General features: G+C 73.0%; 47 protein-coding genes and 1 rRNA gene. 10 read left to right on the forward strand and 38 right to left on the reverse strand.

The genetic code is table 11. The features are described from left to right. From VIG76_RS10665 to VIG76_RS10680, 4 genes are all read right to left on the reverse strand, one after another. The coding region (locus VIG76_RS10665) for a cytochrome b/b6 domain-containing protein (RefSeq protein ID WP_331953908.1) at nucleotides 1–908 on the reverse strand (908 nt) is incomplete at its 3' end. A 38-nt stretch (nucleotides 909–946) separates the two neighbouring features. Further along, nucleotides 947–2,452, reverse strand: a complete 1,506-nt coding sequence (gene gltX, locus VIG76_RS10670; protein ID WP_331953910.1) for a glutamate--tRNA ligase — start codon at nucleotides 2,450–2,452, stop codon at nucleotides 947–949. Nucleotides 2,453–2,590: 138 nt separating this feature from the next. Then, entirely contained in the window at nucleotides 2,591–3,568 is a 978-nt protein-coding gene (locus tag VIG76_RS10675) for a YeiH family protein (RefSeq protein ID WP_331953912.1), read from the reverse strand. Then, nucleotides 3,565–4,335 (reverse strand): fumarylacetoacetate hydrolase family protein, encoded by a 771-nt coding sequence (locus tag VIG76_RS10680; RefSeq protein WP_331953914.1) that lies wholly within the window; start codon nucleotides 4,333–4,335, stop codon nucleotides 3,565–3,567. The genes VIG76_RS10675 and VIG76_RS10680 overlap by 4 nt, the downstream gene beginning before the upstream one ends. A 96-nt stretch (nucleotides 4,336–4,431) precedes the next feature. On the opposite strand from VIG76_RS10680, the gene VIG76_RS10685 reads away from it, so the two are divergent. Next, nucleotides 4,432–5,301, forward strand: a complete 870-nt coding sequence (locus VIG76_RS10685; protein ID WP_331953916.1) for an Fpg/Nei family DNA glycosylase — start codon at nucleotides 4,432–4,434, stop codon at nucleotides 5,299–5,301. Between the two features lie 75 nt (nucleotides 5,302–5,376). On the opposite strand, the gene VIG76_RS10690 is transcribed toward VIG76_RS10685, so the two are convergent. From VIG76_RS10690 to VIG76_RS10725, 8 genes are all read right to left on the reverse strand, one after another. Beyond that, nucleotides 5,377–6,351: a hypothetical protein gene (locus VIG76_RS10690; RefSeq protein ID WP_331953918.1), complete on the reverse strand. Its 975-nt coding sequence runs from the start codon at nucleotides 6,349–6,351 to the stop codon at nucleotides 5,377–5,379. 117 nt (nucleotides 6,352–6,468) lie between these two features. Next, nucleotides 6,469–7,575, reverse strand: coding sequence for a branched-chain amino acid aminotransferase (locus VIG76_RS10695; protein WP_331953920.1), 1,107 nt, complete (start codon nucleotides 7,573–7,575; stop codon nucleotides 6,469–6,471). After that, nucleotides 7,572–8,630 (reverse strand): 3-isopropylmalate dehydrogenase, encoded by a 1,059-nt coding sequence (locus tag VIG76_RS10700; protein WP_331953922.1) that lies wholly within the window; start codon nucleotides 8,628–8,630, stop codon nucleotides 7,572–7,574. Before VIG76_RS10700 ends, VIG76_RS10695 begins: the two co-directional genes overlap by 4 nt. A gap of 60 nt (nucleotides 8,631–8,690) precedes the next feature. After that, nucleotides 8,691–10,304 carry an APC family permease gene (locus VIG76_RS10705; protein WP_331953924.1) on the reverse strand — a complete coding sequence of 538 codons (1,614 nt, stop codon included), beginning with the start codon at nucleotides 10,302–10,304 and terminating at the stop codon, nucleotides 8,691–8,693. Between the two features lie 135 nt (nucleotides 10,305–10,439). Beyond that, entirely contained in the window at nucleotides 10,440–12,032 is a 1,593-nt protein-coding gene (serA, locus tag VIG76_RS10710; protein WP_331953926.1) for a phosphoglycerate dehydrogenase, read from the reverse strand. A gap of 130 nt (nucleotides 12,033–12,162) precedes the next feature. Next, on the reverse strand, nucleotides 12,163–13,329 hold the full coding sequence (locus VIG76_RS10715) for a mannitol-1-phosphate 5-dehydrogenase (protein ID WP_331953928.1): 1,167 nt from the start codon (nucleotides 13,327–13,329) through the stop codon (nucleotides 12,163–12,165). 34 nt (nucleotides 13,330–13,363) lie between these two features. Further along, nucleotides 13,364–13,705, reverse strand: coding sequence for a hypothetical protein (locus VIG76_RS10720; RefSeq protein WP_331953930.1), 342 nt, complete (start codon nucleotides 13,703–13,705; stop codon nucleotides 13,364–13,366). After that, nucleotides 13,702–14,109, reverse strand: coding sequence for a hypothetical protein (locus tag VIG76_RS10725; protein ID WP_331953932.1), 408 nt, complete (start codon nucleotides 14,107–14,109; stop codon nucleotides 13,702–13,704). The genes VIG76_RS10720 and VIG76_RS10725 overlap by 4 nt, the downstream gene beginning before the upstream one ends. 72 nt (nucleotides 14,110–14,181) lie before the next feature. On the opposite strand from VIG76_RS10725, the gene VIG76_RS10730 reads away from it, so the two are divergent. Next, nucleotides 14,182–14,592 (forward strand): DoxX family protein, encoded by a 411-nt coding sequence (locus tag VIG76_RS10730; RefSeq protein WP_331953934.1) that lies wholly within the window; start codon nucleotides 14,182–14,184, stop codon nucleotides 14,590–14,592. On the opposite strand, the gene VIG76_RS10735 is transcribed toward VIG76_RS10730, so the two are convergent. The 6 genes from VIG76_RS10735 to ilvD form a co-directional block, all read right to left on the reverse strand. Next, the gene (locus VIG76_RS10735; protein ID WP_331953936.1) at nucleotides 14,565–15,857 is read right to left on the reverse strand and encodes a C40 family peptidase; all 1,293 of its coding nucleotides are present in this window, start codon (nucleotides 15,855–15,857) and stop codon (nucleotides 14,565–14,567) included. The genes VIG76_RS10730 and VIG76_RS10735 overlap by 28 nt on opposite strands. Nucleotides 15,858–16,064: 207 nt before the next feature. Further along, entirely contained in the window at nucleotides 16,065–17,228 is a 1,164-nt protein-coding gene (locus VIG76_RS10740) for a C40 family peptidase (protein WP_331953938.1), read from the reverse strand. Between the two features lie 499 nt (nucleotides 17,229–17,727). Continuing rightward, complete coding sequence (gene ilvC / locus VIG76_RS10745) at nucleotides 17,728–18,753, reverse strand: ketol-acid reductoisomerase (RefSeq protein ID WP_331953940.1); 1,026 nt, start codon at nucleotides 18,751–18,753, stop codon at nucleotides 17,728–17,730. A 43-nt stretch (nucleotides 18,754–18,796) separates the two neighbouring features. Next, entirely contained in the window at nucleotides 18,797–19,303 is a 507-nt protein-coding gene (gene ilvN, locus VIG76_RS10750; RefSeq protein WP_331953942.1) for an acetolactate synthase small subunit, read from the reverse strand. Further along, nucleotides 19,300–21,237 carry an acetolactate synthase large subunit gene (locus tag VIG76_RS10755; RefSeq protein ID WP_331953944.1) on the reverse strand — a complete coding sequence of 646 codons (1,938 nt, stop codon included), beginning with the start codon at nucleotides 21,235–21,237 and terminating at the stop codon, nucleotides 19,300–19,302. The genes ilvN and VIG76_RS10755 overlap by 4 nt, the downstream gene beginning before the upstream one ends. A gap of 24 nt (nucleotides 21,238–21,261) precedes the next feature. After that, the gene (gene ilvD / locus VIG76_RS10760; protein ID WP_331953946.1) at nucleotides 21,262–22,974 is read right to left on the reverse strand and encodes a dihydroxy-acid dehydratase; all 1,713 of its coding nucleotides are present in this window, start codon (nucleotides 22,972–22,974) and stop codon (nucleotides 21,262–21,264) included. A gap of 143 nt (nucleotides 22,975–23,117) precedes the next feature. Here ilvD and VIG76_RS10765 point away from each other — a divergent pair, with 143 nt between their 5' ends. Continuing rightward, nucleotides 23,118–23,510, forward strand: a complete 393-nt coding sequence (locus VIG76_RS10765) for an ester cyclase (RefSeq protein WP_331953948.1) — start codon at nucleotides 23,118–23,120, stop codon at nucleotides 23,508–23,510. 206 nt (nucleotides 23,511–23,716) lie between these two features. Here the strand turns inward: VIG76_RS10765 and otsB are convergent, their stop codons facing one another. The 6 genes from otsB to VIG76_RS10795 all read right to left on the reverse strand — a co-directional run bounded on the left by otsB (nucleotide 23,717) and on the right by VIG76_RS10795 (nucleotide 32,407). Beyond that, nucleotides 23,717–24,514 (reverse strand): trehalose-phosphatase, encoded by a 798-nt coding sequence (gene otsB / locus VIG76_RS10770; RefSeq protein WP_331953950.1) that lies wholly within the window; start codon nucleotides 24,512–24,514, stop codon nucleotides 23,717–23,719. Continuing rightward, on the reverse strand, nucleotides 24,511–26,025 hold the full coding sequence (locus tag VIG76_RS10775; RefSeq protein ID WP_414640636.1) for an alpha,alpha-trehalose-phosphate synthase (UDP-forming): 1,515 nt from the start codon (nucleotides 26,023–26,025) through the stop codon (nucleotides 24,511–24,513). The genes otsB and VIG76_RS10775 overlap by 4 nt, the downstream gene beginning before the upstream one ends. A 23-nt stretch (nucleotides 26,026–26,048) precedes the next feature. Continuing rightward, nucleotides 26,049–26,822, reverse strand: a complete 774-nt coding sequence (locus tag VIG76_RS10780) for a fructosamine kinase family protein (protein WP_331953952.1) — start codon at nucleotides 26,820–26,822, stop codon at nucleotides 26,049–26,051. 31 nt (nucleotides 26,823–26,853) lie between these two features. Beyond that, a complete protein-coding gene (locus VIG76_RS10785) occupies nucleotides 26,854–28,941 on the reverse strand; it encodes a YhgE/Pip family protein (protein ID WP_331953954.1) in 2,088 nt (695 codons plus the stop codon). Then, nucleotides 28,938–31,775: an MMPL family transporter gene (locus VIG76_RS10790; protein WP_331953956.1), complete on the reverse strand. Its 2,838-nt coding sequence runs from the start codon at nucleotides 31,773–31,775 to the stop codon at nucleotides 28,938–28,940. Before VIG76_RS10790 ends, VIG76_RS10785 begins: the two co-directional genes overlap by 4 nt. Before the next feature lie 71 nt (nucleotides 31,776–31,846). Then, nucleotides 31,847–32,407, reverse strand: a complete 561-nt coding sequence (locus VIG76_RS10795; protein WP_331953958.1) for a TetR/AcrR family transcriptional regulator — start codon at nucleotides 32,405–32,407, stop codon at nucleotides 31,847–31,849. Between the two features lie 364 nt (nucleotides 32,408–32,771). Here VIG76_RS10795 and VIG76_RS10800 point away from each other — a divergent pair, with 364 nt between their 5' ends. Beyond that, nucleotides 32,772–33,056 (forward strand): hypothetical protein, encoded by a 285-nt coding sequence (locus tag VIG76_RS10800; RefSeq protein ID WP_331953960.1) that lies wholly within the window; start codon nucleotides 32,772–32,774, stop codon nucleotides 33,054–33,056. 13 nt (nucleotides 33,057–33,069) lie between these two features. Here VIG76_RS10800 and VIG76_RS10805 read toward each other — a convergent pair whose 3' ends face one another. Together VIG76_RS10805 and VIG76_RS10810 are read right to left on the reverse strand one after the other, a co-directional pair. Continuing rightward, entirely contained in the window at nucleotides 33,070–34,254 is a 1,185-nt protein-coding gene (locus VIG76_RS10805; RefSeq protein WP_331953962.1) for a mechanosensitive ion channel family protein, read from the reverse strand. Between the two features lie 122 nt (nucleotides 34,255–34,376). Next, nucleotides 34,377–35,087 (reverse strand): gamma-glutamyl-gamma-aminobutyrate hydrolase family protein, encoded by a 711-nt coding sequence (locus tag VIG76_RS10810; protein ID WP_331953964.1) that lies wholly within the window; start codon nucleotides 35,085–35,087, stop codon nucleotides 34,377–34,379. 161 nt (nucleotides 35,088–35,248) lie between these two features. Here VIG76_RS10810 and VIG76_RS10815 point away from each other — a divergent pair, with 161 nt between their 5' ends. From VIG76_RS10815 to VIG76_RS10830, 4 genes are all read left to right on the forward strand, one after another. Next, nucleotides 35,249–35,704, forward strand: coding sequence for an SRPBCC family protein (locus tag VIG76_RS10815; protein WP_331953966.1), 456 nt, complete (start codon nucleotides 35,249–35,251; stop codon nucleotides 35,702–35,704). 64 nt (nucleotides 35,705–35,768) lie between these two features. Further along, a complete protein-coding gene (locus VIG76_RS10820) occupies nucleotides 35,769–36,008 on the forward strand; it encodes a hypothetical protein (protein ID WP_331953968.1) in 240 nt (79 codons plus the stop codon). 190 nt (nucleotides 36,009–36,198) lie between these two features. Then, nucleotides 36,199–36,414, forward strand: a complete 216-nt coding sequence (locus tag VIG76_RS10825) for a hypothetical protein (RefSeq protein ID WP_331953970.1) — start codon at nucleotides 36,199–36,201, stop codon at nucleotides 36,412–36,414. A 38-nt stretch (nucleotides 36,415–36,452) separates the two neighbouring features. After that, entirely contained in the window at nucleotides 36,453–37,148 is a 696-nt protein-coding gene (locus VIG76_RS10830) for a hypothetical protein (RefSeq protein WP_331953972.1), read from the forward strand. Here the strand turns inward: VIG76_RS10830 and VIG76_RS10835 are convergent. Both VIG76_RS10835 and VIG76_RS10840 read right to left on the reverse strand, forming a co-directional pair. Next, a complete protein-coding gene (locus tag VIG76_RS10835) occupies nucleotides 37,091–38,392 on the reverse strand; it encodes a glycosyltransferase (RefSeq protein WP_331953974.1) in 1,302 nt (433 codons plus the stop codon). The genes VIG76_RS10830 and VIG76_RS10835 overlap by 58 nt on opposite strands. A 13-nt stretch (nucleotides 38,393–38,405) precedes the next feature. Then, the gene (locus VIG76_RS10840; RefSeq protein WP_331953976.1) at nucleotides 38,406–40,553 is read right to left on the reverse strand and encodes a glycosyltransferase; all 2,148 of its coding nucleotides are present in this window, start codon (nucleotides 40,551–40,553) and stop codon (nucleotides 38,406–38,408) included. Nucleotides 40,554–40,688: 135 nt separating this feature from the next. On the opposite strand from VIG76_RS10840, the gene VIG76_RS10845 reads away from it, so the two are divergent. After that, entirely contained in the window at nucleotides 40,689–41,894 is a 1,206-nt protein-coding gene (locus tag VIG76_RS10845) for a polysaccharide pyruvyl transferase family protein (protein ID WP_331953978.1), read from the forward strand. Here the strand turns inward: VIG76_RS10845 and VIG76_RS10850 are convergent. From VIG76_RS10850 to VIG76_RS10870, 5 genes are all read right to left on the reverse strand, one after another. After that, complete coding sequence (locus VIG76_RS10850; RefSeq protein ID WP_331953980.1) at nucleotides 41,869–43,116, reverse strand: APC family permease; 1,248 nt, start codon at nucleotides 43,114–43,116, stop codon at nucleotides 41,869–41,871. The genes VIG76_RS10845 and VIG76_RS10850 overlap by 26 nt on opposite strands. A 159-nt stretch (nucleotides 43,117–43,275) precedes the next feature. After that, complete coding sequence (locus VIG76_RS10855; protein ID WP_331953982.1) at nucleotides 43,276–43,839, reverse strand: dihydrofolate reductase family protein; 564 nt, start codon at nucleotides 43,837–43,839, stop codon at nucleotides 43,276–43,278. A 121-nt stretch (nucleotides 43,840–43,960) separates the two neighbouring features. Next, entirely contained in the window at nucleotides 43,961–46,582 is a 2,622-nt protein-coding gene (locus VIG76_RS10860) for an MGH1-like glycoside hydrolase domain-containing protein (RefSeq protein WP_331953984.1), read from the reverse strand. Beyond that, entirely contained in the window at nucleotides 46,579–47,787 is a 1,209-nt protein-coding gene (locus tag VIG76_RS10865; RefSeq protein ID WP_331953986.1) for an RNA polymerase sigma factor, read from the reverse strand. The genes VIG76_RS10860 and VIG76_RS10865 overlap by 4 nt, the downstream gene beginning before the upstream one ends. A gap of 24 nt (nucleotides 47,788–47,811) precedes the next feature. Then, entirely contained in the window at nucleotides 47,812–48,174 is a 363-nt protein-coding gene (locus VIG76_RS10870; RefSeq protein ID WP_331953988.1) for a YciI family protein, read from the reverse strand. Between the two features lie 167 nt (nucleotides 48,175–48,341). Between VIG76_RS10870 and VIG76_RS10875 the strand changes: the two genes are divergently transcribed. Then, nucleotides 48,342–48,710 carry an iron chaperone gene (locus VIG76_RS10875; RefSeq protein ID WP_331953990.1) on the forward strand — a complete coding sequence of 123 codons (369 nt, stop codon included), beginning with the start codon at nucleotides 48,342–48,344 and terminating at the stop codon, nucleotides 48,708–48,710. Here VIG76_RS10875 and VIG76_RS10880 read toward each other — a convergent pair. The 5 genes from VIG76_RS10880 to rrf all read right to left on the reverse strand — a co-directional run. Next, nucleotides 48,707–50,023 (reverse strand): LCP family protein, encoded by a 1,317-nt coding sequence (locus VIG76_RS10880; RefSeq protein WP_331953992.1) that lies wholly within the window; start codon nucleotides 50,021–50,023, stop codon nucleotides 48,707–48,709. The genes VIG76_RS10875 and VIG76_RS10880 overlap by 4 nt on opposite strands. Nucleotides 50,024–50,154: 131 nt before the next feature. After that, complete coding sequence (locus tag VIG76_RS10885; RefSeq protein WP_331953994.1) at nucleotides 50,155–50,997, reverse strand: undecaprenyl-diphosphate phosphatase; 843 nt, start codon at nucleotides 50,995–50,997, stop codon at nucleotides 50,155–50,157. 203 nt (nucleotides 50,998–51,200) lie between these two features. Continuing rightward, nucleotides 51,201–51,728, reverse strand: a complete 528-nt coding sequence (locus tag VIG76_RS10890) for a DUF2127 domain-containing protein (RefSeq protein ID WP_331953996.1) — start codon at nucleotides 51,726–51,728, stop codon at nucleotides 51,201–51,203. Between the two features lies 1 nt (nucleotide 51,729). Beyond that, nucleotides 51,730–52,299, reverse strand: coding sequence for a Chromate resistance protein ChrB (locus VIG76_RS10895; RefSeq protein WP_331953998.1), 570 nt, complete (start codon nucleotides 52,297–52,299; stop codon nucleotides 51,730–51,732). 142 nt (nucleotides 52,300–52,441) lie between these two features. Then, nucleotides 52,442–52,532: ribosomal RNA gene (rrf, locus tag VIG76_RS10900) — 5S ribosomal RNA — on the reverse strand; the annotation flags it as partial.

Genomic DNA, 52,532 nt, shown 5'->3' on the forward strand with positions numbered 1-52,532 from the left:
TTCGGCCGCGCGGGGCGCTCGAGCACCGTGCCGGTCGCGGCGGCCGCCCGGCGGACGAGGCGGGGCCGCAGGACGAGGAGCGCCAGCGCGATCGCGACCAGCGACGCGGTGAAGACGATCGCGCCCGCCCAGCTGCCGTCGTCGCGCAGCGCGTAGACGTGGTTGAGGTTCCGGATCGCGCCGGTCGCGAGCACGAGGAACACGTGCACCGCGGTGAAGGCGACGAGCGCGAGCATCGTCCACCAGTGGATCCGCTTCGTCAGCCGAAGCGGGAGCACGCGGTCGAGCATCCGCAGCCGCGGCGCGAAGCCGGGCGCGAGCCGGAGCCCGGTGAGCACGGCGAGCGGGCCGGCGACGAAGACGACGCCGAAGTAGCTGAGCGCCTGGAGGCCGTTGTAGTCGATCCAGCCGTTCGTCGAGGGCCAGTCGAGGGAGGCGTACTGGAGGGCGGCCGACGCGGCGGCCGGCACGATCGCCCAGTCGGTGGGCACGATCCGCATCCACTGCCCGGTGGTGAGCAGCAGCACGACGAACACGACGCCGTTCAGCACCCAGAGGGTGTCGCCGACGTAGTGCGACCAGAGGCCGAGCGGGATGCGCACCGGCGGGTTCGCGGTGCGGATGGGGCCGTCGTTGCGCCGCGTCCAGAACACGGCCGGCCGGTCGGCGCGGTGCAGGCGCCACCCCGAACGCACGGTGAGGAGCAGGAAGAGGGCGTTGAGGCCGTGCTGCCAGGCGAGCCAGGCCGGGAACCCGACGGGGGCGCCGGTGGGCAGGGGCGCGGCGCCGGGATAGGCGTGCACGAACGCGGTGCCCGCCGGGGTCGCGCGGAACAGCCGCGCGAGGAGCACCACCGCGACCGCGGCGATGACGAGGACCACGACGGCGACGACCAGGCGCCGGTCCACGGAGCGACGGGCGGCGGGTTGGTCCGCCCCCCGGGCGGTCACGCGAGGGTGGCGGCGAGGCGCCGGATCCGCGCCAGGGTCTCCTCGCGGCCGAGCAGGGCGAGGGACTCGAACAGCGGCGGCGAGACCCGGCGGCCGGAGGTGGCGACGCGGACCGGGCCGAACGCGAGGCGCGGCTTCAGGCCCATCCGCTCGACGAGCGCGTCCTGCAGCGCCTGCTGCACCGACTCGGTGCTCCAGTCGCCGACACCGGTGAGGGCCTCGTCGGCGGCGGCGAGCACGCCCGCGGTGTCGCCTTTCAGCGACGCGAGCGCCTCGTCCTCGTACACGAGCCCGTCGGCGGTGGTGAAGAAGGAGCCGAGCAGGCCCGGCGCCTGGCCGAGCAGCTGCATCCGCTCCTGGACGAGCGGAGTCAGCTCGGCGAGCAGCGCGAGCTGCTCCTCCGACGGGTGCTCGGGCAGCACATCGGCGAGCTGGAGGTACGGCACCATCCGCGCGGCGAGGTCGGCGGGGTCGAGCAGGCGGATGTGGTCGCCGTTGATCGACTCGGCCTTCCTCAGGTCGAAGTGCGCGGGGTTCGGGTTCACCTGGCCGGCGTCGAACGCGGCCGCCATCTGCTCGCGGCTGAACACGTCCTGGTCGGGCGCGAGCGACCAGCCGAGCAGCGCGAGGTAGTTCAGCAGCCCCTCGGGGATGAAGCCCCGCTCGCGGTGCAGGAAGAGGTTCGACTCCGGGTCGCGCTTCGAGAGCTTCTTCGTGCCCTCGCCGAGCACGAGCGGGAGATGCCCGAAGCGCGGGATCCACTCGGCCACGCCGATGTCGATCAGCGCGTGGTAGAGCGCGATCTGCCGCGGGGTCGAGGGCAGCAGGTCCTCGCCGCGGAGCACGTGCGTGATGCGCATGAGGGCGTCGTCGACCGGGTTGACGAGCGTGTAGAGCGGCAGTCCGCCGGGGCGCACCAGCACGAAGTCGGGGAACGAGCCGGCCGGGAACGTGATCGGGCCGCGGACGAGGTCGTCGAAGGAGAGGTCCTCGTCGGGCACGCGGAGGCGCAGCGCCGGCTGGCGGCCCTCGGCGCGGTAGGCGGCCTTCTCGGCATCCGTGAGGTCGCGTTCCCAGTTGCCGTAGCCCTGCTGCACCGCCCGGCCCTCGGCCCGGTTGCGGGCCTCGATCTCCTCGGCGGTGAGGTAGCTCTCGTACAGGTGGCCGGATGCGGTGAGCCGCTCGATGACGTCGCGGTAGATCTCGCCGCGCTGCGACTGCCGGTACGGGCCGTCCGGGCCGCCGACATCGATGCCCTCGTCCCAGTCGAGGCCGAGCCAGGTGAGCGCCTCGACGATCTGGCCGTACGACTGCTCGCTGTCGCGGGCGGCGTCGGTGTCCTCGATCCGGAACACGAAGGTGCCGCCGGTGTGCCGGGCTGTCGCCCAGTTGAAGAGCGCGGTGCGGACGAGGCCCACATGGGGCAGGCCGGTCGGCGAGGGGCAGAAGCGCACCCGGACGTCGGAGCCGGTGGCGGACGTGACGGGATGGCGCTCGCTCATTGCGCCCCCAGCCTACCGACCCGCGCCCATGCCTCCCCCGGCCGCCCATCCGCCCGCCCACCACCGCGGGGGTTGCCACTCGTGGCGACTTCACGCGCGGAGAAGTCACCACCAGTGGCAACCCCTCAGCGGGTGGCGTCAGGCGTGCACGACCGCCAGTGCGGCCACCGCGATGAGGGCCCACGCCGACAGGCCGGCGACGGCCGTGCGCATCCCGGTGCCCGCGAGAGCCCGGAAGCGGATGCCCGACCCGAGCCCGAACAGCGCCATCCCGAGCAGCACCGTCTGCAGCACTTGCGCTGCGCTCAGCACGGGCGCCGGGATGGGAAGGAGGCTGCGCAGGGCGACCGCGACGACGAAGCCGGCGACGAAGAGGGGGACGATCGGGGCCGTCACGCCGCCCTGGACGCTCCCCCGCATCCGGAGCACGAGTCCGGTGCCGGCGACGAGCGGGGCGAGCAGCAGCACGCGGAGCAGCTTCACGACGATGGCGACCGCGAGCGCCGCGGATCCCCACTCCTGCGCGGTGGCGACGACCTGCCCGACGTCGTGGACGCCGGCGCCGGTCCAGCGCCCGAACTCGTTGACGGTCATCCCGACCGCGCCGGCGACGAGGGGCAGCACCACGATCGCGAGGGTGCCGCAGAGCGTCACCAGCGCGACGGGCCGCGACTGCTCACGGGCGTCGCTGCGGGTCACCGCCGCCATCGCGCCGATCGCCGAGGCGCCGCAGATGGCGAAGCCGGCCGCGAAGAGCAGCGGCTCGTGGCCCGGCAGGCGCGCGATCCGCCCGATGACGTAGGTGCCGGCGAAGGCGAAGGCGGTGACGCCGATCACGGCCAGGATCGTCAGCCAGCCGAGGTGCAGCAGGTCGCCGACGACGAGCTGCAGGCCGAGCAGCACGACACCGATGCGCATGCAGCGCTTCGCCGCCGTGGCCAGGCCGGGCTTCAGCGGCCCGTCGAGCACCGCGACGGCCGCCGGCACCTGCGCCGCGATGACGCCGAGCAGCACGCAGACGGTGAGCAGCGGCACCCCCGGCAGCACGAGGTGCACGAGCGCGCCGATGCCGACGGCCGCGAGCGCGACGGCGAGCCCGGGCAGCTGCCGGATCACACCCGGTTGCGGGCGGGGTTGACCAGGCGGCCGATGCCCTGGATCTGGATCTCCACCGTCTGGCCGTCGACGAATCCGCCGAGCCCGGCCGGGGTGCCGGTGAGGATCAGGTCGCCGGGCAGCAGCGTCCAGATGTCCGAGACGAACTCGATGATCTCGGGGATGCTGTGGATCATGTCGCGGGTGTTGCCGTGGCGGCGCGGCTCCCCGTCGACGAAGGTCTGGATCTCGAGGCCGTGGCGGTCGATCTCGGTCTCGATCACGGGTCCGATCGGGCAGAAGGTGTCGTAGCCCTTCGCGCGCGCCCACTGGCCGTCGGCGAACATCTGGTCGCGGGCGGAGACGTCGTTGGCGATCGTGTAGCCGAAGATCACGTCGTCGGCGTCCTCGGCCCGCACGCGCTTCGCCACGGCACCGATCACGATCGCGAGCTCGCCCTCGTGCACGATCCGGCCCTCGACGGGCGGGATCTGGATGGCGTCGCCGGGACCGATGATCGCGGTGTTCGGCTTCAGGAAGATGACCGGCCGGTCGCTCGAGCCGGGCGCGAGCTCGGCCTTGTGCTCCGCGTAGTTCATCCCGACGCAGACGATCTTCGAGCGCGGGATCACCGGGGCGAGCAGCTTCGCCTCCGCGATCGGGACACGCTCCCCCGTCGTCTCGAAGCCCTGGAACATCGGATCGCCGGCGAGGACCACCAGGTCCTCGTCGTCGACGATGCCGAACTGCGGGTCGCTGCCTCCGGAGGTGAACCGCGCGATCTTCACGGGAACGAGCCTAGAGCGCTGCGGATGGAGGTGCGTCCGAGTGCCGCGACCTGCCGTGCGCATGCAGGAATCCGCTGATGAGCGCAGAATCGACGCATGCCCGAGCTGCCGGAGGTCCACGCCCTCGCCGCCGACCTGCGGCAGCGGATGGTCGGCCGGACGGTCGCCTCGCTGCTCGTGACGTCGATCGCCGCGCTGAAGACCTTCGACCCGCCGCCCTCGGACCTCGCCGGAGCCCCGGTGCGGGACGTGCAGCGGCACGGGAAGTTCCTCGACCTCACGATCGGCGACCTGCACCTCGTCGTGCACCTGGCGAAGATGGGCTGGATCCGCTGGAGCGACGCCCTGCCGCCCCTGACCCGCGGCGCCAGGAAGACGACCGCTGCCGCGCGGCTGGCCCTCGAGGACGGTGCCGGCATCACCATCACCGAGTGGGGGCCGAAGAAGCGGCTCGCGATCTGGATCGTGCACGACCCGGCGGACGTGCCCGGGATCGCGACGCTCGGACCGGATCCGCTCGATCCGTCGTTCACCGAGGAACGGTTCGCCGCGATCCTGGTGGGGTCCGGGCGGGCGCAGATCAAGGGCGTGCTGCGCGACCAGGACGTCATCGCGGGCATCGGGAACGCGTACTCGGACGAGATCCTGCACGTGGCGCGGATGTCGCCGTTCAAGCCGGCGGCGATGCCCGCCGACGACGTGGCGCGGCTCTACGAGGCCCTGCGGTCGACGCTGTCGGACGCGGTCGCGCGATCCGAGGGGCTCGCGGCGGCGGAGCTGAAGGGCGAGAAGAAGTCGGGCATGCGCGTGCACGGCCGAACCGGCGAGGCGTGCCCGGTGTGCGGCGACGTCGTGCGGCAGGTGCGGTTCGCGGACTCGAGCCTGCAGTACTGCGCCAGCTGCCAGACGAACGGCAAGCCCTTGGCCGACCGCGCCCTGAGCCGCCTGGGCATCTCCCTCACCTGAAGGTGTCTCCACCTCCTCGGCTGTTGCCACTTTTTGCGACCTTGACGCGCTCAAGGTCGCAAAAAGTGGCAACAGTCAGAGGCCGAGGGCCCGGCGGACGCGCGCGAGGAGGTCCGCGGGGTGGTTCAGGTCCTCCTGCGTCACTCGGATCACGCGCCAGCCCAGGTCCTGCAGGCGGTCGTAGCGAGTGATGTCCTTCCGGAACCTCGCCCGGTCGCGATGTCCGTCGCCCTCGTACTCCAGCACCACGTTGGCGCCGCGATAGACGAGATCGCACTCCGCAACGAACCGCCCCTGCTCGTCGACGATCGTGCCGTTGATCTCGGGTTCCGGCAGCCCGGCCGCGAGCAGCAGGAGCCGCAACTCGGACTCCTTCGCAGATCGCACGTTGCGACGAATCAGCCTGACCGCGCGCTCGAGCCGGATCGACATGGGCCTGTCACCGTCAGCCGCCGCGCCCACCAAGCGGTCGAGCATGACGGCGGTCTCGCGATGGTCCGGGGTGAGCAGGCTGTCTCCCGCGGCGACGAGGTCGGGGATGTGGAGCTGGGTCGCGAGCTGGCACCAGGTCTCCAAAGGACTGGCGAGGCGCACCCCATCGTGCTCCACGACGAGGCCGGGGCGATCGACGAGGTGATGCCCCTTCACGCCCCGGTCCCTCGGTGCGCGTGCGGGCTTGCGCACCGACACGTGCAGCAGCGTCGACTGCTCGAGATCGAGGGGTAGCCACATGCCGTATATCACCGCAGCGGTCGAGTGGCTGAAGAACTCGGCGGGCCCCATCTTCAGGGCGTAGATGCGCGCGAGGGTGACGACCGGATGCTGCGGAGCTGGTTCATCCTCTCCAGGGGCCACTCGCACGCCGGCGAAGGGGCGGTCGAGGTCCCTCCCCCGCACTCGTGAGGGCGAGAGGCCGGCGTGGTGCGCCTCCTGGATGCCGAATGCACGGCCTTTCAGAGACTCGGGAAGCGGTGACGGGCGAGCGACCATCCCGGGATGGTGGCGGCGATCCGCCTCCCTTGGGCGCCAGGGCCCGAGTTCGCGTCCCATCCCGCGACCCGCTCACCCTGTGGAGGAGCCGACGACTGACGGTTGCCACTTCTTGCGAGCTTGACGGCGCCAAGATCGCAGAAAGTGGCAACAGCCAAACGAGAGGGAGGGAGGGGGTCAGGCGAGGCGGCGCATCCAGTCGTGGTGGTCCTCGCGCCGGCCGTACTGGATGTCGGTGAGCTCCTCGCGGAGGCTCATCGTCAGCGCCCCGGCGGGTGCGTCGAGCGACCCGACCGTGAAGTCGCGCGCTTTCAGCACCCCGATCGGCGTGATGACCGCCGCGGTCCCGCACGCGAAGACCTCGGTGATCGCCCCGGAGGCGACACCGTCGCGCCACTCCTCGATCGGCACGCGCCGCTCCTCGACGGTGTGCCCGCGGTCCTCCGCGAGACGGATGACGCTCGACCGCGTGATGCCCTCGAGGATCGTCCCGGAGAGCGCAGGCGTCACGACCCGGCCGTCGCCGTAGACGAAGAAGACGTTCATCCCGCCGAGCTCCTCGACGTAGCGCCGCTCCTCGGCGTCGAGGAACACCACCTGCTGGCAGCCCTGCTCGTACGCCTCCGCCTGCGGCAGCAGGCTCGCGGCGTAGTTGCCGCCGGTCTTCGCGGCGCCCATGCCGCCGCGGCCGGCGCGCGTGTAGTCCTGCGACAGCCAGATCGACACGGGCCGCACGCCGCCAGGGAAGTAGGCGCCGGCCGGCGACGCGATCACGTGGAAGTCGACGGCCTGCGCCGCCCGAACCCCGAGGAACGCCTCGCTCGCGATCATGAACGGACGCAGGTAGAGGCTCGTCTCCGGCGCGGACGGCACCCACGCGGCGTCCACCTCGACGAGCCGTTTGATCGCCTCCACGAACAGCGCCTCGGGGAGCTGGGGCAGCGCGAGGCGCTCGGCCGAGCGCTGCATCCGCCGGGCGTTCGCCTCGGGCCGGAACGCCCAGATCGAGCCGTCGGCGTGCCGGTAGACCTTCAGCCCCTCGAAGATCTCCTGCGCGTAGTGCAGCACGGAGGCGGCCGGGTCGAGGTGCAGCGGGCCGTAGGGCACGATCCGGGCGTCGTGCCAGCCCTCGCCGATCGTCCAGGAGATCGTCGCCATGTGGTCGGTGAAGTGCTTGCCGAAGCCGGGGTCGGCGAGGATCGCCTCCCGCTCCGCCGCCGCCTTCGCGGTCGCGGAGGGCGTGGTCGAGAAGGCGATCGGGATCGTCGCGGTGTCGGTCATCATGCTCCCTCAGCGGGCAGCGCGGCGAGCACCGCGTCCCCGATCTCGGTGGTGGTGCGGGCGCGCCCGTCCCGGGCGGCGAGGTCGGTGAGCACCGCTGCGGCGACACGACCGGCGGCCTCCAGGAGGCCGAGGTGGTCGAGCAGCAGCGACGCGGACAGGATCGCGGCGGTCGGGTCGGCCTTGCCGGTCCCCGCGATGTCGGGCGCCGAGCCGTGCACCGGCTCGAACATCGACGGGAAGGCGCCGGACGGGTTGAGGTTCGCGGATGCGGCGAGGCCGATGCCGCCGCCGATCGCCGCGGCGAGGTCGGTGAGGATGTCGCCGAACAGGTTGTCCGTGACGATCACGTCGAAGCGGGCCGGGTCCGTGACGAGGAAGATCGTGGCCGCGTCGACGTGCAGGTAGTCGACGACGACGTCCGGGTACTCCTCCCCCACCTCGTCGACGATCCGCCGCCACAGCGCGCCCGAGAAGGTGAGCACGTTCGTCTTGTGCACGAGCGTGAGGCGGTTGCGGCGCTCGGCGGCCTTCGCGAACGCGTAGCGCACCACCCGCTCGACCCCGTAGGCGGTGTTCACGCTCACCTCGGTGGCGATCTCCGCCGGCGTCCCCTCGCGCAGCCGGCCGCCGTTGCCGACGTACGGGCCCTCCGTGCCCTCGCGAACGACCACGAAGTCGACGGCGCCCGGATCCTTCAGCGGGCTCGGGAACCCGGGGTAGAGCACCGTGGGCCGCAGGTTCACGTAGTGGTCGAGCGCGAACCGCAGCTTCAGCAGCAGCCCCCGCTCGATGTTCGCGCCCGCGAGCCGCGGATCGCCGGGCCTGCCGCCGACGGCTCCGAGCAGGATCGCGTCGTGCCCGGCGATCTCGGCGAGCTCGGCGTCGGGCAGCACGTCACCGGTCTCGAGGTACCGCGCCGCCCCCAGGGAGAACGCCGTGGTCTCGACCACGACCTCCCGGCGGACGGCCCCACGCAGCACTTTCAGCGCCTCCGCGACGACCTCGGGTCCGATGCCGTCGCCACCGATGACGGCGAGGCGGATGGTGCGGGTCATGCCGGTGCTCCCTGGGTTCGCTGGTCCCCTCAGGCTAGCGAGCGGACCCGGGCGATGCCGTCACTCGACGGGCGCCGGCCCGGGCAGCGGCTCGCCCTCGATGTACACGGTGCGCGGCAGCACCTGCCCGCGGAAGAACGCCGGGTTCTTCGCCCAGTAGATCGCCATGAAGACGAACCCGATCAGGAGGCCGAGCACGCCCACGACCGCTTCCGCGCCGATCCCGAAGATCGTCACGTTCTTGCCCGCGTCGTCCGTCAGCCAGTCGGGAGCCGCGAAGGAGATGAGGCCGTAGACGAAGATGGCCGCGAGCGACAGGAACCCGAGCAGCGGGAACAGCCCCCGGAACACGAAGTTGCGGACGCTCGAGAACAGGGTCCTCCGGAAGAACCAGGTGCAGGCGAGCCCCGTGAGGCCGTAGTAGAAGGCGATCATCAGGCCGAGCGAACCGATCAGCGCGTTCAGCAGGTTGAGGCTGATCGCGGTGAAGACGAGGAACAGCACGGCGGACACGAGCCCCATGCCGATCGTCGACCACGTGGGAGTCAGGAACCGCGGGTGGATGCGCGAGAACCTGCTCGGGATCGCCTTGTGCACCGCCATCGAGAGGGTGGTGCGGGCGGTCGGCAGGATGGTCGTCTGGGTGGAGGCGGCGGCACTCGTGAGGATCGTCGCCGCGAAGAGCACCTGCAGCACCGAGCCGATGCCCGAGCTGCCGAAGACGGCGGGCGCCATCGCGGAGAACACGTCGCCGGAGGTGGCCGGGTTGCCGAGGCCGATGCCCTTCGTGCCGATGCCGGCGAAGGAGACGGTGGCGACCGTGACGAGCAGATAGGTCACGAGCAGCAGCACGGTCGAGATCACGGCGGCGCGGCCCGGCGTGCGGGTCGGGTCCTTCGTCTCCTCGTTGACGGAGACGGCGCTGTCCCAGCCCCAGTAGATGAAGATCGCGGTGAGCAGGGCCGGCGCGATCACGCTGCCGAAGTCGAGGCCGAGGGGGTTGAACCAGTCCCAGGAGAAGGCGATCGAGTGGCCGGCGACACCGTTGCCCGTGCTGACGCGGACGAGCGCGATGGTGGAGAACACCAGGAGCATCAGCACCTCGAAGCCGAGCAGGAAGATCTGCAGCCGCGCGGAGATCTCGATGCCGCGGTAGCAGATCCAGGTCATGAGCGCGATCCAGACGAGCCCGACGATCGTGGAGGCCCAGTAGTTGCCGCCGAGTGCCGCCACCTGGGGCAGCCCGAAGCCGCCGATGAACACGAAGCTGTACTGCCCGGCGATGTAGGCCAGGTTCGACATGACGATGATGTCGGCGATGACGACGCCCCAGCCGCCCATCCAGCCGGTGACGGCGCCGAACGCGCGGCTCGCCCAGGCGAACGTGGTGCCGCAGTCCGGGTCGACCTGGTTCAGCTCCTTGTACGCCTGCGCGATGAAGTACATCGGGATGAACGCGAGCAGCACGATCGCGGGCGCCTGCTTGCCGGCGAGGATGGCGCCTCCGCCGGTGGCGACGATGAAGCCGAGGCTCGCGGCGAGGCTGTAGGCCGGAGCGGTGGACGCCACGCCCACCACCACGCTGCCGAACAGGCCGATGGCGCCGGACTTCAGTCCTTTGCCGCCGTCGAAGTTCGCGTTCGCCGCGGAATCGCTGATCAAGGTCTTGGACACGGGGGGCGCGCCTTCCTCTCGGGAGTGGCGCACGACGGTGTCCGCCACTGGACCACGCGAACCTAGCGACGCTGTGTGTCGTGCGGATTACGCGGCCGTCCGCGCGATCCTAAGGGCATCCCGTCCGTCGACGCATCATTCGACGACGAGATCGATGGATTTCAGCGTCGTGGCACGGATCCGTGCGCGCACGTCGGCGAGCACGTCGGCGGCCGCGGGCGAGTCGATCGTCAGCACGCTGAGCGCCTCGCCGCCGGCGGCCCGGCGGGCGATCTGCATGGCCGCGATGTTGATGCCCGCCTCCCCGAAGGCGGCGCCGTACTGCGCGACGATGCCGGGCCGGTCGGTGTAGGTGAAGACCACGTGGTGGCCCGCGAGCGGCACCTCGACGTCGTAGCCCTCGATCTCCGTGATCTTCTCCACCTGCTTCGGTCCGGTGAGCGTGCCCGACACCGAGTGGGTGCCGCCGTTCGTCGTCGCGCCGCGCACGCTGATCACGTTGCGGTACTCGTCGCTGACGGAGTCGGTGATCAGCCGCACCTGCATCCCGCGCTCCTCGGCGAGCAGCGGCGCGTTCACGTAGCTGACGTTCTCGCTCACCCCGCTCATGAAGACGCCCTTCAGCGCCGCGAGCTTCAGGACGCTGACGTCGTAGTCGGCGAGCTCGCCGCGCACCTCGACGTCGAGGCTGGTGATCGGGCCGTCGGCGAGGCCGGCGAAGACCTGGCCGAGCTTCTCGACGAGCGGGATGCCCGGCCGTACGTACGGATCGATGACGCCGCCGGCCACGTTGACCGCGTCCGGCACCAGCTCGCCGCCGAGGGCGAGCCGCACGCTGCGCGCGACGGCGATGCCCGCCTTCTCCTGCGCCTCGTCGGTGGAGGCGCCGAGGTGCGGCGTGACCTGCAGGTGCGGCTGCGCGATGAGGGCCGAGTCATTCGGGGGCTCGCTGACGAAGACGTCGAGCGCGGCGCCGGCGATCCGGCCGCTGCCCAGCGCATCCGCGAGCGCGGCCTCGTCGACGATGCCGCCGCGGCTCGCGTTCACGATGCGCAGCGACGGCTTGGCGCGGGCGAACTCGGCGGCGCCGATCAGCCCCGTCGTCTCGGGCGTCTTCGGGATGTGCACGGTGATGAAGTCGCTCTGCGCCATCAGGTCGGGCAGCGACAGCAGGGTGACGCCGAGCTGCTGGGCGCGCGCGGGCGTCACGTAGGGGTCGTAGGCGACGAGCTGAACGCCGAACGGCGCGAGCCGCTGCGCCACCAGCGTGCCGATCCGGCCGAGCCCGACGACGCCGACGGTCTTCTCGTAGAGCTCGACGCCGGTGAACCGGGAGCGCTTCCACTCCCCCGCCTTCAGCGAGGCGTGCGCCTCGGGGATGTGGCGGGCGAGGGCGAGCAGGTGCCCGATGGCGAGCTCCGCGGCCGAGACGATGTTCGAGGTCGGCGCGTTGACGACCATGACGCCCGCCTTGGTCGCGGCGGGGATGTCGACGTTGTCGAGCCCGACGCCGGCCCGGGCGATGACCTTGAGGCGGGAGGCGGCGGCGATGGCCTCCTCGTCGATACGCGTCGCGGAGCGCACGAGCACCGCGTCGGCGTCCGCCAGCGCCGCGAGCAGCGCGGGGCGGTCCGTGCCGTCGACGTCGCGGATGTCGAAGTCGGGGCCGAGCGCGTCCACGGTCGCGGGCGAGAGCTGTTCGGCGATCAGAACGACGGGCTTGGTCACGTACGCATCCCTCTCCGGCGCCCCGATGCGGGGCGAACGAGCGGGAATCAGCCTATTGGGAGCCTCGACACGCCCCGGCCGATGTGACGCCGTGCAACCGGCACCGCGGACCGGGCGCGGTCGGGCGGGCTCAGGCGCCGGACCGGGCGCGGAACAGCGGCAGCAGGTCGCCGAAGAGCGGATGCGCCGGCTCGATGCCCGTGATGACGGTCACCGCCCCGTCCGGCTCCTCGCGCCGCAGGATCGCCTGCAGCTCGACGCTCTCGGCGTCCTCGGGCACGTCGAAGGCGAGGGCGGCCTCGACCGCTCGGACGAGCGCGTCGTGCGGCATCCCGCGCTCGGCGAGCTGCGAGGCGGGACCGATGAAGCGCTCCGCGCGGCTCAGCTTCCGCAGCGGCCCGCGGCCCACGCGCTCGACCGTGTCCGGCAGCTCCGGGTTCGACAGCCGGCCGAGGATCTTCTCCCCGTACGCCCGCTGCTCCCCCTCGTCGAGCCCGAACTTCGCGACGAGCAGGGCACGGGTCTCGCCGATCGCCGCTTCGACCTCGCCGCGGATCCACGCATCCGTCATGGCGTCCGTGATCGAGTGCACGCCCTGCCGGAAGCCGTGGTACGCCGCGGTCGCGTGCGCGGTGTTGACGGTGAAGAGCTTGCGCTCGATGAACGGCGCGAGGTCGTCGACCCAGTGGACGCCGGTGATCTCGGGCGGCTCCCCGCCGAACGGCGTGCGGTCGATGACCCACTCGAAGAACGGCTCCAGCGTCACGTCGAGGCCGGCCCCCGGGTCCTGCGCGGGCACGATGCGGTCGATCGCGGTGTTCGCGAACACCGCCGTGGCGTCGAGGGCGTCGGCGAGCGCCTCGGGCAGCCCGGCGCGGACGAGGGCCTGGAGCCCGTCGGTGGCGTTGATCGCGTTCTCGCACGCGAAGACCGCGAGCCGCTCGCCCTCGACGACGTCCTCGCCGGACTCGATCCGGCGCTGGATGCCGCGGGCGATCACGGGCGCGACGAACGGCAGCACCCGGGGCCCCACGGCGGTGGTGACGACGTCGGCGGTGGCGATCTCCTCGATCAGCGCGCCCTCCTCGGTGCGGCTGTTCACGGCGCGGAAGTCGGTGACGACATGGCTGCGGCCACCGGCCCCGATCTCGTGCACGGTGTAGGAGTCCGCGGCGCGCAGCTGGTCGATCAGGTCGTCGGCGACATCCGCGAACACGACCTCGTAGCCGCTCTCATGGAGCAGCTGCCCCACGAACCCGCGTCCGATGTTGCCCGCCCCGAAATGCACCGCTTTCACCGTCGGCACGCTACCGCAGGCCGATCCGGGCGGATCAGCGGACGCCGATGCCCGCCTGGAAGAACGCGAGCAGGCTGAGCGTGAGCGCCTCGGAGGCGGCGAACGCGACGAGCAGCACGAGGGCGAAGGTGCCCGGCGACCGCTTCCGGGCGAGCAGGACGGCGAGGGCGTAGGCGGCCAGCGGCACGACCACCCCGCCGCCGAGCACGAGCCAGGCGAACGCGGACAGCGACCGGTGCAGCACGGCGGCGAAGCCGGCCCAGGCGAGCAGGTTCGACATCGCGCCGAGCAGCTCCCACAGGAAGGCGAGCAGGAAGGCGAGGGCGATGGCGAGCCGCAGGCCGGGGCGGCTCGGCGTCTCTGCGACGGCGCTCACAGCAGCCCCAGCAGCGCGGGCCACGGCAGCAGCAGCAGGGCGCCGAGCGAGAGCCAGGCGAAGCGGCGCGAGCGGCGCCGGATCCGCGTGGCGGCGAGCCCGAACCAGAGCAGGGGCGCCGCGACCGCCGCGACACGGCCGACCACGTTGATCCCGAAGGCCGTCGCACCGAGCGCACCGGCGCCGGGGTCGAGGGTGGCCTCGATCGTCGCGGAGAAGACGCTCCGCACCCAGCCGATCGTCTCGAGCACCGCTATCCCGCCGAGGATCCCGAGCGCGACGAGCGTCATCCCGCCCGAGGAGGCGCCGGCCGCTGGGCCGGCCTCGGCCGTGCGCACGGGCCTCGCGATCTCCTGCTCGTCGCCCGCCCAGGAGAGCGCCTCGTCGTCGGGATCGTCGGCCATGGTGCAACGATCCTCCCAGGCTCGGCGCGGGCCTCGCGCCGATCCCCCATCCGGATGCGCTCTACTGGCCGGATGCGGATGGATGCGCCGAGCGCGATCCGGGGCGTGCTCGCCGCGGCCCTGGCGACGATGGGTGTGCTGCACTTCACGCCGGGGCCGTCCCGAACGATGGCCGCCATGATCCCGCCGGCCCTGCGCAGGCCGGGGGTGCCGTCGCCCCGGACCCTCGTGGCGGTCACCGGGTGCTGCGAGCTGGCCGGCGCGGCCGGGCTGCTGATGCCGTCGACACGGCGCGCCGCCGGGGTGGCCCTGCTGGCGTTCTACGGCGCCGTCCTCCCGGCGAACGCCTACGCGGCCCGGCATCCCGACCGGTTCGGCCCGGTGGCCATGCCGATCGTGCCGCGCACGCTGCTCCAGATCGGCATCGCTGCGGCCACCGCGTACGGCGCGTTCGCTCAGCGACCGGCGGGCCGCGCCACCTGACCGACGAGGTCCATGGTCCGCACGGGCACCTCGCGCACGTCGGCGCCCGCGTACGGCGCCTCGATCATCATCCCGGCGCCCGAGTAGATGGTCGTGTGATACATGTCGCCGCGGCCGTCGGTGTAGAAGAGCAGGTCGCCCGGCTGCACGTCCGCGAACGGGACGAGATGCCCCTCCGCCTTCTCCAGCGCGTACTGCGCGGTGGCCGAGTGCGGCCCGATGTCGATGCCGACGGAGGCGTACGCGCCCATCGTGAGGCCGGAGCAGTCCCAGGCGTGCGGGCCCTCCGCCGCGAACACGTACGGGTCGCCGATGTGCGCCCGCGCGAACGCGACCGCCTTGCCCGCCGGCGTCGTCGCGGTGGCCGCGACCGCCTTGGGGTCGCAGAGCGGCTGGTGGTGCTTCCCCGCGAGGTAGTCGCACGCCACCTTCTCGCTGGTCCGCTGGAGGACCGCGAGGTCGAGCACGAGCTCCTGCTCGTGCTGCTGGGCGGTGCGGACCGCCTTCGCCGAGGACTGCGACGCCGCCTTCGCCGCCGCAGCCGCCTTCGCGGCGGCCTCGGCGGCCGCCGTGGCCTTCGTCGCGGCCTGCGCCGCCGCGACCTTCGCGCCGGCCGCGGTGCGCTCGTCGTCGATCGCCTGCTGGTACACCTCGGCCGCGACGGAGGAGAGCTGGGTCGCCGTGCTGAGGCCCTGGAGGGTGCCGCCCGAGATGCGGCTGTTCAGCACCAGCGAGAGCGGCAGGGTGCCGAGATCCGTGCGGGCGAGCTGCGCGGCGAGCGCGCTCGCGCGGGCGCGGGAGGCGTGCGCGGTCGCGGCGGCCGTGGCGGCCTCCGTGTCCGCCGCGGCCTTCGCCGCCGTCGCGGCGTCCAGCGCGTTCTTCGCGGCCAGGTAGTGCTCATCGGCGACCTGCGAGGCCCGGCCGGCGGCATCCGCCTGGTGCTGCAGCGCGATCACCTGCTCGCCGATGCGGGTGACCTCCGCCGCCTGCGCCTTCGCCGACCGCTGCGCGGCGAGCAGCTCGTCGAGCGTCGGGTAGTGGATGACCGGCGTCTTCGGCTTCGCCTCGGCCGTCGGCTTCGCTGCCGCCGTGCCGGTGGGCGTGGGGCTCGGGCTCGAGCGCGCCGTCGTGCGCGCACTCGGCGTCGGGCTGGGGGCCGGCGTCGCGGCGAACGCGGCGGTGCCGCCGCCCAGCACGAGGGCGAGCGTCAGCGCGACGGCGCCTCCCGCCGAACCGCAGCGGCGGCGTCCGGCCGACTCGCGCACGATCCCGCCCTCCTCCGGCGGCGCCTCACGGGCGACCTGGGTGGGTCGCCTCAGCGGAGGGTCCGCTCGAGGGGGCCGGACGGCCGCGCCGTGCTCGCGCACCGATCGGCCTACCTAGGGCTATTGGACTCCTCGAACGCGCGGCGTGCCAGCCCTTGGTTCCAGTCCTTGGCGAACGCGCAGCGAACGGCGGCTCGCTCGGGCGGCTCAGCCGCTGAAGCGGGCGACCTGGCCGACGAGCTGGTAGCCGCGCACCGGCACCTCGCGCACGTTCTGGCCCTCGTACGGCGCCTCGATCATGTTGCCGTTCCCGGAGTAGATCGTGACGTGGTACATGTCGCCGTTGCCATCCGTGTAGAACAGCAGGTCGCCGGGCTGACGGTTGGCGTAGGAGACGAGCTTGCCCTGGCTGGCGGCGAGGTTGTACTGGCCGGTGGCGGTGTGGCCGCCGATACCGATCCCCGCGGCGGCGTAGGCGGCCATGGTGAGGCCGGAGCAGTCCCAGGCGTTCGGGCCGGCGGCGGCGAAGACGTACGGGTCGCCGATGTGCGACCGGGCGAAGGCGATCACCCGGGCGGCGACGGAGGCGTTGGCCGGCAGGTTGGAGACGGAGGACGAGGACGAGGACGAGCCGCCCCCGCTGGACCCGGAGGGCGCCGACGGACGGGGCAGCAGCGCGGCGAGCTCCGCCTGCAGGGCCTGCTCGCGGCGGCGCTGGCCGTCCACCACGTCCTTCGCAGCCTTGGCGTCGCGCTTCGCCTGGTCGAACGCGGCCTTGGAGCGGTCGGCGGCCGACTGCGCGGTCGTCGCCGCGTCCGAGGCCTTCGACTCGAGCACCTTCGCGGTGTGCTCGTCGTTCTTGGCGTCGGTGAAGATCTGGGTGGACTGCACCGAGAGCTGCGACATGCGGCTGACCCGGTAGAGCACGCGCGTGGCGCCTCCCCCGTCGAGGATGAGGCCGGCGGCCTGGTCTGCGCTGCTCGTACGCGCCAGGTTCGCGGCGACGACCGCTGCGCGGGCGCGGGACTTCAGCGCCTTGGCCGTGGCGGCGGCGGCGACCTTCTGCGCTGCGGTGTAGCGCTGGGCGGCCCGGCCCGCGGCGGCCTTCGCACTGAGGTAGTGCTCGTCGGCGACCTGGGACGTGCGGCCGGCGGCGTCCGCCGACTTCTGCAGCCCCGCGATGCAGGTCGTCAGCGTGTCGACGGCCTTGCGGATGTCCGCGGCCGACTTGGACGCCGGGTGGACGCTCTCGCAGGTCGGCTGGCCGGATGGCGCCGCTGCTGCCGAGCCGAGGCCGACGCCCGCGAGGGAGACGGCGACGAGCGCGGTGACGGTCGTGGTCACGATTCGGCGCGTGGCTCTGCTGGGCACGTGCGGCCTCCTACGTGGATCCGCATCGCAGGGAATCCATCGGGTGGTGTCGACCCGGGCCTTGGGGTAGGCGTCAGCAGGGGTGTGCTGGACCGGGTCGCGAACGGGGTGGGGTCGCGATGCGCAGCCTTGGGGGTGGCTGCCGCGCATGACCGTAGCAGTGCTGCAGCGCCAGCGCACACCCTGGGCGTTATCGGAATGTGATCTGGACACGCCGTATCGAGCATCTGTGCGCCCAGGAAAGTGTGGGCGGCCCGGATCCAGGGTCTGACGGAGCCCTCACGGCACCGCCGCAGCGCGCTCACAGCGGGCCTCGAGGAACGCGCGGAGAAGCGCCCGCCACCCGCGCGACGGGCCACTTCGGGCGAGACGGGCGTCCGATGACGCCCGCAGGTGCCCGAAGCCGCCCGGCCCCTCCTGCACCACCGCCGGGGGCGCCGGCATAGCACGAAGGGCGCGTGCCCCGGCAGGAGCACGCGCCCTTCGACGTCAGGAAGGATCAGCGGGCGACTGAGCCCTCCACGTAGTCGTCGGAGGTGTTGCGCCAGGCGAACAGCTTGCGGAGCTCGCGGCCGACCTCCTCGATCGGGTGCTCCTCACCCTTCTTGCGCAGCTCGAGGAACTCCTTGCCGCCGTTGTCCTGGTCCTCGATGAACCGCTTGGCGAACGTGCCGTCCTGGATGTCCTTCAGCACGGCCTGCATGTTCTGCTTCACCTCGGGCGAGATGACGCGGGGACCCGAGACGTAGTCGCCGTACTCGGCCGTGTCGGAGATGCTCCAGCGCATCTTCGCGATCCCGCCCTCCCAGATGAGGTCGATGATCAGCTTCAGCTCGTGCAGCACCTCGAAGTACGCGATCTGCGGCTGGTAGCCGGCCTCGGTGAGCGTCTCGAAGCCGTACTGGATGAGCTGCGTGAGGCCGCCGCAGAGCACGGACTGCTCACCGAAGAGGTCGGTCTCGGTCTCCTCGGTGAACGTGGTCTTGATGCCGCCGGCGCGGAGGCCGCCGATCGCCTTCGCGTACGACCAGGCGAGGTCCCAGGCCTGCCCGGTGGCGTCCTGCTCGACGGCGACGATCACGGGCACGCCGCGGCCGGCCTCGAACTCGCGCCGCACGGTGTGGCCGGGGCCCTTCGGGGCGACCATGACGACGTCGACGCCCTTCGGGGCGGTGATGTAGCCGAAGCGGATGTTGAAGCCGTGCCCGAAGAGCAGCGCCTTGCCGTCGGCGAGGTTCGGGGCGATGTCGTCCGCGTAGAGGTGCCGCTGCACCTGGTCGGGAGCGAGGATCACGATGAGGTCCGCCCACTTGGCGGCGTCGGCGGGCGTGTGGACGCGGAATCCGGCGTCCTCGGCCTTCGGGCGGCTCTTCGAGCCCTCGGGCAGGCCGACGACGACCTCGACCCCGGAGTCGCGGAGGTTCTGGGCGTGGGCGTGGCCCTGCGAGCCGTACCCGATCACCGCGACCTTCTTGCCCTGGATCAGGGAGAGGTCGGCGTCGCTGTCGTAGACGATCTCGGTCATGGCGGGGCCTTTCGTTCTGGTTCGGATGCGCGCTGAGGCGCGGTCAGGATCGGGGGATGCGCTCGGTGATGCTCTTCGGGCCGCGGCCCATGGCGAGCAGGCCCGACTGCGCGAGCTCGCGGATGCCGTAGGGCTCGAGCATCTTCAGCAGCCCGGCGGTGCGCTGCGACCCGGCGACGAGCTCGATGACCAGCGCCTCCTGGGTCACGTCGACGACGGAGGCGCGGAAGAGCTCGACGATCTCGAGCACCTGCGGCCGCGTGCCGGCGTCGACCTTCACCTTCACGAGCACGTGCTCGTGGAGCACGCTCTGCGAGGGCTCGAGCTCGACGATCTTGATCACGTTGATCAGCTTGTTCAGCTGCTTCGTGACCTGCTCGAGCGGCAGGTCCTCCACGTCGACCACGGCGGTGATCCGGGACAGGCCCGGCACCTCCGAGTGGCCGACCGCGAGCGACTCGATGTTGAAGCCGCGGCGGGCGAAGAGGCCGGCGACGCGGGTGAGCAGGCCGGGCTTGTCCTCGACGAGCAGGGACAGGACGTGGCTCATCGGGGAGCGCCGGGGTTCGCGGGCGGCGCGGCGTCGTTCTGCGGGTCGACGACCGGGACCGCGGCGAGGTCCGCATCCTTGCCGTCGGGCGTCTCGTCGCCGTCCCACGACGGCGCGTGGTCGCGGGCGTACTGCACGTACGAGTTGCTGACCCCCTGCGGCACCATCGGCCACACCATCGCGTCGGCGGACACGACGAAGTCGATGACGACCGGCCGGTCGTTCGTCTCGATCGCCAGCTTGATCGCGGCGTCGACGTCCTCCTCGCGCTCCACCCGGATGCCGAGGGCGCCGTAGGCCTCCGCGAGCTTCACGAAGTCGGGGACCCGCCTCGTGCCGTGACCGGTGTTCAGGTGCGTGTTCGAGTAGCGGCCGTCGTAGAACAGGGTCTGCCACTGCCGCACCATGCCGAGCGACGAGTTGTTGATGACCGCGACCTTGATCGGGATCTCGTTCAACGTGCAGGTCGCGAGCTCCTGGTTGGTCATCTGGAAGCAGCCGTCGCCGTCGATCGCCCAGACGATCCGGTCGGGCTGCGCGACCTTCGCACCCATGGCGGCCGGCACGGCGTACCCCATGGTCCCGGCGCCGCCGGAGTTCAGCCACGAGTTCGGCCGCTCGTACTTGATGAACTGGGCCGCCCACATCTGGTGCTGGCCGACGCCGGACGCGTAGACCGCCTCCGGGCCGCTGATCGCGCCGATCCGCTCGATCACGTACTGCGGCGACAGGTGGCCGTCCGTGGTCGGGGCGTAGCCGAGGGGGAACTCCGCCTGCAGCCCGTGCAGATAGGTCCACCAGTCGGCGTATCGGTCGGCCGGGGTCGCCGTCGCGTCGCCGGCCGTCACGGCACGGAAGGCGGCCGCGAGCTCGGCGCAGACCTCCTTCGCGTCCCCGACGATCGGCACCTCGGCGAAGCGGATCTTGCCGATCTCGGCGGGGTCGATGTCGATGTGCACGACCTTCGCCTTCGGGGCGAACAGCGAGGCCTTGCCGGTCACGCGGTCGTCGAACCGCGCGCCGATCGAGATGAGGAGGTCCGCCTCCTGCAGGGCGAGCACCGCGGGGACGGTGCCGTGCATGCCCGGCATGCCGAGGTTCGACGGATGCGAGTCCGGGAAGGCGCCTCGCGCCATCAGCGTCGTCACGGCGGGCGCGCCGGTGGCGTCCGCGAGCTCGAGCAGCTCCGCGGAAGCCTCAGCCCGGATGACGCCGCCACCCACGTAGAGCACCGGCTTCTTCGCCGAGGCGAGCAGCTGGGCCGCCGCCTGGACCTGCTTGCCGTGCACCTTCGCGATCGGGCGGTACCCGGGCAGGTCGAGCTTCACCGGCCACACGAACGGCGCGGTCGCCTGCTGCGCGTCCTTCGTGATGTCGACGAGCACGGGGCCGGGTCGCCCGGTGGAGGCGATGTGGTAGGCCGACGCGATCGCCGCGGGGATCTCCCCGGGCGTCGTCACGAGGAAGGAGTGCTTCGTGATCGGCATCGTGATGCCGACGATGTCGGCCTCCTGGAACGCGTCGGTGCCCATCAACGTCGAGAAGACCTGGCCGGTGATCGCGAGGATCGGCACGGAGTCCATGTAGGCGTCCGCGATCGCCGTGACGAGGTTCGTCGCACCAGGGCCGGACGTCGCGATGGCGACGCCGACCTTGCCCGACGACGCCGCGTATCCCTCGGCCGCGTGGCCGGCGCCCTGCTCGTGACGCACGAGGATGTGCCGGATCTTCTCGGTGTCCATCAGCGGGTCGTAGACCGGCAGGATCGCGCCGCCGGGCAGGCCGAAGACGTCGGTGACGCCGAGCAGCTCGAGCGTGCGGACGACCGCCTGGGCGCCGGTGAGCAGCTCGGGCTCGGGGACCCGGGTGACGTGCTCGGCGGCCGGACGCGGCCGGACGGCGGAGGGCAGCGGGGTGGAGATCGGTGTCGACATGGACCTGTCCGTATCCGAGAGGGGTCAGCCCGTGACGGCGCCGACGGCGGCCGAGTGCACGAGCTTGGAGTACTTGGCGAGCACGCCACGGGTGTACCGGGGAGGCAGCGGCGCCCAGCCGGCTCGGCGGGCCTGGAGCTCTGCCTCGTCGACGAGTAGGTCGAGCGTGCGTGCGGCGATGTCGACCCGTATCGGGTCACCGTCGCGCACGAAGGCGATCGGACCTGCGTCCACCGCCTCCGGTGCGATGTGGCCGATGCACAGGCCGGTTGTGCCGCCCGAGAATCTGCCGTCGGTCAACAGTAGTACGTCGCGACCGAGGCCGGCTCCCTTGATGGCGGCGGTGATCGCGAGCATCTCGCGCATCCCCGGGCCACCCTTCGGGCCCTCGTACCGGATGACGACCACGTCGCCGGCGGAGATCTCGCCGTTCGTGAGGGCGTCCATCGCGCCGCGCTCCCGCTCGAAGACCCGGGCGGGGCCCTCGAAGACGGCCGCGTCGAAGCCGGCGGTCTTCACGACCGCGCCCTCGGGCGCCAGCGACCCGGTGAGGATCGTGAGGCCGCCGGAGGCGTGGATCGGGTTGTCGAGGGTGCGCAGCACGGTGCCGTCGAGGGGGGCGATGTCCATCTCGGCGAGGTTCTCCGCGACCGTCTTACCGGTGACGGTGAGCGCGTCGCCGTGCAGCAGCCCCGCGTCGAGCAGCGCCTTCATCACGACGGGCACGCCGCCGACGCGGTCGACGTCGTTCATCACGAACCGGCCGAAGGGCTTCAGGTCGCCGATGTGCGGCACCCGCGAGCCGATGCGGTTGAAGTCGTCGAGCGTCAGCTCGACCTCCGCCTCGTGCGCGATCGCGAGGAGGTGCAGCACGACGTTCGTGGAGCCGCCGAAGGCCATGGCGACGGCGATCGCGTTCTCGAACGCCTCCTTCGTCAGGATGTCGCGGGCGGTGATGCCGAGCCGCAGGAGGTTCACGACGGCCTCGCCGGAGCGGTGCGCGAGGTAGTCGCGGCGGCGGTCGGCCGAGGGCGGCGCGGCGGAGCCGGGCAGCGCCATCCCGAGCGCCTCGGCGACCGACGCCATCGTGTTGGCCGTGTACATGCCGCCGCAGGAGCCCTCGCCGGGCGCGAAGGCGCACTCGATCCGCTTCGCGTCCTCCTCGCTCATCCGGCCGGCCTTCACGGCGCCGACCGCCTCGAACGAGTCGATGATCGTGATGTCCTTCTCCGTGCCGTCGGAGAGCTTGACCCAGCCGGGCGCGATCGAGCCGGAGTAGACGAAGACGCTGGCGAGGTTCAGCCGCGCCGCCGCCATGAGCATGCCGGGCAGCGACTTGTCACAGCCGGCGAGCAGCACGGAGCCGTCGAGGCGCTCGGCCTGCATGACCGTCTCGACCGAGTCGGCGATGACCTCGCGGGAGACGAGCGAGAAGTGCATCCCCTCGTGGCCCATCGAGATGCCGTCCGAGACGCTGACGGTGCCGAACTGCAGCGGGTAGCCGCCGCCGGAGTGCACGCCCTCCTTCGCCGCCTGCGCGAGGCGGTCGAGCGAGAGGTTGCAGGGCGTGATCTCGTTCCAGGAGCTCGCGATGCCGATCTGCGGCTTGTCCCAGTCCGCGTCGCCCATGCCGACGGCGCGGAGCATGCCGCGGGAGGTCGTGGCCTCGATGCCGTCCGTGACGACGCGGGAACGGGGCTTGACGTCGACGGGCGCGGAGGAGGGCTGATCCGACATGGCTTTCAGCGTACCGGCCGCGCCCGGCCCTCCCGGTCGTCCGGGCGGGCCCCTCGCGGCGGTGCGGCGCGCTCCCGGGCCGCTCCAGAGGCGGCCGACGGACCCCCATCCGGCGCTCGGATGCCGGAGGGGAGGATGGGGCCGTGGGCCCGGATCAGCTGCGGTGGTGGTTCGACGACTACCTCGAGGCCGCCAAGCGGCACGACCTCGAGGCGGTGCGGGAGCTGCTCGCGCCCGACGTGCGCCGCCAGGGCCTGCCGCGTGGGGCGGACGCTTGGCTCGAGGACGCCGCCGCGCTGCTCGCCGCGTTCCCGGACGTGCAGTGGAAGCGGATCCGCGTCGTCGTCGAGGAGGACCGGATCGCCGCGCACCTGCGGGCGCGCGGCACGCACCGAGGGCCGTTCCTCGGCGTCCCGGCGACCGGTCGGCACGTGAACTGGGCCGAGTTCGGCTTCTTCCGGATCGCCGGCGGGCGCGCGACCGAGTACGCGGGCGCGCTCGACGGCGCCGGTCTGCTGGAGCAGCTGCGGGGCTGACCGCGACAGCAGCGCGTCCCTGGAGGCGAGCCGGCCGGCCACGGGGGTTGCGTGCGGGCGGGCCACGGGTTGCCGCTCGTGGCGACTTCTCGCGCCCGCAAGTCACCACGAGTGGCACCCCCGGATCGCACACCACGCGGGTTGCCACTCGTGGCGACTTCTCGCGTCTGGAAGTCACCGCGAGTGGCAACTCCCTGGGGAGGGGGTCACGAGTGGGATGCGCGGAGGTCGGCCAGGAGGGCGAGCGCCGCCGCCACCTCGGCCGGGCCGGCGACGCGGTGGTCCGCCGCCGTCGGGCCGTCGCCGCTCTTCAGACCGAGGTCGCCGGGGCCGAGCGCCACGAAGGCGTCCTCGTCCGTCACGTCGTCGCCGGCGTAGAGCACCGCGGTCGCCTTCGTGTACCGGCGCAGGTGCTCGACCGCCTCGCCCTTCGTCGTGCTGCGGATCGAGAACTCGATCACGTTCTTGCCGAGCCGCACCTTCAGGTCGTCGACCTCGGCCTGCGCCTCAGAGAGGGCGACGAGGTGCGCGACGCGGCTGCGCCGGTCGGTGGCGAGCCGGGTGTGCAGGGCGTAGCCGGCGGGCTTCGGCTCGAGCCACACCTGGTCGAGCGAGTCGGCGACCTGCTCGAGCACCTGCTCGAGCCGCGCCATCGACTCCTGCTCCTGCTCGTCGAGGGCGAGCACGTCGTCGGGGTCGTCGAGCCGCAGCTCGATGCCGTGCGACCCGACCAGCAGCACCTCGTCTCCGAAGCGCGACACCCGCTCGAGGTCGGCGACGCTCCTGCCGGACACGAGCGCGACGCGCGTCGCGGGCAGCGCGGCCAGCCGTTCGACCGCGGCGTGCGCCTCGGGCAGGGCCCGGGCGGCATCCGGCTCGTCCACCTCGGGCGCGAGCGTGCCGTCGAAGTCGAGCGCGACGAGCAGCCGCTCCGTCGTGGCGAGCTCCTCGAGCGCGTCCCGGAGGGATCCGGGGATCCCTCCGCCCGACCGCCCATCCGTCATCGCTGGTCCTGATCCCCCGCCGCGAGCTGCCGTGCGCTGTCGGAGGGCCGGGCCTCCGCCAGCGCCGTGAGGAAGTCCTGCGACCACCGTTCGACGTCGTGCTCGATCACGCGCGTGCGGAGCGACCGCATCCGCTGCCGTCGCTCGCCCCGCGGCATGTGCACGGCGGCGAGGATCGCCCGCTTGAGCCCCTCGATGTCGTGCGGGTTCACGAGCAGCGCCTGCTGCATCTCGTCCGCCGCGCCCGCGAACTCGCTGAGCACGAGCACCCCGTCGTCGTCGACGCGAGTCGCCACGTACTCCTTCGCGACGAGGTTCATCCCGTCGCGGAGCGCGGTGACGAGCATGATGTCCGCCGCGAGGAAGAGCGCCACCATCTCCTCGCGCGGGTAGCCGTGGTGGAGGTAGTTGATCGCGCTGTGCCGGATGGTGCCGTAGTCGCCGTTCACGCGGCCGACCGTCAGCTCGATCTCGTCGCGGAGCGCCTTGTACGACTCGACGCGCTCGCGGCTCGGGCTCGCGACCTGCACGAGCACCGTGTCGTTCACGTCGAGCTTGCCCTCGGCGAGCAGCTCCGCGTAGGCCGCGAAGCGGTGGCCGATGCCCTTCGTGTAGTCGAGCCGGTCGACGCCGAGCATGATCGTGCCCGGATCGCCGAGGTCGTGCCGGATCTGCTGCGCCCTGGCCCGCACGTCCGCGCGGTGGGCGAGGTCGATGTAGGCGCGCGCATCGATCGAGATCGGGAAGTGCCGGGCCACGACGGCCCGCGGCCTCGCGCCGCCCGAGTTCGGCCAGCGTCCCTCCCCCTGCGGCGGCAGCTCGACCCGGTTGTGCACGGTCGGCAGGCGGAACAGCCGGCGGACGGCGCGGAGGAAGTTGCCCGCGTCCGCGCGCCGCTGGAAGCCGATCAGGTCGGCGCCGAGCAGCCCCTCGATGATCTGCGAGCGCCACGGCAGCTGCGAGTAGAGGCCGTATGCCGGGAAGGGGATGTGGTTGAAGAAGCCGATGGTCAGGTCCTCGCGGCGCTCGCGGAGCATCCGCGGGACGAGCTGCAGCTGGTAGTCCTGCACCCACACCGTGCCGCCCTCCGCCGCGGTCGCCGCGGCGCGCTCGGCGAAGCGCTCGTTGACCCGCACGTAGGCGTCCCACCAGTCGCGCTGGTACTTCGGCGGCGCGATGACGTCGTGGTAGAGCGGCCAGATCGTGTCGTTCGAGAAGCCCTCGTAGTAGTCCCGCACGTCGTCCTCGGACAGCGTCACGGGCACGAGGTGCATGCCGTCCGTCGTGAACGGCTCGACCTCGTCGCCTGCGGTGCCCGACCAGCCGATCCAGGCGCCGTCGTTCGTCCGCATGACGGGCTCGAGGGCGGTCACGAGTCCGCCCGGCGAGGGCTTCCAGCGCGCGGTGCCGTCGTGCGCGATCTCCCGGTCCACCGGCAACCGGTTCGAGACGACCACGAAATCGAACCGCTCCTGCTGATCATCCCCGTCGATGCCGCACCCCTTCCGCAGAAGGGCAGGCTATCGGCCGCACCTCAGCGGAGGTCGAGCACGCTCTGCGCCGCCGAGACGAGCGAGGCGGCGTACGAGGCGCCGTGGCTCGCAGCGTGCACGGCGAGCGGATGCAGCTGGTGCAGCGGGATCCGCTCCTCGAACCCGGGCCGCAGGGCGTGGGCGCCGCCGTAGGCCGCGTAGACCGCGGCGAGGAACGGGCAGCCGAACAGGGCGAGCATCGCGAGGTCGGTCTCCCGGTGACCGCCCGATGCGGCGGGGTCGATGAGGACGGCGCCGTCGGGCGTCCACTGCAGGTTGCCGTTCCAGAGGTCCCCGTGGATGCGGGCGGGCGGTTCGTCGTCGTCGAGGTCGCCTGCGGCGATCCGCTCGCAGGCCTGCTCGACGAGGCGCAGCTCGGCGCCGCCGAGGTGGCCGCGCTCGGCCGCGCGGCGCGCGTACGGGAGCACCCGCGCCTCCGCGTAGAAGGCGCCCCACTGGGCCCAGCCCTCCGGCCGGGTGGGCAGCTCCTGGTTGCCGATGAAGGTCGGTCCGGCCCAGCCCTCGGGTGGGACGCCGAAGGCGGCGGCACCCGCGTCGTGGGTCGCGGCGAGCGCCGCCCCGAAGGCGCGGGCGTGCTGCTCGGTCGGCCGGGTGAGCTCGAGCGCCTCGAGGTCGATGCGTCCCGGCTCGACCGCGACGACCCGCACGACCGCCGCGCCACCGGCCGCCGCGAGCCACGCCAGGCCGGCCGCCTCGGCCTCGAAGAAGCCGCCAGGCGCGTCCTGCCGACGCTTCGTGTGGACCCGTCCGCTCATCCGCCCACGGTACGTCGGCCGCCTCGGCCGCTCATCCGAGCGCGGGCACCGCGGGCGGTGCGAACAGCGCCACCGAGGAGCGCCGCCGCGCGACGACCGCCACCGTGAGGGCGTAGGCGATCACGGCGGTGACCGCGAGCGTGGCGATGCCGCCGCCGATCGCGCCGCCGCTGCCCCCGGTGATCACGGCCTGCATCGCGCTCACCGATGCGGTGAGCGGCAGGAACGGGCTGATCACCTGGTACGGCGCGGACACGAGCTCGATCGGGTAGAGGCCGCCGACGGCGACGAGCTGCGCGCCGAGCAGCACGATCGAGATCACCGTGCCGGCGCGGCCGAAGAGCGCCGTGAGCAGCTGGTGCAGGGCGAAGAAGGCGACGCCGGTGATGACCGCGACGAGCAGGGCGAGCGCGGCACGGTCCCAGGGCAGCGCGAGCGTCGACTGCAGCAGCACGATCAGCAGCACCGCCTGGGCGACGGCGAGCACGGCGCCCCGGGCGAGCGCCGAGCCGACGAGCCGGCCGGAGCCGATGCCGGTGGCGAGCAGGCGACGGCGGATGGCGCCGAACAGCAGCACGGCGGCCGAGGCGCCGATCCAGAGGGAGACCGGCAGGATCAGGGCCGCGACGATCTGGCCGATGCTCGTGGTCTCGTGCTGCCGGACCGAGCCGGCCACGACCGGGTTGGCGACGACGTGCGCGATCTTCGCCGCCTGCGCGGTCGTGGTGTCCGGGATCGTGTCGACGGCCTTCTGCAGGCCGGTGCCGAGCGCGGTGGTGCCGGCCGCGAGCTTCGTGGCACCGGTCTGGCTCGAGCGGATGCCCGTGGCGATCCGGGCGGCACCCGTGCTCAGCTGGTCCGCCCCGGAGGCGATCCCCCGAGAGCCGGAGGCGAGCGACGAGGCGCCGGAGGCGAGCCCCTGCGCGCCGGACGCGCTCCGGTGGAGGCCGGACGCGAGGCTGCCGAGGCCCGACGCGAGACTCGCCGTCCCGCTGCGGAGCGGGGCGCCACCCGCGGCGAGCCTGTCGGCACCGCCGGCCGCGGAGGCGACGCCGCTCTGGAGCGCGGCGGCGCCGTCTGCGCCGGCCACGAGCCCGGCGTTCTGGTCGGTCAGCGCCTGCAGCCCGCCCTGGATCTGCGTGAGCGCGGCCTTCGTCTGCGGGCTGAGCGTCGGATCCGCGAGCACCTGCTTGAGGCCGTCGTTCGACTGGCTGACACCCTTGGTGTAGGCCCGCACCCCGGTCGGCAGCTGCTGCAGGCCGGCCGACTTCGAGGCGGCGGAGTCGAGGCCGGCGGCGAGGGACGAGACGCCCTTCGTATAGGTCGCGACGCCGCTCGCGAGCCGCGTGGCGCCGCTCACGGACTGATCGGCGCCGGACGCGGCGGAGCCGAGCCCGGTCGCCAGGGACGAGGCGCCGTGCCCGAGGGAGTCCGTGCCGGCCGCGATCTTCGTGGCCCCGCTGCTGAGGCCGTTGGCGCCGGAGGCGATGCCGTCCTGGCCGGCCGCGAGCTGCCCCAGCCCGCTCGCGAGCGAGGCGGTGCCGGCGCCGAGCTTCTTCGCGCCCGTCGCGGCCGAGCCGAGCTGGTCGTGCAGTGCGCCGTAGCCGCCGTAGAGGCCCTTGATCACGCCTTCGGCGATGGTGCTGCCGAGGGTGGCTGTCAGCGACGTGCCGAGCGACGAGGCGAGCTGGCTCACGACGTAGCCGTGCGCGTCGTCCGTGCGGATGGTGATCCGCGCCTGGTCCGGATGGCTGGACGAGACCGACGAGAGCGACTTCGAGAAGTCCTTCGGGATCGTCACGATCGCATAGACCGCGCCGGAGTCGAGGAGGCCCTTCGCCTGCTGCGCGTTGGAGAGCCGCCAGTCGATGGCGGCACCCCCGGACGCGGACGCCGGCTTCGTGAGCTGGCTGACGACGAGCCGGCCTGCGGCGATGACGGTCGTCTTCCCGTCGGCGCCCTTGGTCTGCACGAGGTGGTCCTGGTCGACGACCGCGGCGGGGATCGTGGCCTGGCCGGTGTCGGCGGAGGCGAGCGCGCCGATGAAGACGCCGAGCACGAGGGCCGGCACCACGGCGGCGACGACGAGCAGCACGATGCTGCGGAACGAGCGGTTCATCGGGATGCGGGGACCTTCCGCGCGGGGACGGTGGCGCCGAGCGGGATCTCGGCTGCGGTGGTGACGAGGACGGCGGCGCCGCCGCCGTCGGTGAGCTCGGGCAGGGCGGCGGCGAGGCGTCGCTCGGCCTCCCGGCCGATGTCGCCCACGTCGAGCACGACGACCTCGGCGCCGCCGGCGAGGGCGGCCGCGGCGAGCACGATGAGACGCTGCTCGGCGACGAGCGCGCCGAGCGGGGTGCGGGGCCCGAGGGTGCCGCGGGCGGTGCCGAGGGCGGGCTCGGCGGCGCGGATGCGCTCGAGCCAGATGGGCACGGATCCGCTGCGGGCGCGGCGCGGGGCGGCGCGGAGTCGCTCGGCGATGAGCTCGCCGACCGACACCTCGGCGGCGGTGCCGTCGTCGAGCACGGGCGCAGCGAGCCGGCGCACATCCGCGGCCTCGGATGGCACCGGGTGCCCGTCGATCTGCAGCGCGCCGCTCGCCGGCGCGAGGTGGCCGGTGAGCGTGGCGACCACGCCCCGGCGGAGCGCCGCGGGCACCGGCAGCGCGGTGACGCCGCCGCGCGCGACCCGGAGGTCGATCGGGGCGGTGTCGAAGGGCGCGACGCCGACGAGGCGGTCGGCCGAGAGCAGCCAGCCGTCCTGGCCGGCGGCCCACTCGAGCTGCTCGCGGCGGGCGGCGAGGCCGGCGCCCTCGATGTCGACGGACGGCAGGATCGTCTCGATCCACCGTGGGAGGTACCAGCCGGCGCGGCCGACGAGCAGCATCACGGCCGGCACGAGGGTCATCCGCACGAGGAAGGCGTCGAAGACGATGCCGGCGGCCAGCGACAGGGCGATCGGCTTGATGGTGCCGCCGCCCTCGGGGATGAAGGAGGCGAAGACGAACACCATGATCAGCGCCGCGGCGGTCACCACGCGGGCGCCGTGGGTGAAGCCGCGGCGCACCGCGACGCGGGCGTCGCCGGTGTGCACCCAGGCCTCGCGCATGCCGGAGACGAGGAAGACCTCGTAGTCCATCGACAGGCCGAACAGGATCGCGATCACGAGGATCGGCAGGAACGACAGCAGCGGCCCCGGCTGCGTGCCGAGCGCCCCGAACCAGCCCCACTGGAACACCGCGACCGTGACGCCGAGGCTCGCGGCGAGCGACAGCAGGAAGCCGACCGCGGCCTTCAGCGGTACGACGAGCGAGCGGAACACGGCCATCAGCAGCAGCACGGAGAGGCCGACGACGACGAGCACGAAGGGCAGCAGGGCGTTGCCGAGCCGCGTGGAGACGTCGATCTGCACGGCGGTCGTCCCGGTGACCGCGATCGGGATCCTGTAGTCGTGCCGGAAGGCCGGCTCGAGGGCGCGGATCCGCTGCACGAGCGCGATCGTCTTCGGCGAGTCGGGCGCGGACTTCGGGATGACCTGCACGATCGCGGAGTCGAGCGTCTGGTTCGGCGTCGGGGTGCCGACGGCGGCCACGTCGGGCAGCTTCGCGATCCGGGCCTTGATGTCGTCGAGCGCGTGGAGAAAGTCGTTGTTCTGGGTGACGTCGGCGAGGATCAGCAGCGGCCCGTTGCGGCCGGGCCCGAACTCCTTCGCGGTGAGGTCGTAGGCGGTGCGGGTGTCGGTGCCGACCGGCTGGCTGCCGTTGTTCGGCAGGCTGAGCTCGAGGCTCGCCGCGGGGATGGCGAGCACGCCGAGCACCGCGACGACGAGCACCACGGCGACGATCGGCACCTTCGCGACGATCGCGACCCACCGGGCGCCCATGGTGTGCACCTCGCCGGCGGCCGCGGCCTCGGCCCGCCGCGCCGCGCGGCTGCCGGGCTTCGGCACGAAGCGCTGCCCGCCGAGCGCGAGCAGCGCCGGCAGCAGCGTCACGGACGAGGAGACGGCGACGAGCACCGCGAACGCGGCGCCGACGCCCATGATCGAGAGGAACGGGATGCCGACGATCAGCAGGCCGAGCAGCGCGATGATCACGGTGGTGCCGGCGAACGCGACGGCGGTGCCGGCGGTCGCGACGGCCGCCGGGACGGACTCCGCCACCGGCATCCCGCTCGCCAGCTGGTCGCGGTGCCGGGAGATGATGAAGAGGCCGTAGTCGATGCCGACGGCGAGCCCCAGCATGAGCGCGAGGGTCGGCGCCGAGGTCGACACGTCCGTGAAGAGCGCGATGATGCGGATCGCCGCGTACGACAGCGCGACGCCGAGCACCGCCGAGACGAGCGGCAGCCCCGCCGCGAGCAGCGAGCCGAACGTGACCACGAGCACGACACCCGCGAACAGCAGGCCGAGGCCCTCCGTGTAGCTCACCCCCACGGACTGCTGCTGGAACGCCTGCCCGCTGAAGGCGACCTGCATCCCCGCGTCTCGACCGATGGCGGCGGTGTCCTTCAGCTGCTGCTTCGTTGTCGCCGTCACGCTCGAGTCGGCGGCGCGGAACTGCACGGCCACGATCGCGGCCCGGTGGTTCGACGACAGCGCCTTGGTCGAGTACTTGCTGAACGGGCTGGCGGCGCTCTCGACGCCGGGGACCTTCGTGATGGCGGTGACCATCCGGCCGATCGCGGCCTTCTCGGCCGGGTCGTCGATCCGGTGGCCCGCCGGAGCGACGAGCACCGCCTGTGCGCTGCCACCGGCGGCCTGCGGGAAGACCGCGTCGAGGCGGTCGAGCGCGGCCTGCGACTCGGTGCCGGGGATGGAGAAGCTGTCGGCGAGCTTGCCGCCGAACCCGAAGCCCACGACGGCGAACACGAGCAGCAGCCCCACCCACGCGCCGACGACGCGCCACGGACGGCGGTGCGCGAAGCGGCCCAGGCGGTACAGGAACGCGGTCATGGTGCGATGCCGTCCTCGAGGGGTGTCGGATGCGACGGCGGTGTCGCGCGGATGGGAGTGGAGCGGGTGGGTCAGGCGGGTTGCGCGGTGGCGCCCGGGAGCACGAGCTCCGCGAGCACGGAGCGGAGCATCGGCCGCAGCACGTCGTCCGGCAGGCGCTCGGTGCCCCAGCGGTCGGCGGCGACGAGCATGAACGCGGTCCCGGCGAGGGCCACCCCGAAGCGGATGGCGTCGCGCTCGGAGCCCTGCTCGGGCCGGAGCAGCTCCTCGACGCGGCGCACGAGACCGTCCACCTCGTCGATCACGGGGATGCCACGGAGGGCGCTGCCGTGGCTGACCACGACGACGACCTCGAGGCGGTGGTCGAAGAGGAAGTCGACGAACTGCGCCAGGAACGCCTCCATGCCGGCCGGGTTCTCGAGGTCGGCGGAGTCGATGAGCGCGCACAGCGGCTCGATCGCCGGGCGGACGGCGGCGTCGAGCAGCGCCTCCTTGCTGGCGAAGTGGTAGAGCACGCTCGACTTCGAGAGCCCGGCGTCGTCCGCGATCCGCTGCAGGGAGGCGCCCTCGAAGCCGACCGCGGCGAACTGGCGCAGCGCGGCGGCGATGAGCGGTGCGGCTCCGGATGGCATGTGGGCGAGCGTACTGCACGATCGGTCAGACCCTGCACAATCGGTCAGCCCCGATCGGGCTCCTCCCCCCTCCCCCGACCGGAGTCCTCTGGCGAGTTGCCACTGCTGGCCCTCCAATCGCCCCCTCGAGGGCGGAAAGTGGCAACCCACGAACTCGCCAGAACCCGCGCGAGGTCCGGAGCGCGTGGGTTGCCACTTCTGGCCCGCAGCCGCCCGATGGAACGACGTGAGTTGCCACTTCTGGCCCCTGAAGCGCGCCCTCGAGGGCGAAGAGTGGCAACTCACCGCACGGGAGAGTCGCCGCAGGCGCGACGCACAGCGCACCACCAGACGACCGTCGGTGGACGGCCAGTAGCCTCGCATCATGGGCACCCTGCGGAAGTACCTCTTCAACGGCGTCATCATCTCGTCGCTGATCTCCGGCATCGGCGCGCTGCGGCAGCAGCGGAAGTCGCCGGCGGACTGGCGCACCGTCCTCACCTGGGCGTCCTGGATCCTCAGCTTCCTGGTCGCCGTCGGCACGGTGCGCATCGAGTCGCAGAAGGCGGACCAGCCGAAGCCGAAGACCAAGGAGGAGAAGCAGCAGCGCGCCGCCGAGGAGCCTGCCACCGGCCCGAAGCCGATCAAGCGCGCGCGCACGAAGGCCTGAGGGCCTCCCTCTCCTACTCCTCGGCGGTCGTCGACACCGGCCCGGTGAAGTTCCGGCCGCGGCGATCCGCCTCGGCCGAGCCGCCGAACAGCTCGCGGTCCCCGCGCTCCCCCGCCGCGGCCGGATCCTCGGCGACGCTGTCGCGGTCGCGCGTCAGCACGAGCCGCGTGCGCGGCAGTGCCTCCGGCGACGTGCGCTGCAGCCAGCGGATGAGCTCCTCCCGCACGAAGCAGCGGAGGTCGAAGAGCGTCCCGGCATCGACGGCGGTGAGCAGGATGCGCACGTGCACGTACCCGCCGATCGCGTCGGTCACCTGCAGCACCGCGGTGCGCCCGTCCCAGAGGGTGGTGCGCCCGAGGATCTCGTGCAGCGCGTCGCGCATCCCCTGCGGGTCCACCCGGAAGTCGAGGTCGAACTCGACCGCCTGCATCAGCTGCGACGAGGTGCGGGTCCAGTTCTCGAACGGCGTGGTGGTGAAGTAGGTCGACGGCAGCACGAGCCGCCGGTCGTCCCAGACGTGGACGACCACGTAGGTGAGGGTGATCTCCTCGATCCGGCCCCACTGGCCGTCGGCGACGACCACGTCGTCGACGCGGATGGCGCCCGAGAACGCGAGCTGCACGCCCGCGATCACGTTGCCGAGGGTCGACTGGGCGGCGACGCCGGCGATGATCGACACGATGCCGGCGGAGGCGAGCAGGCTCGCCCCGGCGGCGCGCGCCGGCGGGAAGGTGAGCAGGATCGAGGCCAGCGCGACGACCACGATGACGGCGACCGCCAGGCGGCGGATGACGAGGATCTGGGTGCGCACCCGCCGGGCGACCCGGTTGTCCACGACGTCCATCCGGTAGCGGTCCAGGCCGATGTCGACGAGGAACGACACCACCCGCGCGGCGAACCAGGCGCCGGCGAGGATCGCGAGGATCGCGAGCACCTCGTCCCAGGCGCCCCGCTGCATCGTGAGCAGCGACGCGTCGAACCCGGCCCAGGCGAGCAGCACCACGAGCACCGCCCGGAACGGCCAGCGGAGCCGCTGCACGCTGCCGGCCGGCCAGCCGCGACGCCGGGCGACCGCGCCGAACACGACCCCGAGCACGAGCGACGCGGCGAGCGCCACCACCACCCCGACCGCGACGTCGAAGAGGATCCGGCTCCAGGTGGTGCCGATGATGTCGATCCACAGGCTGTACAGGTCCACGTGCGCCTCCCTCGGCTCGACCGTCTGCTCCCGGCCCCCTCGCCTCGCGGGAACCCAGTATCGTCAGCCGGCCCCGAGGATCCAGTGGCGAGCGCGACGGGGCTCGGATGCGCCGCGAGCGCTCAGGACGCGGCGGCCACCAGCGCCGTCAGGAGTCGCAGGTCGGTGTCCTGCTCGGGGTGCCACTGCACCCCGACGGCGAACCGGTGCGACGTCGACTCGACGGCCTCCACGATCCCGTCGGCGCTCCGGGCGACGACCATGAGCCCCTCGGCCACGCGGTCGAGCGCCTGGTGGTGGTGGCAGCGGACGGTGATCGGCACGGCCGAGGGCAGGATGCCGCCGAGCAGCGTCCCGGAGTCGATGGTCACCTCGGTCGGCACGAAGACGCTCGGCTCGTGCCCGTGGCTCACCGTGGTGAGCGCCGGCAGGTGCTGGTGCAGGGTGCCGCCGAGCGCCACGTCGAGCAGCTGCACGCCCCGGCAGATCGCGAGCACCGGCATGTCCCGCTCGAGCGCGGCGAGCACGAGCGTGCGCTCCCACGCGTCCCGCTGGGGCCGCGACGGCTCGGTGTGCGGGTCCCGCTCCGCGCCGTAGAGCGCAGGATCGACGTCGACACCGCCGGAGAGCACGAGCGCGTCGACCGCGCCGAGCACCCGGTCGATCGTGGCGTCGTCGAACTCCTGCGGTGGCAGCAGCATCGGGACACCGCCCGCCGCGGCGACCGCGAGCAGGTACTCCTCGGGCACGAGCGCGTACTGCCCGACCCAGCCCTCCTCATCGGCGAGCTCGAGCGAGGTGGTCACGCCGATCAGCGGCTTGGCGGCGGTCACGGGGCTCCTGTGCAGGGGTCTGGCGGCGGGCGGGAAGCAGGGACAGTATGCGGCCGCCCGGCGACCCCGTCCGCTGGACGCGTGCTCAGGCGACGTCCCGGATCCGTCCAGCCCACGTGCATATCGTCGGCGCACACCGACCGACGACCGAAAGGAACCTCATGGCTCAGGTCATCGAGACCATCGACGTGGATGTGCCCGTCGACAAGGCGTACAACCAGTGGACCCAGTTCGAGTCCTTCCCCCACTTCCTCAGCTTCGTGGAGTCCATCCAGCAGGTGGATGACACCCACAACCACTGGAAGGTGAAGATCGGCGGCGTCGAGCGCGAGTTCGACGCGGTCGTCACCGAGCAGCACCCGGACGAGCGCGTCGCGTGGAAGAGCGTCGACGGCACCGAGCACGCGGGTGTCGTGACCTTCCACAAGCTCTCGGACACCTCCTCGCGGGTGGCCGTGCAGATCGACTGGAACCCGCAGGGCGTCGTCGAGAAGGCGGGCGACCTGCTCGGCTTCGACGAGCGCAGCGTGAAGAAGGACCTCGCGCACTTCAAGGAGTTCATCGAGGCCCGGCCCACCGAGACCGGCGCCTGGCGCGAGGACGTCCCCCGCTCGTGACGCGGACCCCTCGTTCGGCGGCTCACCTGCTCCGGCAGGTGGGCCGCCGCCGTCCGGGCACCCGATGAGCGCGTTCGACGGCCTCGAGGCTCAGCCTGAGGGCGAGGGGCGCTGGCGCGTCGTCGAGACCGGGCGCCCGGCATCCGAGGCGGGGATCGCGACCGTCACCGGCGACGAGCACCAGGGCTTCTCGCTCGCGGCCGAGCCACCCGCGCCGCCCGCCGGCCCCTACGGGACCCTCGCGGATGCCGTGGACGCCGTCGCGATGTGGCGGCTCGCGCGCTTCCGGGGCGACCGCCCGTAGCGACACCCGTGCGGTGTGCAGGACCGCGGACGATGCGCAGGACCGGCGACCCGGATCCGTCCTGCACCACGCACCGGATCCTGCACATCGCGCGGGACGGACGGCGCGTCCGTCCTGATCAGCACCCGCATCCGACACGCCGCACACGGTTCGCCGCCTGTTCGCCGCCCGCTCGTAGCCTCGGCGGCAGATGGAAACCGATCCAGAGCTCCTGCGTGCCGCGGCCGCCACGAGCCGGCTGTCCCCCGCCCGTGAGGTCCGCGTCGACGACGCGGTGCCGATGCTCCGCTTCCTCGTCGGCAGCTGCCGCGCGACGGTCGCGCTGGTCCGCTTCCTGGTCGAGGTCGCGCGAGCGGACGCCTCGGATCCGATCCGCATCACGCCCCGGATCCTCCGCAGCATCTGACGCCGAGGGGCGCCTCCGGCACCGCTTAGTGTGTGCTGGTGCTCACGGTGGTCATCCCCTGGCGTCCGCAGCCCTCCCGGCTCGCGGCGTTCGACCGCGTCGTCGACTGGTACCGGCGCGAGTTCCCGGATGCGCGGATCGTGCCCGTCGACTCCGGTGACGAGGTGTTCAACCTGTCCCGCTGCCGCAACGTCGGCGTGGGCCTCGTGGAGGACGTGCGCTCCGTCGTGGTGCTGAACGACGCGGACACGATCCCGGAGCGCGGACCGCTGCTCGAGGCGGTCGCCGCAGCCGCCGACTCCCCGCTCGTGCACCTGCCGTACACCGAGTACCACTGGCTCGGCGCCGAGGGGTCCGCGCAGTTCGCCGAGGGCGCCTCGCTGCGCGAGTGCGCGTCCGAGCTCGTGCGCGGCGCCTGCTCGGGCGTCTACGTGACGACGCCGGAGACCTGGTGGAGCCACGGCGGGCAGGACGAGCGCTTCGCCGGCTGGGGCTACGAGGACGCCGCCTGGTCGGTGGCCCACGAGACGCTGCTCGGCGCCCCGCCGGCCCGCCACGAGGGCCGGGTCTTCGCCCTGCACCACGTGCCGCAGCCGCGCAGCGGATCGCAGTACGAGGCGAACGCGGGCCTGATGGACCTCTACCGCCGTGCCGCGGTCGACGTGGTCCTCATGCGTCAGCTCGTGATGGTGCCGGAGACGGCCTCGAACGCCCGGAGCGCGCCCGGCGCCTGACGCAGGTCCGCCGACACCGGCTCGAGCACGGACCGCATCGCCGGATCCAGCACGCGTTCGATCGCGGCGCGCAGGTCGTCTGTGGTCGCCTCGTTCGGTGCGAGCGCGACGGCGACGCCGAACCGCTCCAGCGCCGCGGCGCCCGCGAACTGGTCCGTCGAGAACGGCAGCACCACGAGCGGCACCCCGGCCGTGGCGGCCTCGGTGACGCTGTTGTTGCCGCCGTGGGTGACCGCTGCGGCCGCGAAGCCGAGCAGCCGCACCTGGGGCAGGAACTCGCGCACGAGCCAGCCGGCCGGCGGGGTCGGCAGCGCGGCGGGATCCGCGGATCCGGTCGCGATCGCGGCCCGGAGCCCGAGCCCGGCGAGCGCCCACATCACCCGCGCGAGCACGTCTGCGCGCTCGGAGAGGAAGCTGCCGAAGCTCACGTAGACGAACGGGCCGCCGCCCGCCGCGAGCCACGCCTCGACCTCGGGATCCGCCGCCTCCTCGCGGACGGCCGAGCCGAGGAACGCGTGCCGCAGCCCGTCGAGGCGGCCGGGCTCGGCGAACGCCGCGGGATAGTTCAGCAGCACGGTCTCACCGTGGGCGCGGAACGCGGAGACGACCGCGGGCGCGTTCGGTGCGATCTCGGCCAGGGCCGCGTTCCACTCGCCGGTGAAGCGGGAGTCGACCTCGGCGCAGAGCGCGTGCAGCGCGGCGAGCGCCTCCGGGTCAGGCGAGAACGCCGCCGGCCAGGCCGGCGGGTAGCCGTAGACCTCGTCGCCCACCGGCAAGGCCGTGGGGTGGCCGAGCACCACATCCGCATACGGCGCCTGCGCGGCGGAGAGGCCGAGCCGGGCGCTGAAGGCGAGGTGGTCGACCAGCACCGCGTCCGGCGCGACTGCGTCGACGATCCGCGCGACGTCGGCGGCCGCACGCACCGGCTCGTAGAGCAGGTCGGTGAGCCGCTCGGTCGCCTGGTACGCGAGCGTCTCGACCATCCCGCGGCGGGTGGCGGCGAAGAAGCCGCGCAGCGAGTCGTCCTCGCCCGCCGGCTGCTCCTCCGCACGGATGACGCCCGCGTTCGAGCCGCGGCCGAGCCGCAGGTCGGCGCGCTCGTAGCCGAAGGCGGACACGATCGAGGCGGTCGCGGGGCCCGTCGCCACGACGACCCGCTCCCCCGCGTCGCGCCAGGCGGTCGCCAGCGACGCGAGCGGGAACAGGTGCGAGGCGTAGTCGGGGCTGACGACGAGCAGCGTCATCGGACGAGCCCCGTCACGCGCCCAGCCACGCCTCGGCCGCGAGCTCCTCCTCGCGGACGCCTGTGTAGACGTCCCGGAGGGTGCGGGCCATCGCGCCGATGGTGAAGCTCGCCTCGACGGTCGCCCGCGATCGGGCGGCCCGCTCGTCCCCGGACTCCGCGCCGGCGGCCGCGAGCGCGTCGACCATCGCCGCGCGCAGCGCCACGACGTCCCAGGTGGCGGCGAGGAAGCCGGTGACGCCCCGCTCCACGTACGTGGCCGGTCCGCCGCCATCCGGAGCGACGACGACGAGCCCGGCGGCCATGGCCTCGAGGATCGCGATGCCGAACTCCTCCTTGAGGCTGCCGCAGACGTAGACGCCGCGCGGCGCGGCGAGCCCCGGCACGCCGAAGCGCACCGCGGCGACCCAGCGCGCGACGTCGTCGTTCGGCCGGTGGCCGGCGAGCAGCAGCCCGGCGGCCGCGCGCTGGTCGGGCGGCACGATCGCGTCGATGCGGTCGAGCTGGTCGCGCTCGTCCGCGGACGGATCGACGAGGTCGCCGCCGATGAGCAGCAGGTTCGCCGCGTCCGCGAGCGGGCCGTCGGCCCAGGCCTCGACGATGGTCGCGGTGCCCTTCACCCGGTGGAAGCGGCCCACGCTGACGAGCAGCGGCAGCCCGCGGCGCTCGGCGGGCAGGGTCTCCAGCAGGGCCTCGAGCCCGGCGAGCGGCGGGGTCGGGGGCAGGCCGGCCGCGTGGTCCGCGGACTCGAGCACGGACCGGTCGACCACGTCGAGGTCGATCCCCTCCGGCACGATGCTGTGCCGCTCCGGGTGGGCCGTGAGGTCGATGCCGACGAGCTCGCGCATGTCGCGCTCCAGGTCGGGTCGCGGGAACAGCACGCTGCGCGACGCGTCCGCGGCGAGCCGCTCGACGAGCCGGGCGCGGAACCAGAAGTGGTCGGTCTCGTCGGCCTGCCCGAAGGTCGCGCGGGTGAGCGCGCCGGCCGCGTCGAGCGAGTCGATGACGGCGTGCGGATCGGGCGCGACCGTGAAGGTGACGGGGATGTCGAGCTCGCGGGCGACGTCCGCCGCCGCGAGGCTGCCGACGTCGGCCATCCGCAGGTGGAGCACGTCGACGTGGCCCGCGGCCCGCAGGATCCGGCGGATGCCGCGGCGCGCCACGACGCGGAGGGGCCACGCGTCCGCCGAGCCGACGGGGTCGGTGAGCAGCGGCACGCGGCCGTAGACGTGGCCCCGCTCCCCCGCCCGGATCTCCTCGGCGCTGGCGAGCGCGTCCTCGGCGGAGCCGCGCGACATCGTGATCACCCGGTCGACGCGGGTGTCCGCATCCGGCGACAGCAGGGCGTTGCCGAGGCGCACCAGGAGGGTCGCGATGCCGCCGTTGTCGCCGCTGCCGGCGCGGGTGAGGCCCGCGTCGATGTCGGCGTGCAGGAACAGCTGCGCCACGGTGAGGCCGTCGGTCTCGACGCGGGCGGCGGGAGCGGCGAGGTCGAGCAGGGCGAGCCGGGCGACGTCGCCGAGGTGGCCGCCGCGCTCCGCGAACGCGGCGAGCAGGGATGCGACCTCGGCGTCGTCGGGGCGCTGCCCGAGCGCGGCGATCGCCGCGGCGCGCACCGGACGGGGTTCGGCCTGGTCCTTCACGATCGCGACGAGCGGGCGGGTGGCCGAGTGCCGGCGCACCAGGCCGAGCGTGTCGACGAGCCGGGTGCGCGGTCCGGTCTTGCGGATGCCGACCAGGGCCCCCTCGAGCCCGACGAGCAGGTGGTCGGGCACGACCTGCGACCAGCGCTCGAGCGTGCGCTCGGCGAGCATGCCGCCGAACCCGCCCTCGGCGACCATGGCGATGAGCCGGCCCATCGCGTCGACGCGCGGCAGCCTCTCGCCGAGCACCTCGGCGGCGTGCTCGCGGAGGAAGCGGCGGTCACTCGACAGGAGCCGGGTGAGGGCGAGATCCGCCTGCTCGTCGACGACGCGGCCGAGCGCGTGGGTCGCCGCGATGGCGGTGAGCTGGTCGGAGCCCGCGATCGCGCTGGTCAGCACGCGGATGGTGCGTGCGCCGTTCGAGCGGCTCGCCTCGAAGGCGAGGTCCTCGGCGGCACGCATGGCGCCCACCAGGCGGTGCGCGCCGCGCACCTCGTCCAGCGCGGTCTGGATCCCCATCCGCCGTCCCTTCGTCCGCTCGCTTCGTCACGGGCGAAACGCCTGATCGTATCCGCAGAATTCCCTGCGACCGGCGGGGCGCCCGCCTCCAGTACGCTTCCGCAGGACTTCGGAGGGCGGGCACGGATGCGCTTGGTGGCCATCGGCGACATCGGGGTCGTCGACGGCATGATCCACGTCGGCGACGAGGCGATGTTCGAAGCACTCGTGCTCGCGATGCGCGCCAGGGCGGCCACCGCGGTCACGGGGCTCTCGTCCGCGCCGGCGGACTCGGCCGAGCGCTACGGCGTCGAGGCGGTCCGGCCGATCGGGTTCGCCCCCGCGTCCGGCCGGGGCGCCATGACGGAGCGGCTCGCGCGGGTCACCGCGGTGGCCGGGGGCGATGCGCGGGCGCTGCCGGCCGACGACCCCGTGCACGCGGTGGTCGCCGCCGTCGCGGACGCGGACGGCGTCGTCGTCGCGGGCGGCGGGAACATGGCCTCCACCTGGCCGATGCACGTGTTCGAGCGCGCCGCGCTCGGCCGGATCGCGGCCGCGCTCGGCCGGCCGCTCGTCGTGTCCGGGCAGACCCTCGGCCCCGATCTGTCGGCCGAGGACGCGGCGCTCGTCGCCGAGCTGCTCGCCGGGGGGCGGCTCGTCGGGCTGCGGGAGGACGCGTCCGACGCCCTCGCCGGAGGCCTCGGGATCGAGTCGCCGCGCCGCACGCGCACGCCCGACGACGCCGCGTTCCTGCCCTCCGGGTCGGAGCCGACCCCCGACGAGCCCTACTGCCTGGTCACCCTCGCGCGCCACGTCGGCGACGCGGATCCGGCCGCCGCAGAGGCGGCCTCCGCGGCGCTGCTCGACGAGGTCGCGGCGAGCACCGGGCTTCGCATCGTGTTCTCCGCGCACTTCGGGTCGCTGCGGCCGGGCGAGGTGCGCGGCGACGACGCCGTGCACGCGGGCGTCGCGGCACGGATGCGGGCGGCCGTCTCCGTCGAGCCCGTGGTCGACGCACGCCGGTCCGCAGCACTCGCCCGGAACGCCGCCCTCGTCGTCTCGAGCCGCTACCACCCGGCCGTCTTCGCGGCGTCCGCCGCGGTGCCCGTGGTGGGGGTGGCCGTCGACGAGTACACCCGGGTGAAGCTGACGGGCGCGCTCGGCACCTCGGGCCAGGCGTCGGTGGTGGCGCTCGGCGAGGTGCTGGACGGCCGCGCGCGTGCCCGCGTCGCCGACGTGTGGGCGGCGCGGGACCGCATCCGCTCCGAGGGCTCGGCCGTCGCGCTGGAGCGGCGGGCCGATGCCGAGCGGTGGTGGGACCGGGTCGCCGACGTCCTCAGCGCCGGCGCGCGTCGAGCCTGAGCCGCACCATCCGGCCCGCGACGCCGACGACCAGCACGACGATCCCGACCAGGACGGACACCGTGGGCAGCGTCACGACGAGCACGGCGCAGCCCACGGCGCCGAGCACCGCGACCGCTCGCGGGTACCGCCGGTGGGAGCGGTCCTGGGTGAGCGCGGAGGCGTTCGCGAGCAGGTAGTAGAGCAGCACGCCGAAGGACGAGAAGCCGATGGCGCCGCGCAGGTCGGAGACGAGCACGAGGCCGCAGACGACCGCCGCGAGTACGACGGTCGCACGCCAGGGCACGGCGGTCCGGGCGGACACCGCGGCGAGCGGTCGCGGCAGGTCGCCGTTGCGGGCCATCGCGAGGCTCGTGCGGCCGACCCCGGCGAGGAGCGCGAGCAGCGAGCCGAGCGAGCCGGCGGCCGCGCCGATCGCGACCACCGGCACGAGCGCCGCGAAGCCGGCGGCGAGCACGACGTCGGCGAGCGGCGCCGCGGATGCTCCGAGCCGTGGGCCGAGCACCGCGAGGCAGGCGGCGGCGACCGCCGCGTAGACGACGAGCACGATGCCGAGCGCGAGCACGATCGCTCGAGGGATCGTCCGGGCCGGCTCCCGTACCTCCTCGCCGAGCGTCGCGATCCGCGCGTAGCCGGCGAAGGCGAAGAACAGCAGCCCCGCCGAGGGCAGCACGCCCGCCCACCGCCAGGGCGCGACGCCGGCCGCGCCCGGATGCCCTGCAGCGAGGCCCGTGGCGACGACCACGACGAGCACGACGAGCACCGCCGCCACGAGCACGCGGGCCAGCGCGGCGGTGCGGGTGATCCCGGCGAGGTCGACGGCGGTGAGCACGAGCACGGCCAGGATCGCGACCGGCTTGCCCCAGCCGGGCGGCGCGACGTAGCCGGCGACGGTGAGCGCCATGGCCGCGCAGCTCGCGGTCTTGCCGATGACGAAGCTCCATCCGGCGAGGAACCCGGGCCACGCGCCGAGCCGTTCCCCGGCGTACACGTAGGTGCCGCCGGACACGGGGTACTGCGCCGCGAGCTGCGCCGACGACGTGGCGTTGCAGAAGGCGACCACCGCGGCGATCGCGAGGCCGAGCAGCAGCCCGGATCCCGCCACCGCGGCGGCGGGCGCGAACGCGGCGAAGACGCCGGCGCCGATCATCGAGCCGAGCCCGATCACGACGGCGTCCGTCGGCCCGAGTCGTCGGGCGAGGGCGGATGCGGACGCGGTCACGGCGTGGATCCTGCCGCAGCCCGGTGAACGCGGCGCGACCCCCTCCCCTCCCCTCCCACCCCTCATCGCGCCGTTCCGGAGAAACCGGCCGACACGCCGCATCCGGCGACGAGATCGCGGCGTGTCGCGCAGGAACTCCGGAACGGCGCGAGAACGAGGTCAGGTGGGCGGCGGACCGACCTCGTAGCGCAGCTCCGCGAAGACCCCGGCGACGCGGGCATCCGTCAGCCGCAGCCGCCCTTCGAGCCGCCGCGGCAGCAGCGGTGCGCCGCCGGCGAGCAGCACGGGCGCGACGGACAGCTGCAGCTCGTCGAGCAGACCCGCGTCGGCGAACACGGCCGCGAGCGGGCCACCGCCCACGAGCCACACGTCCCGCTCCCCCGCCGCCTGCACCATCTCGGCGTGGACCGGCCGCACGTCACCCGACACGAAGCGGATGTCCGCCCCCGGGATCCGCGGCAGGTCTCGGTGCGTGAACACCCAGGACGGCCGGTCGCCATAGGTCTGCTGCCATCGCTCGGGGTGCTCGAGCAGCGGCTCGTGGGCGAGCACCCACTCGTAGGTGGTCGCGCCCATCGCCATCGCGCCGATGCCGTCGAGGAAGGATGCGAACCCGCCCTCGGTGCCCTCGTCGGACAGGGTGAGCAGCCAATCGAGGGAGCCGGCGGCATCGGCGAGGTACCCGTCGAGGCTCATGGCGGTGGAGTACCGGGTGCGCGTCATGCCGCCGATCCTGCTCCCCTCCTGCGGATCGCGCCGTTCCGGAGAAACTGGGCGCCACGCCGGGTCCGGCGACGACGTCGCGGCGTGTCGCGCAGGAACTCCGGAACGGCGCGATGAGCGGTCAGCCGCCGGAACGGTCGCGGATGCGCTCCAGCAGCAGGTTCGCGATGAGGCCCGTCCAGCCGGTCTGGTGGCTCGCCCCGAGGCCCGCGCCGTCGTCCCCGTTGAAGTACTCGTAGAAGAGGAGCGCGTCGCGCCAGGCCGGGTCGGTGGTGAAGCGCGCCTGGCCGCCCCAGACGGCCCGGCGCCCGTCCGCGTCCGGCAGGTAGAGGCCGACGAGCCGGTCGGCGAGGTCCGCGGCGAGATCGGTGAACGTCGCCGACCGCCCGGAGCCGGCGGGGTACTCGCAGAGCACGGTGGTGCCGGCCGCCTCGCCGTAGCGGCGCAGCGCCTGCTGCAGCAGGTAGTTCACCGGCAGCCACACCGGCCCGCGCCAGTTCGAGTTGCCGCCGAACAGGTCGGTCGTCGACTCGGCCGGCTCGTAGTCCACCTCGGTGTCGTCCTCCACCCCGGCGTGCAGCACGAACGGATGGTCGCGATAGGCGGCCGAGACCGCCCGCACACCGTGCGGCGAGAGCATCTCGCCCTCGCCCCCGACGACCCGCATGATCCGGCGGAGCCGTTCGCGGTCGACGAGCGCGAGGATGCCGCGGGTCGACGGCGCCTCCGCGAACAGGTCCACGTCCGCGCCCTCGGCAGCGTTCCCGTGCTCCTCGAGGAAGGCGTCGACGCGGGCGCGAAGCCGCGGCAGTCGCTCGAGCCGATCGCGCGGCACCGACACCGCGGCGAAGACGGGCACGAGCCCGCTCATCGAGCGCACCGCGACCGGCCAGCCGGTGCCGTCTGGCCGCACGAGCCGGTCGTAGAAGAAGCCGTCGTCCTCGTGCCAGAGCCCGCTGCCCTCCGTGGCGCGGGCGATGAGCGCGAAGAGGTCGAAGAACATCAGCGCCATGTCCTCGAGCGCCGGATCCGCCTGCACGAGCTCGAGGGCGATCTCGAACATGCTCACGCAGTTCAGCGCCATCCAGCCGGTCGCATCCGCCTGCTCGAGCGTCACGCCGTCCGGCAGCATCGCACCGCGGTCGAAGGGCCCGATGTTGTCCATGCCGAGGAAGCCGCCGCTGAACGTGCCGTTGCCGTCGGGGTCGTTGCGCGCCACCCACCACGTCGAGTTGACGATGAGGCGCTCGAACACCTGCCGCAGCCAGCCGAGGTCCGTGCCCCCGTCGCGGCGGAACACGTGCAGCGCCGCCCAGGCGTGCACTGGCGGGTTCACCGCGCCGAAGTCCCACTCGTAGGCCGGCACCTGCCCGGTCGGATGCATCCATCCGGCGCCCAGCACCATCGCGAGCTGCTGCTTCGCGAACGCCGGATCGACGTGCGCGAGCGTGACGCAGTGGAAGGCGAGGTCCCAGGCCGCGAACCAGGGGTACTCCCACGGGTCCGGCATCGAGACGACGGCCTCGGCGTCGAGGTTCTGCCATCGGTGGTTGCGGCCCTGCAGCCGCTCCGGCGGCGGGGCCGGGCGCCCTGGATCGCCGGCGAGCCAGGTGCGCACGTCGTACGCGTAGTACTGCTTGCTCCAGAGCATCCCGGCCATCGCGGAGCGGATGACGTGGGCCTCGTCGGTGGTCGCGCCCTCACACAGGGTCGCGTAGAAGTCGTCCGCTTCGCTCGCGCGCGCCGCGACCACGCGGTCCCAGTCGGCGGCGAGGTCGGGCGCCTCGGCGGGCGACAGCCGCAGCCGGATCTCGTGGCTGCCGCCGGCCGGCACCTCGATCACGTGGTGCAGCGCTGCCTTCGTCCCGGCCCGCGCAGGGTTCACCGTCGCGGCGCCGTCGACGACGTGGTCGTTGATGCCGTCCTTCGGGTACTCGGGTCCCGGCTGCCCCCAGAGGCGCTCGGTGTTCGTGGCGTTGTCGCAGAACAGCGCCTCGGCGTCGCCGTCGCTCGCGAGCACCATCGTGCCGAGCTCCTCGTGCCGCGCCATGAGCGCCCCGGCCGGCGACGCGGTGATCGCGGGCGCCGACACGCCGAGCCGCCAGCTCCAGGTGTCGCGGAACCAGAGCGTCGGCAGCAGGTGCAACGTCGCCGCGTCGGGACCGCGGTTCGTCACCGTGATCCGGATGCAGAGGTCGTCCGCATCCGCCTTGGCGTAGTCGACGGCCACGTCGAAGTAGCGGTCCTCGTCGAAGACGCCGGTGTCGAGCAGCTCGTACTCGGGGTCGTGGCGGCCGCGGCGGGCGTTCTCCTCGACCAGGTCCTCATAGGGGTACGCGCGCTGCGGGTAGGCGTAGCGCCAGCGCATCCACGAGTGGGTGGGCGTCGAGTCGACGAACCACCAGTACTCCTTGACGTCCTCGCCGTGGTTGCCCTGCGGGCCGGTCAGTCCGAACGCGCGCTCCTTGAGGATCGGATCCGCGCCGTTCCAGAGTGCGAGCGCGAAGCAGAGCCGCTGCCGGTCGTCGGACAGCCCGGCGAGCCCGTCCTCGTTCCAGCGGTAGGCGCGGGAGCGCGCATGGTCGTGCGGGAAGAAGGACCACGCGTCGCCGTCGGCGCTGTAGTCCTCCCGCACCGTGCCCCACGCGCGCTCGCTGAGGTACGGACCCCATCGCCGCCACGCGTCGCCGTCCCCGCCCTGCAGCCGCTGCCGCTCGGCATCGCCCCGTGCACCGTCCGTCATCGCGCCTCCAGCTCCCGGATGCGGGCCCCGTAGAAGTCGCGGACGGCCCCGTTGCCCTCGATCGAGCGCGCCGCCACGTAGGCGGCCCGCGCCTCCTCCGTCCGCTGCATGCGGCGGAGGATGTCCGCCCGTGCGCCCGCGACCTGGCGCGCGGCCTCGGGCGCCGCGACCTCGAGCGGCCCGAGCGCTGCGAGCGCGGCCGGCGCCTCGCCGGGCAGGAAGCTGCGGGCGACGAGCCGGGCGACCTGCGCGGCCGGCGACGGCCACCGGTCGACGAGGCGGTCGTAGAGGCGGCAGATCGAGGGCCAGTCGGTCGCCGCGAAGTCGGGCGCCTGGGAGTGCAGCCCGGAGATGCCCGCCTCGAGCGCGAACCGTCCGCCGCCGGCGAGCGCGACGACGGCGAGGTCCAGCCCTTCCGCGAGCAGCTGCCGATCCCAGGCGCTGCGGTCGGCCGTCTCGAGCGACGCGGTGGATCCGTCCGCCCGGATGCGCGACGGCGCCCGGGCCTCGGTGAGCAGCAGCAACGCGAGCAGCCCGGCGACCTCGAGGTCGGCCGGTGCGAGCGTCCGCAGGCTCCGGGCGAGCTCGAGCGCGGTCACCGTGACGGCGGTGGAGCGCAACGCGGTCCCCGCCGAGGCGGTGTGGCCGGTGGTGAAGAGCAGGTGCACGGTCGCGAGCACGTCCGGCATCCGCCGCGCGAGCTCGGTGCCGGTGGGAACGGCGAAGCGGATGTGCTGCTCCGCGATCCGCCGCTTGGCCCGGGTGAGCCGGGCGCTCATGGCGGTGTGCCCGACGAGCATCACCGCCGCGATCTCGGCCGTCGGCACGCCGCAGACGAAGCGAAGCGCGAGCGCCAGCCGGGTCTCCGGCTCGAGCGCCGGCGTGCAGACCGCGAAGAGCAGCGCCAGCCGGTCGTCGCCCGTGGGGTCGGCGACGGGGGCGACCTCGCCGGCCGCGAGCAGCGGCAGCCGGGCCTGCAGCCGCGCCTCCCGCCGCACGGTGTCGATCGCGATGCGCTTGGCGACGGTCGTGAGCCAGGCCGCCGGGTTGATGAGGACCTCCCGGTCACGGCTGGCGGTGGCTCTGGTGAAGGCCTCCTGCACGGCGTCCTCGGCGAGGTCGAGGTCGCCGGTGAACCGCGCCACCGCGGCGACGAGCCGCGGCCACTCCCGACGGAACGTGTCGTCGAGAACCGGAGTGGCCACGGGCTCAGCGTAGGTCCGGCGACCTCACATGGCGCCGGTGTTCATCACCGGCCAGAGCTCGACCGAGCCGCCGGTCGGGCAGAGGGCCGCCAGCTCGCGCGCCTGCGCGGCGTCGCGCACGCCGAGCTTGTAGTAGCCGGTGACGACCTCCTTCGTATCGGCGAACGGGCCGTCGGTGAAGACGGGGCTCCCGTTGCCGTTCGGCGTGATCCGCACGGCGGTCGACGGCGGCTGCAGCGCGTCCCCGCCGAGGATCGACGCCCCGGCCTTCTGCACCGCCTCCGCGAATGCCTGGTGTCCCTGCATCGCGGCACGCCACTGCTCCTCGGTGACCGCGGTCGGGTCCCACGGCTCCTCGACGATGAGTACGACGAACTCCTCGGCCATGATGGTCCTCCTTGTTCGGCGGCCCGGGTGGCCGCCTCACCCTCACGACGAACGGCCGCTGAGGATTTCGACAGCGCCGGCTCGATCCATGTGAGTGAAGAAGCCGGAGCGACCGGTGAAGCCCCATCCCCTTCCGCGGCGCACGCGTCTGGCGCAGACTGCGCTCCATGACCACCGCGGAGATCGACGAGTACCTCGCGGGCCTGCCGGACCCGAAGCGCAGCACGCTCGAGGAGGTGCGCCGGAGGATCCACGCACTCGTGCCGTCCGCGGAGGAGGGGATCTCCTACGCGGTTCCCGTGTTCCGCGTCGAGGGCGACCCGATCGCCGGTTTCGCCGCCTTCTCGCGGCATCTCGCCTACCTGCCGCACAGCGGCTCGGTCATCCGGAGCCTCGGCCCGCTGGTCGACGGCTACACGCACACCGCGGGTTCGCTGCACTTCCCGGTCGACGAGCCGCTGCCGGTCGAGCTGCTCCGGGCGCTGCTCACCGCGAAGGCGGAGCTGCTGGGCCGCCCGGAGGTCGTCCTGGGCTAGCCGCTCGCGGCGACCGAGCAGGTCTGCTCCGCCGCCGTCTGGCCCTTCAGCCCCGAGATCGATGATGAGGAGGACGCCGACGGGCTCGGGCTCGGGCTCGGGCGCTCGGACGGGGACGTCCCTGTCGTCGCGCTCGACGACGAGGCGCCCGACGAGTGCGACGCCTTCGGGGCGAGCACGGCGCTCACCCCGAGGTCGTCCTTGCCCAGTGTGATCGGCCTGCCCGCCCGGACGCGCTGCATGAGCGTGGCCGCGAGGACGGGGTCGGGGACGACCTTGTTCACGTCGGCGGGATCCGTGGCGACCGGGTACTGCACGAACGCGATGCCGGCGAGCGGGATCTGCTTCAGCGCGAGCATCATCGTCACCATCGTGTCGAGCCCGGCGAGCGACTTCGACAGCGCCACGTTGTTCGCCGCGGCGGATGCGAGCGCGTAGAGCCTCGTGGGATCGGTGAGCGTGCTGCTGCTCGTCATCTTGCGCAGCAGCGACGACATGTAGGCCTGCTGGGAGGCGATACGGCCGAGGTCGCTGCCGTCACCGACGCCGTGGCGGGAGCGCAGGTACGCGAGCGCGGTGCGGCCGCTGATCGTCGAGACGCCGGCCTTCAGCTTCAGCCCCGACTGGGGATCGTCGATCGCCTTCGTCGCACAGACCTGCACGCCGCCGACCGCGTCGGCCATCGCGACCGTGCCCTCGAAGCTGAACAGCGCCGCGTACGGGATGGTGACCCCGGTCTGCTGCTCGACGGTGGCGACGACGCAGCCGAGGCCGCCGCGGGAGATCGCCGTGTTCAGCGGCTCGGCGACGACCGCCGCGTACGTCTGCTTCGTCGCCGGATCCGTGCAGACGGGCTGGTCGATCACGAGGTCGCGCGGGATGCTGACGACCGTCGCGCTCCGATGGTCGGCCGCCACGTGCACGAGGATGTTCACGTCGTTCAGCGTCGCGTCCCGGGCCGCGCCGAACCCGGCCTGGCCGCTCGAGTTGTCCTCGCCGACCAGCAGCACCGTGAACGCGCCGGACATCGCCCCGATGGACGGCGCCGCCACGCCGGCGCGGTTGCCGTTGCCGCTGCTGCTGCTGCCGCTGCTGCTGCTGCCGTTGCTGCTGCTGCCGTTGCTGATGTCGACCGAGCGGCTCGCGACGGTGCTCGTGAGCCGCCAGGCCGCGATCGAGGCGAGCGAGACCGCGGCGACGGAGCAGACGACCACGACGGTGAGCGCGCCGCGCACGACCCGCACCCAGGGGGGCCGCGTGCCGCCGCGGGCGCGGGCGTGCCGGACGATCGTCCTCGGCTGCCCGCGACCCACGACGGCACCTCCCGAGCCGGCGTACTGGTCCGGCCCTGGTGCGAGTGTGGGGCGGCCGTCCGGGGCCCGGTGCTGCTCCGCCTAAGACCGGGCGATGAGGGCCCGATACGGGGGAACCCCGGGTCCGGTGCTCACTGCGCGGGGATGATGCCGGCGAGCAGCAGCCCGGCGACGAGCACCGCGAGGAGCAGCCGGTAGGCGATGAACACGGTGATCGGGTGATGGGCGACGATGCGCAGCAGCCAGGCGATCGCGGCGTAGCCGACGACGAAGCTGATCACGGTGGCGATGGCCGTGGGCCCCCATCCGACGCCCGCGGAGATGTCCTTCGCCGAGGTGGCGGCCTCGAAGCCGCCGGCGGCGAGCAGCGCGGGGATCGAGAGGAAGAACGAGAAGCGGGTGGCCGCGACGCGGTCGAGGTTCCGGAAGAGGCCACCGCTGATCGTCGCTCCGGACCGCGACACCCCGGGCACGAGGGCGATGCACTGCATGAGCCCGATGACGATGGTGTCCGTCAGGTTGAGCTGCTCCTCGTTCCGCTTCTTCGTCCCGACGCGCTCCGCGATCCACATGACGACGCTCCAGAGCACCAGCGCGACGACGACGACCCAGAGGCTGCGCAGGCCGCCCGTGATGAGGTGCCGGGCCAGCAGGCCGATGATGCCGATCGGGATGGTGCCGATGATCACGAACCACGCGAGGCGGTAGTCCGGGTCGTCCCGGTGGTCCTTGTTCCTCAGACCGCGGATCCACGCGGCGATCAGCCGCACGATGTCCTTTCGGAAGTAGAGGATCACGGCGATGATCGCGCCCACCTGGATGATCGCGGTGAACGCGGTGACGCCCTGATCGTCGACCCTCAGGCCGAGCAGCTTCTCGACGATCGTCAGGTGGCCGGTGCTTGAGACGGGCAGGAACTCGGTGAGCCCCTCGACCACGCCGAGCAGCACCGCCTGCAGGATGCCCAGGTGCACTTCTATGTTCCCCTCTCAGTGATGCAGCGCGGATGCGCTGCGTGGACGACGGGCGGAGGGGATGCGTCCGGCCGTCGGCCGGCTCGGAAGGAGACGGCGGCATCCACCTTCGGGCATGCGCGCCCTCCCCGGAGCGGCACACGCCGCACGGACGGTCTCCTTGACGCATCCGATGGCACGCGGCCGCGTCCCTCGCGTCCCGCTCACGCGGCGACGATGCGCTCGCGGGCGGCGCGTTGCCGGCGGAGGCGCCGGTACTCGCGGACGGTGAGCCAGACGACGACCACGTCGAGCAGCGTCAGCAGCAGGAGTCCCCACGTGAAGTGGACGACCATCGCGTAGCCCTGGTAGGCGATGAAGACCGCCAGGAAGCCGATCATCCAGGGGTAGGCCCAGAGCCGGTCCCGCAGCACCGCCCAGACGAGCACGACCTTCACGAGGCCGTGGACGAGCAGGTAGAGCGCGCCCCAGAGTGAGAGCCCTGCATCGTGCACCAGGCTGTGCGACGCGGACAGCACGTGGTTGGCGATGAAGTCGCGGGGATCCTCCTGGAGCTCCGTCCGGGTCAGGAACGCGGCGATGCCCTGGATCTGGGACGGCCGCACGATCAGCAGCAGCGCACCGCCGACGAGCTCGAGCACCCCGTCGAGCCCCTTGAGGATCAGCACGATCCGGAAGACCAGGACCTCCCGGCCGACCCACTCCTGCTCCTCCGGAACGGCGGACGTCACGTCAGTACCGCCCGGAACCGAGGTCGGCGGATCCTGGAGCGGCCTCGACCGCAGCGGCCACCAGCTCCGCGTACTCCCCCAGGCGGCGCTCGCAGTCGGCGACCCGCTCGGCAGCGACCCGACCCTCATCGAGCTCGAGCACATCCCGCGCCTGGAGCACCTGCAGCCAGCGCTGCAGCCGCTCGAGGCTCTGCCCCTCCTCCTCGAGCTCGCCCAGGGTGAACTTCTGCTTCGCGATCTCGCGGTGGATCTCCGCCTCGAACTTGCCGCAGTCGGTGATCAGCTCACGCCACTCGTCGGACCGAGCGGCGGTGTAGGCGTCCCTGAGCACCCGTTCCGCGCCGGGATCCTTCGGACGTGCCTCGATCTCCGCCACGGACCCGTCACCCCGCTCCACGAGCGCGCGCACGCGCTCGAGCAGGCCCGCGTGCGCGGCGGGCAGCAGCCACGTGCCCGCGCCGATCGGCACGGCGCCGGTGCGGCGCAACTCGCGCCAGACGGCCACACGATGCCGTGACGGCTCGCTCGGCAGCTGCACGAGCAGGAGCGTCCAGTCGACGACTTCAGGCATGGAGTCAGCGTAACGGTCGTTACACAGAATCCTCGAAGCCCCGATGCCGATCGAGATGGCGCGGAGTACGGCGTCGATGCGGATGGGCGCACAAATGAGACGAGGCCATCTTCGGGTGAAGATGGCCTCGTCTGCAAAGGGAGTCCGGCGGTGTCCTACTCTCCCACGGGGTCTCCCCCGCAGTACCATCGGCGCTGAGAGTCTTAGCTTCCGGGTTCGGAATGTGACCGGGC

The sequence above is a fragment of the Amnibacterium sp. genome (assembly GCF_036559085.1).
In the GTDB taxonomy this organism is placed as follows: domain Bacteria; phylum Actinomycetota; class Actinomycetes; order Actinomycetales; family Microbacteriaceae; genus Amnibacterium.

Excerpts from the sequence above, each read along its gene's own strand:
- VIG76_RS10855 (WP_331953982.1), bottom strand. The coding sequence starts at position 43,839 with ATGACGCGCACCCGGTACTCCACCGCCATGAGCCTCGACGGGTACCTC.
- VIG76_RS10695 (WP_331953920.1), bottom strand. The coding sequence starts at position 7,575 with ATGATGACCGACACCGCGACGATCCCGATCGCCTTCTCGACCACGCCC.
- gltX (WP_331953910.1), bottom strand. The coding sequence starts at position 2,452 with ATGAGCGAGCGCCATCCCGTCACGTCCGCCACCGGCTCCGACGTCCGG.
- VIG76_RS10825 (WP_331953970.1), top strand. The coding sequence starts at position 36,199 with ATGGAAACCGATCCAGAGCTCCTGCGTGCCGCGGCCGCCACGAGCCGG.
- VIG76_RS10690 (WP_331953918.1), bottom strand. The coding sequence starts at position 6,351 with ATGGGACGCGAACTCGGGCCCTGGCGCCCAAGGGAGGCGGATCGCCGC.
- VIG76_RS10755 (WP_331953944.1), bottom strand. The coding sequence starts at position 21,237 with ATGTCGACACCGATCTCCACCCCGCTGCCCTCCGCCGTCCGGCCGCGT.
- VIG76_RS10820 (WP_331953968.1), top strand. The coding sequence starts at position 35,769 with ATGAGCGCGTTCGACGGCCTCGAGGCTCAGCCTGAGGGCGAGGGGCGC.
- VIG76_RS10730 (WP_331953934.1), top strand. The coding sequence starts at position 14,182 with ATGCGGATGGATGCGCCGAGCGCGATCCGGGGCGTGCTCGCCGCGGCC.
- VIG76_RS10785 (WP_331953954.1), bottom strand. The coding sequence starts at position 28,941 with ATGAACCGCTCGTTCCGCAGCATCGTGCTGCTCGTCGTCGCCGCCGTG.
- ilvD (WP_331953946.1), bottom strand. The coding sequence starts at position 22,974 with ATGTCGGATCAGCCCTCCTCCGCGCCCGTCGACGTCAAGCCCCGTTCC.
- ilvN (WP_331953942.1), bottom strand. The coding sequence starts at position 19,303 with ATGAGCCACGTCCTGTCCCTGCTCGTCGAGGACAAGCCCGGCCTGCTC.
- VIG76_RS10795 (WP_331953958.1), bottom strand. The coding sequence starts at position 32,407 with ATGCCATCCGGAGCCGCACCGCTCATCGCCGCCGCGCTGCGCCAGTTC.
- VIG76_RS10815 (WP_331953966.1), top strand. The coding sequence starts at position 35,249 with ATGGCTCAGGTCATCGAGACCATCGACGTGGATGTGCCCGTCGACAAG.
- VIG76_RS10860 (WP_331953984.1), bottom strand. The coding sequence starts at position 46,582 with ATGACGGACGGTGCACGGGGCGATGCCGAGCGGCAGCGGCTGCAGGGC.
- VIG76_RS10800 (WP_331953960.1), top strand. The coding sequence starts at position 32,772 with ATGGGCACCCTGCGGAAGTACCTCTTCAACGGCGTCATCATCTCGTCG.
- VIG76_RS10870 (WP_331953988.1), bottom strand. The coding sequence starts at position 48,174 with ATGGCCGAGGAGTTCGTCGTACTCATCGTCGAGGAGCCGTGGGACCCG.
- VIG76_RS10725 (WP_331953932.1), bottom strand. The coding sequence starts at position 14,109 with ATGGCCGACGATCCCGACGACGAGGCGCTCTCCTGGGCGGGCGACGAG.
- VIG76_RS10840 (WP_331953976.1), bottom strand. The coding sequence starts at position 40,553 with ATGGGGATCCAGACCGCGCTGGACGAGGTGCGCGGCGCGCACCGCCTG.
- VIG76_RS10780 (WP_331953952.1), bottom strand. The coding sequence starts at position 26,822 with ATGAGCGGACGGGTCCACACGAAGCGTCGGCAGGACGCGCCTGGCGGC.
- VIG76_RS10895 (WP_331953998.1), bottom strand. The coding sequence starts at position 52,299 with ATGCCTGAAGTCGTCGACTGGACGCTCCTGCTCGTGCAGCTGCCGAGC.
- VIG76_RS10875 (WP_331953990.1), top strand. The coding sequence starts at position 48,342 with ATGACCACCGCGGAGATCGACGAGTACCTCGCGGGCCTGCCGGACCCG.
- VIG76_RS10700 (WP_331953922.1), bottom strand. The coding sequence starts at position 8,630 with ATGACCCGCACCATCCGCCTCGCCGTCATCGGTGGCGACGGCATCGGA.
- otsB (WP_331953950.1), bottom strand. The coding sequence starts at position 24,514 with ATGACGGATGGGCGGTCGGGCGGAGGGATCCCCGGATCCCTCCGGGAC.
- VIG76_RS10835 (WP_331953974.1), bottom strand. The coding sequence starts at position 38,392 with ATGACGCTGCTCGTCGTCAGCCCCGACTACGCCTCGCACCTGTTCCCG.
- VIG76_RS10790 (WP_331953956.1), bottom strand. The coding sequence starts at position 31,775 with ATGACCGCGTTCCTGTACCGCCTGGGCCGCTTCGCGCACCGCCGTCCG.
- VIG76_RS10685 (WP_331953916.1), top strand. The coding sequence starts at position 4,432 with ATGCCCGAGCTGCCGGAGGTCCACGCCCTCGCCGCCGACCTGCGGCAG.
- ilvC (WP_331953940.1), bottom strand. The coding sequence starts at position 18,753 with ATGACCGAGATCGTCTACGACAGCGACGCCGACCTCTCCCTGATCCAG.